Source organism: Georgenia sp. EYE_87 (assembly GCF_023148685.1).
GTDB lineage: Bacteria > Actinomycetota > Actinomycetes > Actinomycetales > Actinomycetaceae > Georgenia.
Map to the genome: position 1 here is coordinate 1 of NZ_JAHXNL010000020.1, position 55,604 is coordinate 55,604.

The following is a 55,604-nucleotide window of genomic DNA, read 5'->3' on the forward strand; positions in this document are numbered from 1 at the left end:
ACTCGTACAGGTCGACGGCCTGCCGACGGAACTCATCGGAGTAGTTCTTACGGGCCATGGTTCTTGATTCTCGCTCTCTCCCGCACGTTGCGGGATTCAGCGTGTCCAAGAACCAGGGTCAGGGCCCCCTGCGGTTCACCCATGTCGGCCGCCGCAGCGGTCACCCTCACGACACCGTGGCGATGGTCCTGCACGTCGACGACGCCACCGGTGAGGCTTTCATCTGCGCGGGCTGGGGGAAGGAGACCGACTGGGTCAAGAACCTGCACGCCGGGCCGGCGGTGAATGTCCAGATCGGGCGGGCGTCCTTCCGCCCGGACCACCGGTTCCTGACCGACGACGAGGCGTTCGAGGTGGCGGTTCGCTTCCGCCGCGCGCACCCGTACCGCCTGCGGCTGTTCGAGACCGTCCTCGGCTGGGGCGATCTCAGCGACGACGACGCGGTGCGGGAGTTCGTCCGCACCCACCCGTTCGTCGGCCTGCGCCCCGCCGCGCCCGCGGCACACGGTCCGGGTCCGGGTCCGGGTCCGGGTCCGACGGGATCCTGACCGAGGGGCGAGGTGCCGGAGCCGGCCGGGCTCGGCGAGGCGAGACGAGACGAGACGAGACGAGACGAGACGAGACGAGACGAGACGAGACGACGTTGCAGGGGTCAGCGCCGCCGCGGGGCGGCGGGCCGGTACACCGAGACAGTGGGCTCGCCGTCGATCCAGAACCGCCAGGGAAAGACCGCCCCGTCCCCGCCCGCTCCGGCGACGCCCACGCGGGGTCCGGTGCGCACCAGCTCGGGATCCACCCGCTCGGCCGGGGCGAGCTCGGCCCGCCCGCCGATGGCGAGCTCCAGGCCGCTGTCGGCACCGGTGAGCCCCAGCGCCTGGGCGAGGCGGGCGGGGCCCCGCGCGAGGTCGCGGTCCGCGCGGGCCGCTGGGCGGCGGGCGCGTGCCACGTCGAGGCCGGAGACCACCTCTCCCGCCCGCAGCAGCAGCGCCGAGGCGGTTCCGGCGGTCCCGCAGACGAGGTTCGCGCACCAGTGCATGCCGTACGTGAAGTAGACGTACAGCCGGCCGCCGTCCTCGAACATGGGCGCGGTGCGGGCGGTGAGCCCCCGGTACGCGTGCGAGCCGGGGTCGGACTCGCCGCTGTACGCCTCCACCTCGGTGAGACGGACGGCGACGTCACCCGGCACGCCTCCGGCTCCGCCGTCGGGCGTCCGGACGGTCAGGACCGCACCCAGGACCAACGGTGCGGCCTCGACGGCCGGGCGGGCCAGCAGGTCCTCCCAGGGGGTGCTCTGCAGCCCGCCGGTGCGCCGGGCCGGGCCGGCGCCGTGATCCAGCTCGGTCATCGGATCAGTCCTCGGAGCCGGCCGCCCGGGCGTCGGAAAGCGAGCCGGCCGCCGGGCCGTCGGACGGCGAGCCGTCGTCCTCCCCGTCGAGGTCGCCCTCGGCCCAGCGGCGCAGGTCCGCGGAGAGCGCGCCGGCGCGGGCGAGCTGCTCGACCACACGGACCGGGGCGGTGCCGCCGTGCCCGTCGCGGGAGGCGATCGACCCCTCGACGCTGAGGACCTCGCGGACCGCCGGCGTCAGGTGCTCGCTGATCCCCGCGAGCTCGCCGTCGGTGAGGTCCCACAGCTCCTTGTCCTGCTCCTCGCACGTGCGCACGCAGGCACCGGCAACCTCGTGGGCGACACGGAAGGGGACACCCTGGCGGACGAGCCACTCGGCGATGTCCGTGGCGAGGGAGAAGCCCTGCGGGGCGAGCGCGGCCATCCGCTCGGTGTCGAAGGTCAGCGTCGCAACCATGCCCGCCACGGCGGGCAGCAGGAGGTCGAGGGTGTCCACGCCGTCGAAGACGGGCTCCTTGTCCTCCTGCAGGTCACGGTTGTAGGCCAGCGGAAGCCCCTTGAGCGTGGCGAGCAGGCCGGTGAGGTCGCCGATGAGCCGCCCCGCCTTGCCGCGGGCGAGCTCGGCGACGTCGGGGTTCTTCTTCTGCGGCATGATGCTCGAGCCGGTGGAGAAGGCGTCGTCGAGGCGGACGAAACCGAACTCCTTCGTGGCCCAGAGGATGACCTCCTCGCTCAGCCGGGAGAGGTCCACCCCCGTCATCGCGACGACGAAGGCGAACTCGGCGACGACGTCGCGCGCGGCCGTCCCGTCGATCGAGTTCTCCACGCTGGCGTCGAACCCGAGGTCCGCCGCGACGGCGTCGGGGTCGAGCCCGAGCGACGAGCCGGCCAGTGCGCCCGAGCCGTACGGCGAGACCGCGGCGCGGCGGTCCCAGTCGACCCAACGCTGGACGTCGCGCATCAGCGGCCACGCGTGCGCGAGCAGGTGGTGCGCGAGCAGCACCGGCTGGGCGTGCTGGAGGTGCGTGCGCCCGGGCATGACGGCGTCGGGGTGGGCGGCGGCCTGGCCGACGAGGGCGTCGACGACGTCGAGGACGCCGCCCGCCAGCTCGCGCGCCGAGTCGCGCAGGTACATGCGCACGAGCGTCGCGATCTGGTCGTTCCGCGAGCGCCCGGCGCGGAGCTTCCCGCCGAGCTGGGTGCCGGCACGCTCGATCAGGCCTCGCTCGAGGGCGGTGTGGACGTCCTCGTCGTCGTCGGCGGCGGTGAAGGCCCCGGAGGCGACGTCGGAGTCAAGGCTGTCGAGGGCCGCGAGCATGCCGTCGAGCTCGCCGTCGTCGAGCAGGCCGGCGGCGTGGAGCACGCGGCTGTGCGCCCGCGAGCCGGCGATGTCGTACCGGGCGAGCCGCCAGTCGAAGTGGGTGGACTTGCTCAGGGCCGCGAGCGCGTCGGCAGGTCCGCCGGCGAACCGGCCGCCCCACAGGCTGACGTGGGACTCGGGCGTGGCGGCGTCGGAGGCGGTGGTGTCCATGGGGCGATCTTGCCGTGCCGGGCCGGTGCCGCGCACACCCGTCCGAACGTGGGTGCTACGCGTCGGCCGGACGCGCGGACCGTCGGCCGTGCCCGGCCCGCAGGGCCGCGGGTGCGCCGTCGGGGATGCTCGATCCGTGAGACCGTGTGCGACGGAGGGAGCACTCATGGACGAGACCACCGCCGCGATGCCTCGCGCCGATCACCAGCGCGACGACCAGCCGCGCGCCGCGGAGCCGCAGGCCGAGACGCGAGCCGGAGCGCCCGGGGCCCACGCACCCGGGACCGACGTACCCACGGGGCCGTACGTCGGCTCGGAGGTCGGGCGGCTGCGCGAGGTGATCGTGCACCGCCCCGGCCTGGAGCTGCTGCGCCTGACGCCGGAGAACAAGGACGACCTCCTCTTCGACGACCTGATCTGGGTGCGCCGCGCCCAGGAGGAGCACGACGAGCTGTGCGCGCTCCTGGCGGGAGCCGGCGCCACGGTGCTCCAGCTCGGCGACCTGCTGCGCGAGACCGTCGCCGTGCCGGAGGCGCGGACGTACATCCTCGACCACGCCTTTGACGAGCGCGTGCACGGGCCGGCCGCCGGTCCCCTCCTCCGGGCGACCGCCGAGGCCATGGACGCGGCCGAGCTGACCGAGCTCCTGATCGGCGGGCTGACCAAGCGCGAGCTGCTCGAGCGCACGGACGAGCCGCGGTCGCTCGTGATGCACACGCTCGGCACGGACGAGCTGGTCCTGCCGCCGCTGCCGAACCACCTGTTCACCCGGGACACGTCTGCCTGGGTCTACGACGGCGTGGCCGTGAACTCCATGCGGATGGCGGCCCGCATGCGTGAGTCCGTGAACTACGAGGCGATCTACCGCTGGCACCCGCACTTCGCCGGCGGCGGCTACCACCGTTGGTCGGACGGCCTGGACGACGGCGTGGCGACGGTGGAGGGCGGCGACGTCCTGGTGCTCGGCGGCGGGGCGGTCCTGGTCGGCATGAGCGAGCGCACCACGCCGCAGGGGGTCGAGCGCCTCGCGACCCGGCTCTTCGCCGCGGGGTCGGCCGACCGGGTGGTGGCGCTGAACCTGCCCTCGGCGCGGGTCTTCATGCACCTGGACACCGTCATGACCATGGTCGACGAGCGGTCCTTCATCAAGTACGAGGGCCTGGGGATGCTCCCCTCATACACGGTCACCCCGGGGCCCGGGGGCGGCCTGGAGATCGCCGACCATCCCCCCGAGCAGATGCACGAGGCCATCTCCGACGCGCTCGGACTCGACGGCGTGCGGATCCTGACGGCGGAGCAGGACGTCCACTCTGCGGCCCGGGAGCAGTGGGACGACGGGTGCAACGCCCTGGCGGTCGCCCCGGGCGTGGTCGTGACGTACGACCGCACGGTCACCTCCAACACCCACCTGCGCCGGGCCGGCGTCGAGGTGCTGACGATGCCGGGCGCGGAGCTCGGGCGCGGACGCGGCGGCCCGCGCTGCATGACGTGCCCTACGATCCGTGACGACGTCTGAGCGAGCTTCCGGCCGGCGGGCGTCCCCCGCCCCCGACCGAGGAAGAGGTACTCGTGAGCATCGACCTGCGTGGACGGAGCTTCCTCAAGGAGCTCGACTTCACCGGGGACGAGTGGCGCCACCTGCTGGACCTGGCCGGGACGCTCAAGGCCGAGAAGATGGCCGGCACCGAGTCACGGCGCCTGACGGGCCGGAACATCGCCCTCATCTTCGAGAAGACCTCCACCCGCACGCGCACGGCGTTCGAGGTGGCGGCGTACGACCAGGGCGCGCACGTGACGTACCTGGACCCGGGCGGCTCCCAGATCGGGCACAAGGAGTCGTTCAAGGACACCGCGCGCGTGCTCGGCCGGTTCTACGACGGCATCGAGTACCGCGGCGCGCGCCAGGCCGACGTCGAGACGCTCGCGCAGTACTCCGGCGTGCCGGTCTTCAACGGGCTGACCGACGAGTGGCACCCCACCCAGATGCTCGCCGACGGGCTGACGATGCGCGAGCACGCCGCGCTGGTCGACGGCCGGCCCAAGCCCGAGTCGGAGATCGTCCACGCCTACGTCGGTGACGCCCGCAACAACACCGCCCACTCGATCCTCGTCTCGGGCGCGCTGCTGGGCCTGGACGTCCGCCTCGTCGCGCCCCTCGGGCTCCAGCCCGACCCGTCCGTCGTCGCCCAGGCGCAGACGGTCGCCGACCGCACCGGGGCACGCCTGCTCGTGACCGACGACGTCACGACCGGGGTGCGGGGCGCGGACTTCGTCTCGACCGACGTCTGGGTCTCCATGGGCGAGAAGAAGGAGGCCTGGGACGAGCGCATCGCGCTCCTGCGCGACTACCAGGTCAACGCCGAGCTCCTGGCGGCCACCGGCAACCCCGGCGTCCGCTTCATGCACTGTCTGCCCGCCTTCCACGACCTCGGCACCACGGTGGGCCGCGAGATCTACGAGCGCACCGGCATGGCGGCGCTCGAGGTCACCGACGAGGTCTTCGAGTCCGAGGCCTCGGTCGTCTTCGACCAGGCGGAGAACCGGATGCACACCATCAAGGCCGTCCTGGTCGCGACGCTGGGCTGAGGACGACGCCGGGTCGGGCCGCCGACCGAGGGGGACGCCTGCCGACGGGGACGACGACGGCGGGCCCCTCCCCCGGTGAGGCCCGCCGTCGTCGCGCTCGTGCTGCGCCGCCCGGCGGCACCCGCGGGTGCCGCCGCCGCCCTCGTCAGGCGGTGAGGTTCGCCGGCGCGCTGAGGTCCACGCCGTTGCCGAAGGTGACGTCGCGCGCCGCGGAGAGCTTGGACGTCATGCCGTAGATCTCGATGAAGCCGCGCGAGTGCGACTGGTCGAACGCGTCGCCCGTGTCATAGGTGGCGAGGTTGAAGTCGTACAGGCTCTGCTCCGAGCGGCGGCCGGTGACCGTCGCGCGCCCGCCGTGCAGGATCATCCGGATGTCGCCGGAGACGTAGCGCTGGGTGTCGTCGACGAACACGTCGAGCGAGTGCTTGAGCGGGGAGAACCACTGGCCGTCGTAGACCAGCTCGGTCCAGCGCTGGCCGACGCCGCGCTTGAACCTCGCCTGCTCGCGCTCGACCGTGACGTTCTCGAGCTCCTTGTGGGCGGCGATCAGCGCCATGGCGCCGGGGGCCTCGTAGACCTCGCGGGACTTGATGCCCACCAGCCGGTCCTCGACGATGTCGATCCGGCCCACGCCCTGGGCGCCGGCGCGGCGGTTCATCTCCTGGATCGCCTGCAGCGGGGTGACGGCGTGGCCGTCGATCGCCACCGGGACGCCCTCCTTGAAGGTGATGACGACCTCGTCGGGCAGCGGCGGGTAGGTCGGGTCGTCCGTGTAGGAGTAGACGTCCTTGGTGGGCTCGTTCCAGATGTCCTCGAGGAAGCCGGTCTCGATGGCGCGGCCCCAGACGTTCTGGTCGATGGAGAACGGGTTGTGCTTCGTCGTCTCGATCGGCAGGTTGTGCGTCTCGGCGTACTCGATCGCGACGTCGCGGGTCAGCGCGAGGTCGCGCACCGGGGCGAGGCACTTCAGGTCGGGCGCGAGCGAGGTGATGCCCACCTCGAAGCGGACCTGGTCGTTGCCCTTGCCGGTGCAGCCGTGCGCGACGGTCGTGGCGCCGAACTGGCGGGCGGCGCGCACGAGGTGCTTGACGATCACCGGGCGCGAGAGGGCCGAGACCAGCGGGTAGGAGTCCATGTACAGCGCGTTCGCCTTGAGCGCCGGCATGCAGTACTCGGCGGCGAACTCCTCGCGGGCGTCGGCGACGTAGGCCTCGACCGCGCCGCAGTCGAGGGCGCGCTGGCGGATGACCTCGAGGTCCTCCCCGCCCTGGCCGACGTCGACCGCGACGGCGATGACCTCGGCGCCGGTGCGCTCACCGATCCAGCCGATCGCGACGGACGTGTCGAGGCCGCCCGAGTAGGCCAGGACGACCCGCTCCTTGCCGGACGTGGTGGTGGTGTTCTCGCTCATGGGTCTCTCCTGGTTGATCTCTCACGGCAGTGCCGCGTGTGTCGGGTCGTGCGGGCGGGGCCCGGCGGTCTGTGTGCTGCTGCAGAAGCGGGGCCCTGCGGCCCGCTCGGTCAGGTGTGGTCTGGGTAGCCCGGTCCGGTGCCGGGCCGGGTTCGCCCGCGCGTGGCGAGGTCGAGCAGCCGGGCGGCGAGCGCCTGGGCGCCCGCGGCGTCCCGGGCGATCACCAGGACGGTGTCGTCCCCGGCGATGCAGCCGAGGACCCCCGGGAGCACCGAGTTGTCGATGGCGTACGCCAGCAGCTGGGCGGCGCCCGGCGGCGTCCGCAGCACCACCTGGTTCGCCGTGGCGTCCGCGCTGACGAGCACCTCCGCGCACCAACGCTGCAGCCGGGCCGCGATCTGCTCGGACTCCTCGGCCGCGACGGGCAGGCGTGCGCCGCCCTCCGCCGGCAGCGCGTAGACCTGCTCCCCGCCCGGCCCGCGGACCTTCTGGGCGCGCAGCTCGTCGAGGTCCCGGGAGAGCGTGGCCTGGGTGGTGTGCACGCCTCGCTCGGCCAGCGCCTCGCGGAGCTCGGACTGCGAGCGGACCGGGTGGTGGGCGAGGATCTGCGCGATCGTGGCGTGGCGGGCCGCCTTCGTCGCGGCGACGACGGAACCCGCCTCCGCGGCGAACTCCTCGGCGCTCACGCCGACACCGCCTGCCGTGCCGCGGCGAGCGCGGCCGGGAGCGCCTCGACGAAGGAGTCCGCCTGCTCGGCCGTCAGCACCAGCGGCGGCGCGAGCCGCAGCGCGTCCTCGCGCACCGGGTTGACGATGAAGCCGGCCTCGAGCAGGGCCGCCGCGGCTCCCTTCGCGACCGGCGCGTCGAGCTGGACCGCCAGGAGCAGCCCGGTGCCGCGGACCTCGACGACGCCGTCCACGCCCGCCAGCGCGGTGCGCAGCGCCGCCCCTGTCGCGGCGACGTGGGCGAGCAGGCCCTCGCGCTCGATCGTGTCGACGACGGCGAGCGCGGCGGCCGCCGCGACGGGGTTGCCGCCGAACGTGGTGCCGTGCTGGCCGGGGCCGAGCAGCGTGGCGGCGTGCTCGCCGAGCGCGACGACGGCGCCGATCGGCATCCCGCCCCCCAGGCCCTTGGCGAGGGTGACGACGTCGGGGACGACGGCTCCGCCGTCGAGCGCGTGGTGCGCCATCCAGGTGCCGGTGCGGCCGATGCCGGACTGGACCTCGTCGAGGACGAGGAGGGCGCCGGCCTCCTGGGTGAGCCGGCGCGCGGCGGCGAGGTAGCCGTCGGGGAGCGGACGGACGCCCGCCTCACCCTGGACGGGCTCGAGGAAGAGCGCGGCGACGTCGTCCCCGAGCGCCGCCTCGAGCGCGGCGAGGTCGCCGAAGGGCAGGAACTCGACGCCGCCGGGCAGCGGCTCGAACGGCTCGCGGTAGGCGGCCTTGTGGGTCAGCGACAGCGCCCCCATGGTCCGGCCGTGGAAGGCACCCTCGAGGGCGAGGACCCGCGGCCGGCCGCGGCCGCCGTGCCGGCGGGTGAGCTTGAGCGCGGCCTCGTTCGCCTCGGTGCCGGAGTTGGCGAGGAAGACGCGGGAGCCGGCGGGGGCGCCGCCGGGACTCACGACGGCGAGCAGCCGTTCCGCGAGCATGACCTGCGCCGGGGTGGTGAAGAAGTTCGACACGTGGCCGAGGGTGCCGAGCTGGTCGGTGACGGCCGCGACCAGCGACGGGTGCGCGTGGCCGAGGGCGTTGACCGCGATGCCGCCGAGGAGGTCGAGGTACCGGTTGCCGTCGGCGTCCCAGACGTAAGCACCCTCGCCGCGCACGAGGACGCGCTGGGGGTCGCCGAAGGTGTTCATGACGGCGCCGCGGTACCGCTCGGTCCACCGCTCGCCGGCGGTGTCGTGCTCGGTGGCGCTGTGCTCACCGACGGTGCTGTGCTCGCCTGCGGTGCTGTGCTCGCTCATGCGTCCTCCTCGTCGGGCGACACGAGGGTGCCCACACCCTCGGCCGTGAAGATCTCCAGCAGCACCGAGTGCGGCTGCCGGCCGTCGATGACGTGCGCCTGGGGGACCCCTCCGCGCACGGCGCGCAGGCAGGCCTCCATCTTCGGCACCATTCCCGACTGCAGCGAGCCGAGCATGCCCTCGAGCTCGTCGGCCCCGATGTGGGAGATCAGGGACGAGCGGTCCGGCCAGCTGCGGTACAGCCCCTCCACGTCGGTGAGCACCACGAGCTTCGTCGCGCCCAGCGCCACGGCGAGGGCTGCGGCGGCGGTGTCGGCGTTGACGTTGAGCACCCGGGTGGGCTCGTCCAGGTCGATCGCCACGGTGGAGACGACCGGGATGCGCCCGACGTCCAGGAGGTCCTCGACCGCCTGCGGGTCGACCGCGACGACGTCGCCGACCAGGCCGACGTCGGTGGGCTCGCCGTCGACGAGGGCGGGGCGCCGCACCGCCTGCAGCAGGCGGCCGTCCTCGCCGGAGAGTCCCACCGCGTGCGCCACGTCGGCGTTGAGGAGGGACACCAGCTCGCGCTGGACGTGCCCGGTGAGCACCATGCGGACGATGTCCATGACGTCCGGGGTGGTCACCCGCAGCCCCCCGAGGAACTCGGACTCCAGGCCGACCCGGTCGAGCATCGAGGAGATCTGGGGGCCGCCGCCGTGCACGACGACGGGCCGCAGGCCCACCTGGTGCAGGAAGAGGACGTCCTCGGCGAAGGCGCGCTTGAGCGCGTCGTCGACCATGGCGTTGCCGCCGTACTTGATGACGACGCGGGCGCCGGAGAACCGCCGCAGCCAGGGCAGCGCCTGGATGAGGACCTCCGCCTTCTGGTGGGCGAAGAGGCCGCGCTCGGTGTCGAAGTCCGCCGGCACCTGCGGCGAAGGGGTCTGCTCGCTCATGTGGAGTACGCGCTGTTCTCGTGGACGTAGTCGTGCGTGAGGTCGTTGGTCCAGACCGTGGCGGTGGCGCCGCCCGCATGGAGGTCGACGTCGACGCGCACCTCGCGGGCGGCGGCGAGGTCCACCAGGGAGCGGTCCTCCCCCACCCCGCCCGCGCGGCACACCGTGACGCCGTTGATCGTGACGTCGACGGCGTCGGCCTCGAACGGGGCGACCTCGACCGGCACGGTGCCCACCGCGGAGAGCACCCGGCCCCAGTTGGGGTCGTTGCCGAACACGGCGGCCTTGAACAGGTTCGAGCGGGTCACCGCGCGGGCGACGGCGACCGCGGCGTCCTCCGTGGTCGCCCCGGCGACGGTGACGGCGATGTCGTGGCTGGCGCCCTCGGCGTCGGCGACGAGCTGGCGGGCGAGGTCCGCGCACGCGGCCGTGACCGCCTCGGTGAGCTCCTCGCGGGACGGGGCGACTCCGGAGGCGCCGGAGGCGAGGAGGACGACGGTGTCGTTGGTGGACATGCAGCCGTCGGAGTCGACGCGGTCGAAGGTGACCGCGGTCGCGGCGCGCAGGGCGGCGTCCGCGTCCTCGGCGTCGACCAGGGCGTCCGTGGTGAGGACGCAGAGCATGGTGGCCAGCCCCGGCGCGAGCATCCCGGCGCCCTTGGCCATGCCGCCGACGGACCAGACGGGGGCACCGTCGGACCGGGCCGACCCACCGGCCGCGCCGTCGGCCCCGCGGGTGACGAGGACCTCCTTCGCATGGGTGTCGGTGGTCATGATGGCCTGGGCGGCGGCGGCTCCGCCGTCAGCGGTGAGGGCCTCGGCCGCGGCGTCCACCCCGCCGAGCAGGGCGGGCAGGTCCAGCCGCTCCCCGATCAGGCCGGTGGAGCAGACGACGACGTCGCCGGCGGAGATCCCCAGGACCTCGGAAACGTGCTCGGCCGTGCGGTGGGTGTCGGCGAAACCCTCGGGACCGGTGCAGGCGTTGGCGCCGCCGGAGTTGAGGACGACGGCGTGGGCGGTGCCGTCCCCGACCACCGTGCGCGACCACGTGACCGGTGCAGCCACCACGCGGTTGGAGGTGAAGACGCCGGCCGCCACGTGGTCGGGGCCGTCGTTGACGACGAGCGCGAGATCGGGCTTGCCGGACGCCTTGAGCCCGGCGGTGACGCCTGCGGCGCGGAAGCCGGCGGGTGCGGTGACGCTCACGGGGCCACCCCCACGGTGGTCAGGCCGGTCGTCTCGGGCAGGCCGAGGGCGAGGTTCATGGACTGCACGGCGGCGCCCGCGGTGCCCTTGACGAGGTTGTCGATGGCGCAGACCGTCACCACCCGTCCCGCCCGCTCGTCGACCGCCACCTGCACCAGCGCGGTGTTCGCGCCGGCGACCATCGCGGTGGTGGGCCACTGCCCCTCGGGCAGGAGGCGGGCGAAGGGCTCGTCGCCGTAGTACTGCTCCCAGGCGGCCCGCACGGTCGCTGCGGTGACGTCCGCCCTGAGCGGCGCCATGACCGTGGCGAGGATGCCGCGGGAGACGGGGGCGAGGACCGGCGTGAAGGAGAGTCGGACCGTCCCCGCCCCGGCGGCGCGCAGGTTCTGCTCGATCTCCGGGATGTGCCGGTGGGTGCCGCCGACGGCGTAGGGCGCCAGGGAGCCGAGCCCCTCGGCGGCGAGGAGGTGCGTCCTGGCGGCCTTGCCCGCACCGGAGTAGCCGACCGCGAGGACCGCGACGACGTCGGCCGGGTCGACCAGGCCGGTCGCCACGCCGGGCTGGAGGGCCAGGGTCACCGCCGTGACGTTGCATCCGGGCACCGCGATCCGACGAGCGTCACGCAGCTTCTCCCGCTGGCGGGCGCCCTCGTCGGCGAGGATCAGCTCGGGCATCCCGTAGGGCCAGGAGCCGGCGTGCTCGCTGCCGTAGAACTGCTCCCACGCGGCAGCGTCGGTGAGGCGGTGGTCGGCGCCGCAGTCCAGGACCAGCGCGGAGGAGCCCGCCGAGTCGAGAGCGGCGGCGATCTCCCCCGAGGCACCGTGCGGGAGCGCGAGCACGACGACGTCGTGGCCCGCCAGCGCGTCGACCCCGGTGGGCTCGAGCACGCGGTCCGCGAGCGGCAGCAGATGGGGGTGGTGCGCGCCCAGGCGCTGACCCGCGCTGGAGTGGGCGGTCAGCGCGCCGATCTCGGCGTCGGGATGGTTCAGGAGGAGGCGAAGCACCTCGCCACCGGCATAGCCGGAGGCGCCGGCGACAGCTACGGAGAAGGACACCTGCATAACGATACAGGGCAGTGCATGATGTGTCGCTCTCCGGCGGCAGACGTCCCGGTATCTGGACGGTGCAAGGGGTCACGGGCGCCCCGCGGCCACCGGCCCCGCTCCCGGACCTGCGGTGACGTCCCGGTCAGCTGATGAGCAGAGCGCCGCGTTGTCCGGCCCACCCGGCACCGGCCATGCTGGGCCCTATGCGCGCGATCCACGCCACCCAGGCCGGTGGCCCCGAGGTCCTGTCCGTCGTCGACCTGCCCGACCCGCAGCCCGGGCCCGGCGAGGTCCTCGCCGAGGTGGCCGCGGCTGGCGTCAACTTCATCGACACCTACCAGCGTGGAGGCGTCTACCCGATGCCCTTCCCGCACGTGCCCGGCGCGGAGGGCGCCGGCACGGTGATCGCCGTCGGCGACGGCGTCGACGGCCTCTCCGTCGGCGACCGGATCGCGTGGGCGGAGGCGCCGGGCTCCTACGCCGAGCAGGTGCTCGTGCACGCCGACGCCGCCGTGCCCGTGCCGGACGGTCTCGACCTGGCGGCCGCGGCCGCGCTGCCGCTGCAGGGCATGACCGCCCACTACCTGCTCACGTCGACGTTCCCGGTCGAGGCCGGGCACACGGTGCTGCTGACCGCCGCGGCCGGCGGCGTCGGCCTCCTGCTCACCCAGCTCGCCGCGGCGCGCGGTGCCCGGGTCATCGGCATGGTCGGCTCGCGGGAGAAGGAGGCGCTGGCCCGCGAGGCGGGGGCCGCCGAGGTCATCCGGTACACCGAGCTCGACGACCTCTCCTCCGACGTCCCCCGCCTCGTGCGGGAGCTGACCGACGGGGTCGGCGTGGACGTGGCCTACGACGGCGTCGGCAAGGACACCTTCGACGCCTCCCTCGCGTCGGTGCGCCGCCGCGGCATGCTCGTCCTCTTCGGAGGCGCGAGCGGCCAGGTCCCGCCCTTCGACCTCCAGCGCCTGAACAGGGCCGGCTCGCTCTTCGTCACCCGGCCCAAGCTGGCCGACCACACGGTGGACCGCGAGGAGCTGCTGTGGCGCGCCCGCGACATCTTCGACGCAGCACGCGCCGGGAGCCTGAAGGTGAGGATCGGCGCCCGCTTCCCGCTCACCGAGGCGCGCGCGGCCCACGAGGCGCTCGAGGGGCGGGCGACCACCGGCAAGGTCCTGCTGATCCCCTGAGGGGCGCGGTTCGGCCGTCCGGATCGCCAGCCGGCCGTCCGGATCGCCAGCCGGCCAGCCGTCCGTCTGGCGCCGCCCGTCGGGTGCCGCGCGCGGTTCAGCCGGCTTCTGCGAGGTGCGTCTGAAGCTCGCTCGCGATCCCGCGCGCCCAGGAGCGGATCTCCTCCCAGTCGCGGTAGTCCCCCTCGGGCGCGCCGGAGAGCCGGATCACCGAGCGCTCGCGCAGAGCGAGGACGCTCGGGTCCAGGCGGCCGGCGAAGGTCCGGTAGTCGATCGGGTCGGCCTGCCGCACCACCGTGGAGGCCCGCGCCGGGTCCTGGACCCTGCCGGTCGCGGTGACGCCGGCGAGCCCGCAGGAGAAGGCCCACACCGGCCGCTTCCGCAGCTCGCCGCCGAGCCGCGCCACCAGGCCGCGCATGGACTCCATCCACTGCGTCATGTAGACGGCGGATCCGAGGACGACGGCGTCGACGCCGTCGAGGTCGCGCACGTCCGCGGGCGCCACCCGCCGCGCCTCGTGACCGGACGCGCGCAGCTCCGTGACGATGGCGTCACCGATCTCGTCGGTGGCGTGGTGCTTGGACGCGGTGATGACGAGGATCCTCATGCGTCCACTGTGCGCCCACCCGGCTCGGCACCCGAGGGACCTTTGTCCCCGGATTCGGACGGTGCGTCAGAAACTCGCCGGAAGCCTGCGTTCGTCCGCCGCTCCGCAGGACGGCACCGTTCCGCAGGACAGCACCGACCCGCAGGACGGCACCGTTCCGCCGGACCGCACCCGCTCGGCCGAGAGCACCCGCGCCACCGGACGGCGCCCGGTTCAGCCCGGGTGGGCCGCCTCGATGACATCGGCGGCCGCGCGGACGGCCGCGGCAGGGTCGATGCGTGCCGCGTACGTCACACACCGCTCGCGCACGCCCGGCCGCAGCAGCCGGTCGAGGGCCGTGGCCGCGGCGTCGGGGCTGAAGCGAGCGGGGGCCAGCCGTTCGGCGACGCCGAGGCGGACGAGGCGGTTGGCGTTGTCGGGCTGGTCGTGGGTGAACGGCACCACGAGGTGCGGCACGCCGGCCCGGAGCACCTGCGCGACGGTGCCGATGCCGCCGTGGTGCACGACGGCGGCGACGCGCGGCAGCAGCCGCACCATCGACGCCCACTCCACGTGGAGCGCACCGGCCGGGAGCTGGCTCGGCACCTGGTCGGCGAAGCGGGTCAGGAGGATGGTGCGGCGTCCGCGGAGACGGTTGGCCCCGACCGCCGCCGCGAAGAGCTTTCGGGCGTGGCGCATCGATGAGCCGAACGTCACCACGACGGGCGGGGCACCGGCGTCGAGGAACGCCTCGACCGCCGTCGGGAGGGCAGCCCCCTCGTCACCGGCCGGGACGAACCCGGTGAGCGTCATGTTGACGGGCCAGTCCGGGCGGACGCGGGCGAACCAGTCCGGGAAGAGGCCGAGGTTGCTCTGGGGCGAGGGGGCCCAGCGCCCGAAGACGCGGCTCACCGGCGGCAGGCCGAGCTCCGCCCGGAAGGCGTTGACCGGAGGGGCGAGCACCGGGTCGCACACCCAGCGGTCAACCGCGGCGAGACGCGCCGCGTGGAACGCTGGCGGCAGCCACGACGGTGACCGTACCGGGCCGAGCTCGGCGTTGTCGTAGGAGCTCAGGAACGCCGTGGGCTGGAGATGGACGCCGACGAGCGGGAACCCGAGGCGGTCGTGCGCGATGCGCGCACCGAGCGCGAACACGGACCCGGCCACCACGGTCCCGGCGGGGTCGAGCCCGCCGAGGTACTCGTACACGGGACGCATCGCCGGGACGGCGGCGCGCTCCACGACCGTGCGGAACGAACGCACCGGGCTCCACAGTCCCGGGTCTGCCGTCGTTCGCTCGTAGTCGTCGACGGTGCCGGTCGGGACGAGTTCGAGGCCGGCTGCCTCGACCGTTTCACGGAAGGCGGGGTTGGCGGTCACGGAGACCTGGTGCCCGCGGGACCTGAGCTCGGACCCCACCGCCACGAACGGCAGCACGTCTCCCGCGCTCCCGAGGGTCGCGAGGACCACGCGGCGGCTGCTCATCGTCGAACGATAGGGCTGCGTCGAACGACAGGGCTACGGCCTCACGCAGCGTGCGGGACGGAGACCGTCAGCCGGGCCAGTCGGCGACGCGCAGCCTGCGCACCGTCTCGGCCGGCTCGCCGCGGCCGAGCTGGAACCGGAGCGAGGCGGGCGTGTCCGTCCCTGCCCGCAGGTAGCGCCCGGAGAGCTCGTCCAGGCCGCCGCGGGCGATCACGACCGCCAGCTCGACGACGTCGGCCACATCCGTCCACTCGGTGCGGTCCTCGTGGGAGCGCATGGACCGCGTCATGTCCGTGTCCACCACGCCCGGCGCGAGCTCGAAGGCGCGGAGCCCGCGCGCGAAGCCCGCCTCGTGCAGCCCGCCGCCGATGCGGAAGAGCGCCGTCTTCGAGGCGTAGTACGCGGTGGCGTCGGCGCTGTCCCGGGTGCCCGCACCGGAGTTGAGGTCGATGACCCGGCCGCCGCCGCGGGCGAGCATGCCCGGGACGACGGCGCGGGCGAGCAGGAAGGGTCCCCGCACGTTCGTCTCCATCACCGACCACCACTCGTCGCGGTCGGCCTCCCACAGCGGGACCTCTCGGTCGATGCGGCCCGCGTTGTTCACGAGCAGGTCGATCGAGCCGAGCGCGTCCTCGACGGCGGCCACGGCGCGGTCCACCGCTCCTGCGTCCGTGACGTCGGCGACTGCGACGGCGGTGCGGCGGCCCAGCCCCTCGATCTCCCGCGCGACCTCCGCCAGCCGGTCGCCGTCGCGCGCGAGCACCGCGACGTCCAGGCCGGCCCGTGCCAGACCGACCGCGAGCGCGCGGCCGATGCCACGCGATGCGCCGGTGACCAGCGCGGTGCGGGCGGCCGGCACGGCCTCAGCCACGCAGCACCGCCCCGACCCGCTTGCCGGCCACCTTCACGATCCGGTTGCGCACCCCGGCCGTCTCCTCGGCCGTGAGCGTGCGGTCGGCCGCGCGCAGCCGCAGCGCGAACGCGAGCGACTTCTTGCCCGCACCGAGCTGCTCGCCGGTGAAGACGTCGAACAGCCGGACATCCTCGGCGAGCTCCCCGGCGCCCTCGACGACCGCGGCCAGCACGTCGGCGGCAGGCACGGAGTCGTCGACGACGAGCGCGACGTCCTCCTTGGCGAGCGGGAAGGTCGACACCGGGTTCACCTGCACCGGCTCGGCCGGGCTCGCGGCGAGTATCGCGTCGAGATCCAGCTCGAAGGCGACCGTCCGGGACGGGAGCTCGAACGCCTCGCAGACCTTGGGGTGGAGCTCGCCGGCGTGGCCGACGACGGCGCCGCCCACCGTGAGCTCGGCGCAGCGCCCGGGGTGCCACGGCGCGTGGTCGTCGGCGCGGACGGCGAGCTCGACGCCGACCGTCGAGGCCACGATCCTGGAGGCCTCGAGCGCGTCCGCCCAGTCGCTCCGGCGGCCTGGGCCCCAGACGCCGTCGGGCACCTGCTGCCCCGCGAGGACGCCGGCGACCCGCCGCGGCTGCGCGGGCACGGCGGCCCGCAGCACGGCGAGCTCGTCCTCCGTGGGCCGCCGGTCGACGCCGGGGGCGGTCCCGGCACGGAGGCCCGCAGGGCGTGTGACGAGGCCGATCTCGAAGAGCCCGAGCTCGGCCGTGCCGCGGGAGACGTTGCGGCGCGCCGTCTCCAGGAGCGTGGCCAGGAGGGACGTGCGCAGGGCGGGCGCGTCGTCGGCGATGGGGTTGACGAGTCGCAGCGCGGTGCGGCGGGCGTCGTCGGCGGGCAGGCCCATCCTGTCGTGAACGTCGTCGCCGACGAACGGGTAGGAGAGCACCTGGGTCAGGCCGTGCTCGGCGAGCGCGCGGGCGACGTCACGGCGCTGGCGCTGCGCGACAGTCAGGCCGTGCCCGGCGGGAGCCGGCGGCAGCACGGACGGGATCTCGTCGTAGCCGGCCAGGCGTGCGACCTCCTCGACCAGGTGGGCGGGCCCGACCAGGTCCGGGCGCCAGGTGGGCGGGGTGACGAGCACGCCGGGCGCTGCGTCGTCCGCGCCGTCCCCTGCGACGGTGGTCTCGGCGTCCGCGGCCGGGACCACGGTGCAGCCGATCTGGCGGAGGGTGTCCAGCACCTGCTCGCGCGGGTAGTCCACGCCCACCAGGCGGCCCGCCTGCGAGGGGTCGAACAGGATGGGCGCGGGCGCCGTCGTCTCGTCGAGGTCGCTCACGGCCGGGTCGGCCGTGCCGCCGCCGTGCTCGACGAGCAGGTCGACGACGCGCTGGGCCGCGACCGCCTGGAGGCGAGTGTCCACGCCGCGCTCGAACCGCTTGGCGGCCTCGCTGGGCAGCTTGTGCCGCCGGGCCGTCCGGGCGACGGAGACCGGGTCGAAGTGGGCGGCCTCGATCAGGACGTCGGTGGTGGCGTCGGAGACCTCGGTCTCCGCCCCGCCCATCACGCCGGCGAGGCCGAGGATGCGGCCGGCCCGGGCGCCGTCGGACGAGTCGGTGATGAGGAGGTCCTCGGGGTCGAGCCGGCGCTCGACGTCGTCCAGGGTGGTGAGCTTCTCGCCCGCCCTGGCGCGCCGCACCACGATCGGCGCGGCGAGGGTGCCGAGGTCGTAGGCGTGCAGCGGCTGCCCGAGGTCGAGCATGACGTAGTTGGTCACGTCGACGGCGAGGGAGATGGGTCGCATGCCGGCCTGGGTGAGGCGCTCGACCATCCAGCGCGGGGTGAGCGCGGTCGGGTCGATGCCGCGGACGATCCGGGTGACGAACCGGTCGCTGCCGGGGCCGTCCACGGGCGCCGGGTCCTCGACCTCGACCGCAAAGCCGTCGTCGGTGGCTGCGGGGGGTTGGGTCGGGAGGTTCTCCGGCAGGCCTGGGTCGGTGAACGTGGCGCCGGTGGAGTGGGCGTACTCGCGCGCGACGCCGCGCATGGAGAAGCAGTACCCGCGGTCGGGCGTCACGTTGATCTCGAGGACCTCCGCGCCGAGGCCCAGGAGCTCGAGGGCGTCGGTGCCCGGCGCGGGCACCGCCTCGGCGCCGAGCATCTGCTCGAGCACGATGATCCCCGAGTGGTCCTCGCCGAGGCCCAGCTCGCGGGCCGAGCAGATCATGCCGTCGGAGATGTGGCCGTACGTCTTGCGCGAGGCGATCGGGAACGGTCCGGGCAGCACGGCCCCGGGCAGGGCGACGACGACGTGGTCGCCGGCCTTGAAGTTGTGGGCGCCGCAGATGATGCCGCGGCTCGGCACGTCGGCCGGCTCCTTGCCCTCGCCGGGGGCGTCGTTGAGCTCTCCGACGTCGACGCGGCAGTAGTTGATCGTCTTGCCGTTCTTCTGCTCCTCCTTGGACACGGAGAGCACCTTGCCGACGACCAGCGGGCCGGTGACGGTGGGCGGGACGATCCCCTCCTCCTCGAGGCCGACCCGCACGAGGTCGGCGGCGAGCTGCTCGGCTGTGGTGCCGGCGGGGACCTCGACGTGCTCGGCGAGCCAGGTCAGCGGGACGTAAGGCATGTCAGTTGCCCCTTCCGGTGGTGCCGAACTGCTGGGAGAAGCGGACGTCGCCCTCGACCATGTCGTGCATGTCGGCGATCCCGTGGCGCAGCATGAGCGTGCGCTCGATGCCCATGCCGAAGGCGAAGCCGGAGTAGACGTCCGGGTCGATGCCGGCCGCGACGAGGACGTTGGGGTTGACCATCCCGCAGCCGCCCCACTCGATCCAGCCGGGTCCGCCCTTCTTCTGCGGGAACCACAGGTCCATCTCGGCGCTGGGCTCGGTGAAGGGGAAGAAGCTCGGGCGCAGACGGGTGCGGGCCTCGGGGCCGAACATCGCGCGGGCGAAGTGGTCCAGGGTGCCCTTCAGGTGCGCCATCGTCAGGCCCTTGTCGACCGCGAGGCCCTCGACCTGGTGGAAGACCGGGGTGTGGGTGGCGTCTAAGGCGTCGGTGCGGAACACCTTGCCGGGGCAGGCGATGTAGATCGGGACGTCGCGCGAGAGCATGGTGCGCGACTGAACCGGGGAGGTGTGGGTGCGCAGCACGAGGTGCGGGTCTCCCCCGGCGTCGGCCGGCGGCTCGACGTAGAAGGTGTCCTGCATCTGACGGGCCGGGTGGTCCGGCCCGAAGTTGAGGGCGTCGAAGTTGAACCACTCGTGCTCGACCTCAGGCCCCTCGGCGATCTCCCAGCCCATGGCGACGAAGAAGTCGGAGACGTCCTCCATGAGGGTCTCGAGGGGGTGCCTGGCGCCGCGGGGTCCTCTGGCGGTGGGGAGGGTGACGTCGACGGTCTCGGTGCGCAGCACCTGCTCGTCACGCTCGGCCTCGAGCACCCCCTGCCGCTCGGCGATCGCCTTGTTCAGGCGGCCTCGTGCCTGGCCGAGGAGCTTGCCGGCGACCGCCTTGTCCTTGGGCTCGAGCCCGCCGATGGCGCGGTTGGCGAGAGCGAGCGGGCTGCGGTCGCCGGTGTGGGCCAGGCGTGCGGCCTTCAGCTCGTCGAGGGTGGACGCGGCCGCGACGGCGGCCAGTCCCTTCTCGACCGCGGCCGAGACGGCGGCCTCGTCCAGTGGGTGAAGGGACTCGTCGGTCAAAGTCATGACTACCTTCCGGGCGGTTCGGGGCGGCAGCGCTCGCGTGCGGGCACGGGCCGCTGCCAGCGGGTCAGTCTAGGTGGCGCGCCCGCCCGGGCGGTTCTCGGTCTCGAGGCGCGGCTCAGACCAGGCCCAGGGCGGGCCCGGTAAATCGGCGCGGACGGCCGACCTTCTGCGTCTCACGAGGCACACGTCGATGCTAGCCCAGGCCGGCGGCACCAGGTCGCGGCGCCGGCACGCATCAGCCCCGGTCACAAGGCATCGCCCTGCCAGATGTTGCGCCGCAGCGCTCGCGTTGTGCGACAGCGCTCTCGTTGCGCCACAGCGCGCCGTTGTGCGACAGCGCTCAGAAGGGGGGTGGATCGTCCGAATCATCCTCGGCCGAGCTCGGTCGCTCCGGTCCGGGCGGTCCCAGTGGCGAGCCTTCCGGACCCGGCGGCTCCTGGACCGAGCCGTCCTCGGTCGACCGCGGTGGGGGCGGCCCCGGTGGCCGGACGGGTTTGCGGACGTACGTGTGGCCGGTGGGAGCGGTCCAGGTGACCTCACCCGTCGTCGGATCGCGGTCGGCATCCCACAGGCCGACGGTCTTGACGTCGTGGTGGCTGTGGCACTTGGAGTCGACCTTGTCGGTCGCCGTCTGCGCCACGATGGCGGCCTTGGTGACGTCGTACGAGTCGACATGGTCGATCTCGCAGCGCCAGGCCGGTGTGCGGCACCCCATGAAGACACAGGTCACGTCCCGGGCGAGGACCGTCCGCGTAAGGTCGGCGCCGGGTCGGTAGGCCTTCGACGACAGGGCCACGAACTCACCGGTGGCCGCGTCGGTGAAGAGCGCCCGCCACGTGCCGTCCTGAGCGATCTGCCGAGCCAGGTCGGCCGGGATGGGGCCGTAGCCGCCCAGCTCGGCGGGCTGATCGTCCAGCCCGAGCAGCGTCCCTCCGGCCACTGTCACCTGGATGTGAGGGCTGCGGCGCTGGAGCGCGGGCAGCGCCGTGCCGGCCGGCGTGGTGCCCGTGCCGAGAATGGTGCGGAAGACGTCGGTGAAGGCGTCCGCACGGCGCTGATCCAGGGTCCGGGCGTCCCCCGGTCCCTTGGCGGCCACCGCCATCGCGTCGACGGCGATGCGCACCGTCTCGGCGTCATCGGCGCGGAGGTAACCGCTGAGGAACGACATGGCGTCCGGTCCGGGGTCCACTCGCAGGTGCCGGTCTCCGTAGGCCTTCGCGTGCCGCTTCTTCGCCGCAGCGGGGTTGGCCGTGAGGGCCTCCCGGCGCATCATCTCCCGCAGCTGCGGCGCTGTGTAGATGTCGGCGTCCGGGAGCAGCTTCTCGTGCACCGTGCGGCGCTCGTCCGGCGACAGCCATTCCTCCAGGAGCAGGACGTTCGCCTTGCGTAGGTCGATGTGCCCCGCCGCCAGCGCGTCGGCGACCGCCGGGAACTCCTCCAGCGCCTCGGCGGTGGTGATCCGCCCTTCGGCGGCGTACTTCGTGATGCTCAGCCGCGCCTCGACCTCGTAGACCGTGGAGCGCGCCGAGCGGGGCCCGCCCGCCGAGCGGCGCCGGCCGAGCTCAGTGATGGCTCGGGCCTGCTGCGCCGCCGCCCACGACGCTTCTCTCTCCCACGCGGCCACGATCTCGACGAGCGTGGCGTCGTCCGCGTCGGCCAGCGACGCTCGTTCGAGCTTGCGCGCCAGCTCGGCTCCCGGGCGGTGCGCCTCCAGCAGTGCGGCAGCCGGCGAACGCAGCCGGTGCGGCGACGGCTCCTCCGCCTCGTCCGGGTCCGGCGTGGTCAGTTCCGGCAGGGGAAGGATCCACGGTGCGGCGTCGGCGAGCTTGATCAGCTCGCCCGCGATGTCGGCCGCGGGGGTGTCTCGGTCCTCGTAGTCCAGGCTCAGGGCGAGCATCGGGGCGCCGTCGAACATGCTGACAGAGATCGACGGCGGGCGACCGTGCCGCACCGTCCGCTCCCCGACCGCCATCTCTCCGTCCATGCATCGAACGTACATTCGACCACTGACATCGGGGGTGGCCTTGTGGACAACCAGAATGCGGATCGGCGCTGTGGACCACCAAGGATCGGGTCGACCGGTAGGGAAACCCCTCCGGCGGACGCTGCGAACCGCACGCCGCCGCCCTTAGGACGACGGCGGCCAGGCGCGTGTAGGCCGCATCGAAGGACCCTTGATCGCCGTGCCGCGCCGGTGGGAGCCTGATCGGCGGGCCGGCCGCGACCCGCGGACCTGGCGTCCGACGAAAGGACCGCTCATGTACAGCAAGCCTGACCCGTTCAAGGACGCCGGACGCGTGATCCTTCGTTCCGGCGTCGGCGGGGTCCTGATCGCCCACGGCTGCCAGAAGCTCTTCGGGTGGTTCGGTGGACATGGGCTCAAGGGCACCGCGGCGGCGTTCGAGTCGATGGGCTTCAAGCCAGGTCTGCCCAGTGCGATCGCGGCGGGGCTCGGAGAGGCCGGCGGGGGCGCGTGCCTCGTGCTCGGCCTGGCGACCCCGCTCGCCGCGGCCGCCGCGAGCGGCACGATGGCCGCTGCGGCGGCGGTCCACTACCCCTCGGGATTCTTCGCGCAGAGCGGCGGGTACGAGTACGCGGCACTCCTCGGCGTCTCGACGGCGGCGCTCGCGCTCACCGGCCCTGGCGAGTGGTCGGTCGACAGGTTGCTCGGTTACCGGTTCAACAAGCCGTGGATGTCGGTGGCGGCCCTCGCCGCCACCGCCGTCGCGACGGTCGCCGTGGTCCGCGAGCGCAACCGTGCGGTGGCCAGGGCCGCGAAGGAGTCGCCGGCCGCGTAGCAGGGCTGACCCGCACATCTCCGTGGCCGGGCGAGATCCGCGGCGCAGCGGGGAACCCCAGGGCTGGCGCGGCAGAAGCCAGGGGCTGGCGCGGCAGAAGCCAGGGGCTGGCGCGGCAGAAGCCAGGGGCTGGCGCCGAAGAGCCAGGGGCTGGCGCGGCAGAAGCCCGGCGCTGGCGCAGCACGCAACCGCGGCGTCGGGATCTACCGGGGCCCCAACGCCAGGTCGGCGACGGCCTCGTGCAGAGGGGTCCCGCCCTTGCCCGCGCCGAGGTAGGAGACCTGGAGCCGAGCGTGGGTCGCCGTCCAGGGCGGACCGGTGTAGACGGACAGCGCCTGCGCACGGCGGGAGAGCTCGCCGTCGTCCGAGCGCCGGTTCCTGGCGCGCGCCAGGGTGACGTGCGCCCGTCGACGGTCGCGACGCTCGAAGGTCGCGTACCGCGCCCCGACGTCCTCGCACGCCGCCATGAGCTCGACGAGCCGGCCGCTCTGCCCCTCCCCCGTCGCCTCGTCCCAGAGCCAGCGCCCGCCGTCGCCGCGCGCCTCCTCGTGGACGCCGACCCAGAGCGTCTGCCGCGAGAACACCCCTGCACCGCGCAGCTGCAGCCGCAGCCGCGGGAACCCGGCCGTGGCGCGGGCGAGGTCCTCCGCGAGGTCATCCACGGCACCGTCCGGGACCTCGCCGTAGAAGGCGAGCGTGATGTGCCGCTGCTCCTCGGGGACCCAGCGCAGCGTGGGCCTGCCGCCCCCGGAGCCGGGCACCGGATCGAGCTCGGAGACCGAGCGCACGGCCAGGGCGAGGTGAGCCTGGACCTCCGAGGGCAGCGGCAGCGAGACGAAGAGCCTCATCCGCTCAGCTGGCCCGGTTCCGCGCGGCCGGACCGTCCTCCGGGAGGGCGGCGTTCGACCCAGGGCGGGCGATGTCAGCGTGCGGGCCGAGGACGTCAGACGGGCGGGCGGTGCCGGCGTCGGCAAGCTCGGCCAGCGACGCGGTGAGCGCGGACACGAGCTCGGCAGCCTCGCTCGGACGGAGCCTGGCGGTCGCGACGCACTCGTCAGCTCGCCACACGCTCAGCACGACGACGCCGGACTCGGGATGGGCGGAGATGCGCACACCACGCCCGCCGCCCCGTGGGTCGGGGACCCAGCGGGTGCGCGGCGGTATCGGGACGACGCTCATCTCCGGATGATCCCGCGCGGCCGCGGTGCCGTCAACGAATCGGAGCCGCGGTCGGACGTGACGGCGCCGCCGCCGCCGTCACGGGAGCGCGGCCGCCGCCGTCACCGGACCTCGGCCGCCGCCGTCACCGGACCGCGGTCGCCGCCGTCACCGGACGGCGGCCGCCGCCTCCGCGATCTGCTCGACGTAGGTGTCCAGCCCCCAGCTGACGGACAGCGCTGTGGGCGGGGACATCGCGGCGATGAGCTCGTCGCCGGTGATGCTGGCGACGGCGCCGGACTGCACGGCGGGGATGGCCTGGGCGTACGACTGCCCCAGGAAGGTCTGCGCCTCTTCCTCGGTGCTGGCGTAGTTGACCAGGACATCCGCCTCCAGTCGGTCGGTCTCCTCGTAGCTGAGGGAGTAGACGAAGCTCTCCTCGTCCGTCGCGAGCTCCTCGACCGCCGGGGCGCTCTCCAGGCCGAGGTCGAGCAGGAAGTCGACGCGGGAGTCGGCGGGCTTGTACACCCAGAACGTGCCGCCGACGTCCCACACCGCGGCGACGGTCTTGCCCTCGAGCTCCGGGTGGGCGGCTGCGGCGTCGGCAATCTCGCCGTCGAGGTCCGCGACCAGGTCTGCCGCCTCGTCCGGCGTCCCGAGCGCGGTGCCGACCGTGGTGATGACGTAGCGCCAGGGCGTGGTCCACGGCTCACCCTCGTAGGCGACGGTCGGCGCGATCTCGGACAGCAGCTCGTACTGCTCGGCGGTGATGCCGGAGTACGGGGCGAGGATGACGTCCGGCGCGAGCGCGCCGATCTCTTCGTAGGCGGGCTCCTCGACCGAGGCCGGGATCATCGTGGGCTCCGCGCCGGCCTCCTGCAGGGCCTCCGCCACCCAGGGCAGCTGCCCGTTCTCGTCGGCGGCGTACGTCTGCGCCTCGATCCCGACGGGGACGACGCCGAGTGCGATCGCCGCCTCCGCGCTCCCCCAGCCCAGGGTCACGACGTTCTCGGGCCGCTCGGTGATCTCCGTCGAGCCGAACGCGTGCTCGATGGTGACGGGCTCGAAGTCGCCGGAGCCGGCGGCGGCGGTGGTGGCGGTCTCGTCGGCGGTCCCGCTCGAGCCGCAGGCCGTCAGGGCGAGCAGCGCGGCGGCCGTCGCGGCGGCCGCGACGGGTCGGAATGAGGTCACAGGGACTCCAGGAGGTGGGTTCGGGGTTGGGTTGGTGACAGGTGGGTCTTGCCGGCCTGGGGCCGACCAGGTCAGCCCGCCCGGGCGGGCGCCGCGGCGGAGCCGGTGGCGCTGGACGCCCCGGCGGGGTGAGACCTCGCGGCAGAGCCGGACGCCCCGGCGGAGCCAGGCCCCGGGGCGGAGCCGGACGCCCCGGCGGAGCCAGGCGTCCCGTCGGAGCCGGGCTGCACGGCGGAGCCAGGCGTGGTCTGCGCGCCGTGGAACCGCCCGATGGGCACCACCATGGGCGAGCCGCAGACCGGGTCGGGCAGGATCCGCGCCTCGACGCCGAACGCCCGGCCCACCAGCTCCGCGGTGAGCACCTCCGCCGGCGCACCGGTGGCGAGCACCTGCCCGTGGGCCATGACCACGAGGTGGTCGGCGTAGCGGGCGGCCATGTTGAGGTCGTGCAGCACCATGACCACGGTGGTCCCACGGTCCCGGTTCTGCTCGTGGAGCAGATCCAGGACGTCGATCTGGTGGGCGACGTCGAGGAAGGTGGTGGGCTCGTCCAGGAGCAGGACGTCCGGGTCCTGGGCGAGGGCCATCGCGATCCACACGCGCTGGCGCTGCCCGCCGGAGAGCTCCTCCACCCGTCGCGACGCGAGGTCGAGGGTGGCCGTCGCCTCCAGCGCGGCCCGCACCACGGCGTCGTCCGTGGACGTCCACTGCCGGAACCAGCCCTGGTGCGGGTACCGGCCCCGGCCGACGAGGTCGGCCACCGTGATGCCCTCCGGCGCGGTCGCGGACTGGGGCAGGATGCCGATCGTGCGGGCGACCTCCTTGGCGGGCCGTTCGTGGACGGGCCGCCCGTCGAGGACGACGACGCCGGAGCGCGGCCGCAGCAGACGTGCGAGTCCGCGCAGCAGGGTCGACTTGCCGCACCCGTTCGCGCCCACGATCGCGGTGACCGCGCCGGCGGGGACCTCGAGGTCGAGGTCACGGACGACGAGATCGCCGTCGTAGGCGAGGCTCAGGGCCTCGGCGCGGAGCTCGTGCTCGGGTCTGCGTCCGCTCATGTGCCGCGTCCTCCCCGGTTGGCGGTGGCGAGGAGCCACAGCAGGTAGGGAGCCCCGAGGACTCCGGTGACGATGCCGACCGGCACCTGCAGGCCGAGCAGGTGCTGCCCGGCGAGATCGGCCCCGAGGACGAGGGCGACGCCGACCAGGGCCGACGGCACCAGCGCGAGCCCCGCCGTCGGAAGGAGGCGCCGGGCCACCGGGGCGGAGACGAAGGCGACGAAGGCGACCGGTCCGGCGGCGGCGGTGGCCGCGGCAGCGAGGGCGACGGCGAGCGCGAGGGCGGTCAGCCGGGTCACCTCGACCCGGACCCCGAGTCCACCGGCGGTGTCGTCGCCGAGCTGGAGGATCCGCACCCGAGGGGCCAGCAGCCAGACGGCGGGGAGGAGCACCAGGACCGCGACGGCCAGCGCGGCGACGTCGGCCCACGCCGGGGTGCCGAGGCTGCCCACCATCCACACCAGCGCCTCGCGAACGTCGTTGACCGCGGCGCGCGAGATCAGGTAGCCGAGGCCGGCGTTGACGAGGAAGGCGACGGCCACCCCGACCAGCACGAACCGGTAGCCGCTCACGCCCGAGCGCCAGGCCAGGGCGTAGATCGCGACCGCGGCGGCCACCGCTCCACCGAGGGCGGCGAGGGAGACGGCGGTGCCGGAGAGACCGCCCAGCAGGATCGCGGCGGCGGCGGCGAGCGACGCCCCGCCGCTGACCCCGAGGATGTCGGGGCTGGCCAGCGGGTTTCGCAGCGTCGTCTGGAACAGCGCGCCGGCCAGGGCGAACGCCGCCCCGACAAGAATGCCGAGGAGCAGCCGCGGGAGGCGCAGCCGGAAGACGACGAAGTTCTCCCCGCTCTCGCCGCCGCCGACGAGGGTGCGCAGCAGGTCCGGCGCGGACATGGCGTTGTCGACCGCCAGGTGCAGCCACACGAGGGTGAGCACGAGGGCGACGAGCACCGCGACGACGACCCGCGAGCGGGTGCCGGTGCGTCGGGATCGGCCGCCGACGACGTCGGGGGTCGACGACGCGACGCCCGGCCGGACGGTGCCGGGGTGGTCCGCGGTTCGGGGTCCACCCGGCCGGGGTCCGCGGGGTCCCGGCCCGTGCGTCGGGTCCGCGAGGGCGCGCGCGCCGTTCACAGCCCGGCCAGCTTCACGCGCCGCACGATCGCGATCAGGACCGGCGCCCCGACGACGGCGACCACGATGCCCGCCTCGAGCTCGCCCGGCCGTACCACGAGCCGCCCGACCACGTCCGCCGCGATGAGCAGGGCGGGGCCGAGCACCGTCGCGAACGGCAGGATCCACCGGTGGTCCGGCCCGGTGAACGGGCGGATCACGTGCGGCACGACCAGACCGACGAAGACGATGGGGCCCGCGAGCGCGGTCGCGGAGCCCGCGAGGAGCACGATCGCCGTCGCCGCCATGCCCCGGGCGAGGTGAAGGTTCTGCCCGAGGCCGCGTGCGACGTCGTCGCCCAGGGCTAGGAGGTTGAGGGTCCGCCCGGCGGTCAGGGCGAGAACCGCCCCGACGACGAGGAAGGGGACGAGCGGCAGCAGCGCGTCCGTCCCGCGGCCGGCGAGGGAGCCGACGGACCAGCGGCGGTAGCTGTTGAGGGTGTCGGCGTCGGCGATGAGCACGAGCGTGATGAGGGACGTCGCTCCGGCCGTCACCGCCGTGCCGGCGAGCGCGAGCTTCACGGGGGTGGCACCGTCGCGGCCGATCGCCCCGACTCCGTAGACGAGCGCAGCCGCCAACGCCGCGCCGGCGAGGGCGAACCAGATGTAGGCGCCGGGGCTCGTCACCCCCAGCAGGGTGATCGCCAGGACGACGGCGAGCGACGCGCCCGCGTTGACCCCCAGCAGCCCGGGGTCGGCGAGCGGGTTGCGCGTGACGCCCTGCATGACGGTGCCGGCCAGCCCGAGGGCGGCGCCGGCCACCAGGCCGACGACGGTGCGGGGCACGCGCTGGTCCATCACGACGTCGTGGTCCGCGTCGCCCGGGACCCGGTGCGCGAGCGCGTCGAGGACGTCTGCGGGCGCGACGTCGCGGGCCCCGAGCGCCAGGGAGGCGAGCACGACGACGCCGAGCAGGGCGACGGCGGCGAGCAGACCGGTGCGCAGCGCGGCGCCGCCGCGGATCGCCGGGGCGGCCGCGGGTCCGCGGCCGTCGAGGACGGTGGTCATCCGGGCGGGTCCTACTGCGCCTCGGCGCGGCCGAGACGCCAGTACCCCATGAACGCGACCCGGCGGCGGCACACACCGACCTCGGAGACGAGGAGCCGGCGCAAGGACTTGACCGTGCCCGCCTCGCCGGCGAACCAGGCGTAGAAGTCGCTGCCGCAGCGGGCGCCCCGCCCGCAGCGGTCGTGCGGGAGCACGCGCACGACCGGGGAGTCCCAGAGGAGCTCGTGGTCGACGTCGACGTCCTCCAGCAGCTGCTCCTCCGACGCGAGCGCGGAGGCGACCACGCGGGCGTTCCCGCCGATCCACTCGCTCACGGCCGGGACGAGCAGCGCCCCGTGCGGCCGGCTCTCGCGGGCCAGCCAGGTGATCTCGGCGTGCTCGGGCAGTGCCGGGTCGAGGATGTCCGCGTCGCCGGGGACCTCGACGAACGCGCGCGCCCGGCGCCCGGCGGGCAGCGTCTCGAGGATGGAGCAGATGGCGGGGACGGCGGTCTCATCCCCGGCGAGCAGCAGCTCGGTCGCGGTGCCGGGCGCCCAGTCGATGCCGATGTGCGACTCGCGGGAGCGGGCGTCGGGACCGACCAGGATCACCTCGTCACCGGGGGCGGCCTCGGCGGCCCAGCGGCCGGCGGGTCCGGCGTCGTCATGGACGACCATGTCGACGTCGACCTCACGGCGCTCGGGTCGCACGTGACGGACCGTGTAGGTGCGGAAGGGCCCGCGCTCGTCGTCGGGAAGGTCGCGCCAGCGGGCGTACCACGTGCCGGCCCGGAGCGTCTCGGGGTCGTCGGCGCCGACGTCGGGGAGTCTGCCGTCGAGCGGGAGGACGAGCTTCACCCGCTGGTCGAGGCCGTCGGTGCCGAACCAGCGCAGCTCCTCGCCCGCGAAGGTGACCCGGGTGAAGTGCGGCGAGAGCCGGGCGACGCGAGCCACGCGCACGGCGAACGGGCGGTACGCGGGGCGGTCGTCCTTGACGACCTCGGACGTGACCCGCGTCGCTGAGGTAAGCATTGCCTAACCATATAACGCCACTCGCGAGTGCCGTAAATACCCGGCGGGTATCCCGGTATCGAACGCGCATGACCTGGATCACATTGCGGAAAGGCAGTATCTTCGGGTATGCGCATCTCCGACGTGCTCCGACGCAAGGGTGACGACGTGGTCACCATCCGCCGCGACGCGACGGTCGCCGAGCTCCTGGACCTGCTGACCGAGCACCGCATCGGCGCGGTGGTCGTCTCGGACGGCGAGGGTCGGGTGGACGGCATCGTCAGCGAGCGGGACGTGGTCCTCCATCTCAGGCGCGCCGCCGCACCGCCGCTGGAGGAGAAGGTGGGGGCGATCATGACCACCGAGGTCACCACCTGCACCCCCGAGGACGACATCGAGAGCCTCGCGCGCACGATGACCGAGCGGCGCGTCCGCCACCTGCCCGTCGTGGTGGACGGGCGGCTGGCGGGCATCGTCAGCATCGGCGACATCGTCAAGCAGCGGCTCGACGAGCTGCAGGACGAGCGCGACCAGCTCGTCGACTACGTCCAGCAGGGACGCCCCGCGCCCCACTGACGTCCGCCCCGGACGGCGCGCCGTCCGCGCCGCACCGTCGCGCCGCGCGACGGCCAGCGGCCGGCGCACGTGGGACGATCGGGCCGTGGGAGCGCGACGCGTGGTGTGCTGCGGCCTGACGACGATCGACGTCACGCAGGTGGTCGAGCACGTCCCCGGGCCCGACGAGAAGGTGGTCGCCCGCTCGCTCGCCGTCGAGGTCGGCGGTCCGGCGGCCAACGCCGCACGCACCGCTGCCGCCCTGGGGTCACCGACCACGCTCGTGACCGCACTCGGTGCGGGCGGGCTCGCCGACCTCGCGCGCGCCGAGCTCGCCGCGGCGGGTGTGACGGTCCTCGATCTCGCGGACGACGGCGACCCTCCCGTCTCCACGGTCCTCGTCACCCGCGGCACCGGCGAGCGCGCCGTCGTCTCGACCAACGCCGTCGGGCGCCGGGTGGCCGCTCCCCCGCCGGACGTCCTCGACGGCGCCGGCGCCCTGCTCGTGGACGGTCACCTGCTCGGTGCGCAGGTCTCGCTGGCCTCGTCCGCCCGGGCCGGAGGGACCGCCGTGATCCTCGACGGCGGCTCCTGGAAGGACGGCCTGGAGGCCCTGCTGGCGCACGTCGACCTGGCGGTCCTCTCCGCCGACCTCGTGCCGCCGGGCGTAACGAGTACGGCGGGGACGCCCGACGACGACGCCGTGCTCGCGGCGGTGGCCCGCCTCGGTCCGGCGCTCGTCGCCCGCTCGCACGGCGGCGGCCCGGTGGCCGTGCTCCACGCCGGCGCCCGGACGAAGCTCTCCGTGCCGGCCGTCGAGGTCGTGGACACGCTCGGCGCCGGCGACGTGCTGCACGGCGCCACCGCAGCCGCCCTCGCGGCCGGCGAGCCGTGGCTGGACGCCCTCGCCGCGGGCGTCACCGTCGCCAACCGGTCGGTGCAGCACCCGGGGGCGCTCGGGTGGGCGGCGGCCGCGGCGCGGACCAGTGCGGACCGGCCCGCGGGAAGCGGATAGCGTCCGCCCCATGACTCCCCCGCCGGACCGCCCGCGCCGCGGCGTCGCGCCGTGGGTGCCGGCGGCGCTGGTGCTGACGCTCGTCGGCTGGGGCGGGAACCAGTTCACGCCCCTGATGCTGCTCTACCGCGACGCGCTCGGGCTCTCCTCGGTGACCGTCAACGCCGTCCTGGGCGTGTACGTGCTGGGTCTGATCCCGGCGCTGCTGCTGGGCGGGCCCGCGTCGGACCGGCACGGCCGGCGCCCGGTCACGACCTGGGCCGTCCTCCTGGCGCTCCTCGGCTCGGCGATCATGGCGGCCGGCCCGCTGGGTCTCTGGCTGCTCTTCCCCGGGCGGTTCGTCACCGGGGTCTCGGTGGGGCTCGCCATGGCGGCCGCGACCAGCTGGGTCAAGGAGCTCTCCGCCCCGCCCTTCGACCACGCCGCCCCCGGCGCCGGCGCCCGGCGCGCGTCGGTCGCGCTGACGGCGGGGTTCGGGCTCGGCCCGGTCCTCACCGCGGCGATGGCCGAGTGGGCCCCGGCCCCGGAGGTGCTGCCGTACCTGCTGCACCTGGCGATCACGCTCCCTGGGCTGCTCGTGCTGCGGGGCCTGCCGGAGCCGTCCCTGCTCAGCCCCCGCCGCGCGGCGCCGCGCCGGCTGGCGGCCCGCTCGGCCCGCTCGGCGCGCTTCCGCCGGGTCGTCGCCCCGGCCGCGCCGTGGGTCTTCGGCGTCAACGCGGTCTCCTTCGCCGTCGTCCCGCTGGTGCTGTCCTCGGCGGTGGGCGGCCACGTGCTGGCGTACTCGACCGTGCTGATCGCCCTGACCTTCGGCGCCGGGGTCGCCGTGCAGCCCCTCGCGCGGCGCCTCGACGACCGGACCAGCGCACGAGCGCTGCTGGTGGCGCTCGGCGTCGTGATCGTGGGACTCGGCGTGACCGCGGTGACCGCGGCGACGGCGAACCCGTGGCTCGGGATGGTGGGCTCGGTGATCCTGGGCGCGTCCTACGGCATCAGCCTGGTCTCCGGGCTGCAGGAGGTCCAGCGGATCGCCGGCCCCGACGACCTCGGCGCCCTCACCGGGATCTTCTACGCGCTCGGCTACGTCGGCTTCCTGCTCCCCACGGCCCTGGCGCTGCTGGCCGGGTGGTTCGACTACGTGGCGATGCTGACGGCCCTGGTGCTGATCGCGGGGCTGTGCCTCGCCGTCGTCGCCCGTTCCTCGCGGGTCGGGCTGCCGGAGGCCTGATCGGCCGGGCGGCCCGCGGTCGGGCGTCCCGGCGAGTGGACCGCGAGGTCGGCCGGGCGGCGAACGCTCAGGCGTCCCGCCAGCGGACCACGAGGTCGGCCCGGCCGCGCGTGCTCGCCACCAGCTCGGCGTTGCGCTCGTCCGACCCGCCGGCGAACGCCGCGGCCACCTCCGGCGGCCGGCCGTGCGCGAGGTGCCGGGCGAGCAGCCGGGCCCGGCGGGCGTCCTCGTCGACCGACACGTACCAGATCTCGTCGAGCAGGCGGCGCAGCCGCTGCCACGGCTCCGTCGGCAGCAGCAGGTAGTTGCCCTCGGTGAGGACCACCGGCACGTCCGCCGGCACCGGGACGGCGCTGCCGATCGGCTCCTCGAGGTGGCGGTCGAACAGCGGCGCGTAGACGACCGGCGAGTCGGGACGCTGGACGCGGATGCGCCGGACCAGGGCGACGTAGCCCTCGGCGTCGAAGGTGTCGGGGGCGCCCTTGCGGTCCGCGCGGCCGAGCCGCTCGAGCTCCGCCTGGGCGAGGTGGTACCCGTCCATCCCGACGACCGCCGACGTCGTGCCCACGCTCGCGAGCGCCTCCGCGAGCAAGGACGCCAGCGTGGACTTGCCCGCGCCGGGCGCCCCGACGATGCCGATGAACGCCCGACCGTGCCGCTCGGGCCCACCGGCGGCCCGGACCTGCCGGACGCGTTCGATCAGGGCGTCCAGGTGCCCGGGACCGGCGTGCACCGTCCCCGGGCTCATGCCTGGCGCTGCGCCCGGGCGGACGCGTAGAGACACACCGTGGCGGCCGTGGCGAGGTTGAGGGACTCCGCCAGGCCGTGGATCGGCACCCGGACGGCGGCGTCGCACAGGGCCCGTTCCTCCTCGGTGAGGCCGTGGGCCTCGTTGCCGAAGACCCAGACGGTCGGGCCGGTGAGGTCCGGGGCCACCAGGGCGGTCGCGCTCAGCTCGTCCTCGGCCACCGGGAGGCCGGGCAGCCCGGCGCGGTCCTGCAGGTCGTCGAGGTCCCACTCCCCCGCGCCGTCGGCCGCGAGGACCACGGGCGCGGACATGCCGCGCAGCGACGCCAGGACGGACGCCAGGTCGTGGCCGGTGACGACGGGGAGGTGGAACAGCGAGCCGGCGGTGGACCGCACGACCTTGGGGTTGGTCAGCTCCACGCTGCCGGCGGCGAGGACGACGGCGTCCGCGCCCGCGGCGTCGGCGGCGCGGATCACCGCGCCGGCGTTCCCCGGGTCGTTCACCCGGGCCAGGACGGCGACGAGCCGGGGGCCGGCGCCGTCGCGGAGGCCCTGGAGGTCGGCGAGGGCGGGGGTCGTCGTCGGGCCCTGCTCGTCGAGGACGGCGAGGACGCCCTGGGCGTCCTCACTCATCGCGTGGAGCACCTCGGGCGTGGCCGTGTGGACGTAGCACCCGCCGGCCCGGGCGGCCTCGAGGATCTCCGGGTGGCGTCCCGCGGCCTCCGGGGTCAGGTAGACGTCGCGGACCTGGGCGGGCGCGTGCCGGACGGCCTCGCGCACCCCCTGGGGACCCTCGACCACGAACTGGTGGTGCCGGGAACGCGCCGAGCGCCCGGACAGCCGGCTGACCCGTCGTACCCGCTCGGCGCGGGGGTTGGTCAGCTCGGTGTCCGGGCGCTCGGTCATGGCTTCATCCTGCCGCGAGGCAGGCAAGCGCCGTCGGCTCAGGCAGCCGGGGCGTTGACGTCCGCCGGCAGGGCCTCGCGGGCGGTGGCGACGAGCGCGTTGAACGCGGCGATGTCGGTCACGGCCAGCTCGGCGAGCATGCGGCGGTCCACCTCGACGCCAGCGGCCTTGAGGCCCTGGACGAAGCGGTTGTAGGTCATGCCCTCCGCGCGGACCGCAGCGTTGATGCGCTGGATCCACAGCCGCCGGAAGTCACCCTTGCGGGCGCGACGGTCGCGGTAGGAGTAGGTCATCGAGTGAGTGACCTGCTCCTTCGCCTTGCGGTAGAGGCGCGAGCGCTGGCCGCGGTAGCCGCTGGCGCGCTCGAGGGTCGTACGGCGCTTCTTCTGGGCGTTGACCGCCCGCTTGACGCGTGCCACGTCAGTCTCCTAACAGTTGGGGCGGCGTTACTTGCCGAGCAGCTTCTTGATCGTCCGGACGTCGGCGGGCGCGACGGCCTGGTCCTGCGAGAGGCGGCGGGTCCGCTTGCTCGACTTGTGCTCGAGCAGGTGGCGCTTGTTGGCCTGCTCGCGCATCAGCTTCCCGCTGCCGGTGACCCGGAAGCGCTTCTTGGCACCGGAGTGCGTCTTGTTCTTCGGCATGTCCGTCCCTCTGTCGTCCGCGCCGCCTCGACGGCGCAGATCTGTCCTGCCCTGGACCCGGTGGGACCCAGGGCGTCTTGCACGTTTCGTGACCGTCAGGCGGTCTCGGTCGCCGTCCCCGTCTCGGGGGCGTCGGCCGGGGCACCGGCGTCAGCGGTCGCGGCACCCTCGTGCCGCTCGGCCTTCTTCGCTGCCCGCTCCTCCTCGCGCTTGCGGCGCTGCTCGACCATGGCCTCGGCCTTCTTCTTGTGCGGCCCGATGACCATCGTCATGTTGCGCCCGTCGAGGCGCGGGGAGGACTCGACCGAGCCCAGGTCGGCGACGTCCTCGGCCAGCCGCTGCAGCAGCCGCATGCCCATCTCGGGGCGGGACTGCTCGCGGCCGCGGAACATGATCATGACCTTGACCTTGTCGCCGCCCTTGAGGAACCGCACCACGTGACCCTTCTTGGTCTCGTAGTCGTGCGGGTCGATCTTCAGGCGGAACCGGATCTCCTTGAGCACGGTGTTCGCCTGGTTGCGACGGGCGTCGCGCTCCTTGATCGCCGACTCGTACTTGAACTTGCCGAAGTCCATGAGCTTGGCGACAGGCGGGTGCGCGTCCGGCGCGACCTCGACCAGGTCGAGGTCGGCCTCCTGCGCCAGGCGCAGGGCGTCCTCGACCCGGACAACGCCGACCTGCTCACCTGCGGGGCCGACGAGCCGGACCTCGGGAACGCGGATCCGGTCGTTGATGCGGGGCTCGCTGATGCTGTGCTCCTCTACGTCGTCGCTCGCGACCGCTGTAGGACGAAGAAGGCCTCCGTCGTGCAGTCGCACGCGGAGGCCTCGAGGTCTGTGCCGCACGTGGACGCCTGAGGCGGCCCCGTACGGGCACGGCCGAGGGCGAGCCCTCGGCGACCTGAACCCGGACTCTGTTCCGCCTGGCGGCGGTGCGAGACCAAGGTGGGAGAATCTCCGCTTGCGCACCAGGGACTGCTCCCTGGCCGGTCAGTGGACAAGACTAGCACGGGCGACGACGGCGGGCCGGGGCGAGGTGCGTGGTCCCGGCCACAGCCGCGCGCGACGGCGGGACGCGGGTTCCCGCCGACGTCCCCTCGGCCAGCCCGTCGGTCAGGAGTGCCTGCCGCCCGCCGGCCGCGCCTCCTGCGGCGCGGGCAGCATCTGCTCGAGCTCCTCGAGCCAGGCGTGGGCCTTGCTGTCCGACGGCGCCCGCCACTCCCCGCGCGGGGACAGCGCCCCGCCGGCCATGACCTTCGGGCCGTTGGGGAGCGCCGTCCGCTTGAACTGGGCGAAGCCGAAGAACCGCTTGAGGAAGACCTCGAGCCAGCGGCGGATCTCGGACAGGTCGTACGCGAAGTGCGCGTCCTCCGGGAAGCCCGGCGGCCACTGCCCGGCCTCGGCGTCCCGCCAGGCGTGGTGGGCGAGGAAGGCGATCTTGCTCGGCCGGAACCCGTGACGCAGCACGTAGAACAGGGTGAAGTCGTGGAGATTGTAGGGGCCGATCGAGGCCTCGGTGCTCTGCACCTCCTCGTCCTCGCCCGCGGGGACGAGCTCGGGCGTGATCCTCGTGTCCAGCACGGACTGCAGGACCTCGGTGGCGTGCTCGTCGACCTCGCCGGAGGCGATGACCCAGCGCACGAGGTGCTGGATGAGGGTCTTGGGCACCCCGGTGTTGACGGCGTAGTGCGACATCTGGTCGCCGACGCCGTAGGTGCACCACCCGAGCGCCATCTCGGAGAGGTCGCCGGTGCCGACGACGATGCCGTTGTTGGCGTTCGCCAGCCGGAAGAGGTAGTCGGTGCGCAGCCCGGCCTGGACGTTCTCGAAGGTGACGTCGTAGACCGGCTCGCCCTGGGCGAAGGGGTGCCCCATCTTCTCGAGCATCTCCCGGGCCGCCGGCCTGATGTCGATCTCCTCGAAGGTGATCCCCAGCGCCTCGCCGAGGGCGTAGGCGTTGGACTTCGTGTGCTCGCTCGTGGCGAAGCCCGGGAGCGTGTACCCGAGGATGTCCGTGCGCGGGCGCCCGAGCCGGTCCATCGCGCGCGCCGCCACCAGGAGCGCGTGCGTGGAGTCCAGGCCGCCGGAGACGCCGATGACGAGCTTCGGCTCGCCGATGTACCGCATCCGCTGCTCGAGCGCGGAGACCTGGATGTTGAAGGCCTCGTAGCAGTCCAGGGCGAGGCGCTCGGGGTCGTCCGGGACGAACGGGAAGCGGTCCACGTGGCGCCGCAGCCCGACGTCGGTGCGTGGCGCGTCGAGGGTGAAGGGCACCGCCCGGAAGGCGTCCGTGCGGGCGGCGTGGGTGCGGCGGTTGTCGTCGAAGGTGCCCATGCGCATCCGCTCCTGCCGCAGCAGGTCGACGTCGACGTCGGCCACGGCCCGCCGCGGCCCGTCGGGGAAACGCTCCGTCTCGACGAGGAGGACGCCGTTCTCGTAGATCATCGTCTGCCCGTCCCAGGACAGGTCGTTGCTCGACTCGCCCTGGCCGGCCGCCGCGTAGACGTAGGCGGCCAGGCAGCGGGAGGAGGCCGACCGGCACAGCAGGTGCCGGTCCTCGGCGCGGCCCACCGTGATCGGGCTGCCGGAGAGGTTGACCAGCACGGTCGCACCCGCCAGCGCCGCCTCGGCGCTCGGCGGGACAGGGACCCACATGTCCTCGCAGACCTCGACGTGCAGGACGAACCCCGGCACGTCGACCGCCTCGAAGAGCAGCTCGGTGCCGAACGGGACCGCGACGCCGCCGAGGGTGAGGACCTGCCCGCGCACGTCGTCGCCCGGCGCGAAGTGGCGCCGCTCGTAGAACTCCCGGTAGGTCGGGACCAGGGACTTGGGGACGACGCCGAGCACCTCGCCGCGGTGGATGACGACGGCGGTGTTGTACACGCGGTTGCGGTGGCGCAGCGGAGCGCCGACGACGAGCACGGGCAGCAGGTCCGCCGTCGCCCGGGCGATCTCGCCGACCGCCTCCACCACGCCGTCGAGCACGGCGTCCTGGAGGAAGAGGTCGTCGATGCTGTACCCGCTCAGGCACAGCTCCGGGAAGACGGCGAGCGCGACGGCGTCGTCGTGGCAGGCGCGGGCCTGCTCGATCACGACCTCGGCGTTGCGGCGCGGGTCGGCGATCGCGATCGGGATCGTGCAGGCGGCGGTGCGGACGAACCCGTGGTCGTAGGCGGAGTCGAAGCTTCGCGTGCTCGCGGATGTCATACGGCCGAGTCTGTCAGGGCGCGGCGCTCCCGCGCCTCCCGAGCGCGCGCCCGCGACGGCGACGGCGACGGCGACGGCGACGGCGACGGCCGGCACCGGTCAGGCGACCTGGGTGGGTGCGAGCTCGAGGGAGTCGACGCGCTCGCGCAGCACCGGGTGCTCCGACAGGGCGCGGCTGGTCCGCGCCACCACGTCGCGCAGCTGCTCCGGGCCCAGGCCGGCCCGGACGGCGACGACGACCCGCAGCTCGGCGGTGCCGCCGCGCTCCAGCCGGACGCCGACCAGCTCGGTGATGCCGCGCAGCGCCTCCACCGCCACGGCCGGCAGCTCGGGGTCGGCCCAGGACGGCGTCCACGGCAGCTGCTGGGCGAGCGCCCACACGGCCGGGCGCGGCACGAGGACGGTGACGTCGCTGCCGGGGTCGAGGACGAGCAGCGAGTCGCTCTCTCGCACGGCGGACAGCGCGGCGCGGGTGGCCTCGACCGGGACCGGCCGCGAGCCGGGGTTCCAGGCCTGCATCGCCGCGACGGAGGAGAAGACGGGCAGGGCGGAGCGGCCGTCGGGGGCGCGCACCGAGACCATGGCCGCGGACGCCATGGCGTCGCCGCTGCGGTCGCCCGTCCTGAACTTGTCCGCCGCGTGCGGGGCGACGTTGCCGTCGTCGTCCGTGCCCGGGTGCTCGTGCGCCACGACCGGCACGATGACGCGGCCGGTCCGCATCGCCTCGACGACGGCGACCACGCGTGCGCCGTCGTCCTCCTGCGCGAGGGCGGCCGCCATGGCGGGCTGGACCCGTCCGTCGTCGCCGGAGAAGGGGTTCGGCCTGAGCGCCCGGCCCGCCCAGGGCTGCCCGGCCGAGTCGGTCAGCGGGAGCCCGTGGCCGTGGCCGTGGCCCTGGCCGTGAGCGGCGTGGCCGCCCGGCTCCGTGCCGTGGCCGTGGGAGTCGTGCTGCGCGGTCACGGCCGTCCCGCGACGTCGAGCGCCTGGGAGAGGGTGAACGCACCGGCGTACAGCGCCTTGCCGACGATGGCGCCCTCGAGCCCCACCTCGGTGAGGCCGCGGAGGGTCTCGATGTCGTGCAGGTTCGCCACGCCGCCGGAGGCGACGACGGGGGCGTCGGTGCGGGCGCACACCTGCCGGAGCAGCTCGACGTTCGGGCCACGCAGGGTGCCGTCCTTGGTCACGTCGGTGACCACGTAGCGGGCGCACCCGTCGGCCTCGAGGCGCTCGAGCACCTCCCACAGGTCGCCGCCCTCCTTGGTCCAGCCGCGGGCGGCGAGGGTCGTGCCACGCACGTCCAGACCGACGGCGATGCGGTCGCCGTGGCGGGCGATGGCCCGTGCGGTCCACTCGGGGTTCTCCAGCGCCGCGGTGCCGAGGTTGACCCGGCGCGCGCCGGAGTCGAGGGCACGCTCGAGGGAGTCGTCGTCTCGAATGCCTCCCGAGAGCTCGACCTGCACGTCCAGCTCGGCCACGATGCGGGCGAGGAGCTCGTGGTTCGAGCCACGCCCGAACGCGGCGTCGAGGTCGACGAGGTGGATCCACTCCGCGCCCTCCTCCACCCAGGCGGCGGCGGCCTCGGCCGGGTCGCCGTAGGCGGTCTCGGACCCGGCCTCGCCCTGGAAGAGGCGGACGGCCTGCCCCTCCACGACGTCGACGGCGGGCAGCAGCTCCAGGCGCGGTGCGCTCATGTGTCTCTCTTCCTCAGCGGCCCAGGGAGGTGACCCAGTTGCGCAGCAGCTGGGCACCTGCGTCGCCGGACTTCTCGGGGTGGAACTGGGTTGCGCTCAGCGCGCCGTTCTCGACGGCGGCCACGAACGGCACGCCGTGCTCGGCCCACGTCACCAGGGGCGGCTCCAGCGGGGAACCGCCGCCCAGGGCCGCGGCCGGGTCGGTCTGCACGGCGTAGGAGTGGACGAAGTAGAACCGTTCGTCCGCGACGCCGTCGAAGAGGACCGACCCCTCCGGGGCGCGGACCGGGGACCAGCCCATGTGAGGCACCACGGGGGCCTCGAGCCGGACCACCTCGCCCGGCCACTGGTCCAGGCCCGGGGTGCGTACTCCGTGCTCGTCGCCGGCGGTGAACATCACCTGCAGGCCGACGCAGATGCCCAGGACCGGGCGTCCGCCGGCGAGGCGGCGCTCGATGAGCTGGTCGCCGCGCACGGCACGCAGCTGCTCCATGACGGCGGCGAAGGCGCCGACGCCGGGCACGACGAGGCCGTCCGCCTCCGCGACGGCGGTGGCGTCCGCGGTGAGCTCGACGTCGGCACCCACGCGCTCGAGCGCGCGCACGGCGGAGCGGACGTTCCCCGAGCCGTAGTCCAGGACGACGACGCGGCGGCTCACGGCTTCCTCCGGCGCAGGCCGCGCCCGAACATCCGGGCGGCCTTCCACCGCGGCAGGGTGCCGGAGCGCTGGTGGCCCTTGACGGCGTCGGGGCGCGTGCGGCCGAGGATGAGGTCCTCGATCACCTGGTCCGCGCCGGCGAGGATGAGGCCCGCCGGGACGTCACCCTCGGGCTCGCCCGAGGTGTACCGCCGGGCGCTGACCTGGCCCGAGAGCCCCGCCTCGATGCCGACGTCGGTGGCGAGGTCGGCCACGAGCAGCACGACGCCGGCCCGGGAGAGCCGCGAGAGGTTCTTCGCGAGGTCCTCGGCCTCGGGCGGGAACCCGCCCTCCTCCCCGCCGAGCAGCTGGGAGATGTCCCAGTCGTCGGCGGGCGCCTTGGGGGCGACCTCGAGCGCGGCGACCGCGCCGGAGGAGGAGGGGACGACGTCGACGTCGATGCCGGCCATGGCGCACAGACCCGCCAGGGCGGGCGCGGACGCGACGGGCGTCAGGACCAGGGCGAGCTTGCCGGGGATGGTGGGGGCGGCGGGTGCGGCGGGTGCGGATGCCTCGGTGGCGGGGTCGCCGGCCGTCGCGCCGTCGTCGGTCCGGTCGCTCGGTGCCCCGCCGTCCTCGGACCCGCGGGCGGGTGCGTCGGCCTCCGGCACGTCGTCGAGGGCGCGCAGCATCCGCTCGACGTCGGCCTCGGTCAGCGGGGCGTCGTCGCCGCGCGGGTCGCCGGGACTGGTCACAGAGCTCCCTTCGTGGAGGGCACGCCCTCGACGCGCGGGTCGAGGGCGACGGCGGCGCGCAGCGCGCGCGCGAGCGCCTTGAACTGGGCCTCGACGATGTGGTGCGGATCGCGGCCGGACAGCACGCGAACGTGCAGGCAGATGCCGGCGTGGTGCGCGATGGACTCGAGGACGTGACGCGTCAACGAGCCGGTGAAGTGACCGCCGATGAGGTGGTACTCCTGCCCGGCGGGCTCGCCGGAGTGCACGAGGTAGGGCCGGCCGGACACGTCCACGACGGCCTGCGCGAGGGCCTCGTCGAGCGGGACGAGGGCGTCGCCGAAGCGGGCGATGCCCTTCTTGTCCCCCAGCGCCTGGCGCAGCGCCTGGCCCAGGCTGATCGCGACGTCCTCGACCGTGTGGTGGGCGTCGATGTGGGTGTCGCCGGTGGCCTGCACGGTGAGGTCGATGAGCGAGTGCTTGCCCAGCGCGGTGAGCATGTGGTCGTAGAACGGCACGGTGGTGGAGATGTCCGTCCGCCCGCTCCCGTCGAGGTCGATCTCGACGACGACGTCGGACTCCGACGTCGTGCGCGCCACGCGCGCCGTCCGCCGCCCGGTCTGCGTCTGCTCTGCCTGCGTCTGCACGGTCACCAGCCCAGCACCTCCTCCAGCGCCGCCCGGAAGGCGGCCGTCTCCTGCGGCGTCCCGACGGACACGCGCAACCAGCCCTCGGGCCCGACCTCGCGGATCAGGACGCCGCGTTCCAGCAGACCATTCCACACCTCGTGGCGGTCGGGGAAAAGTCCGAACAGGACGAAGTTCGCGTCCGAGTCGGCCACGCGCAGCCCGTGCCCGCGCAGCCATTCCACCAGTTCGTCGCGCTCGGCGCGCAGCGAGGCGACCTGGCTCATGAGCTCGTCCCGGTGGCTCAGGGCGGCGAGCGCCGCGGCCTGGGTCACCGCGGAGAGGTGGTACGGCAGGCGCACCACGCGCAGGTGGTCCACCAGGGTCGACGTCGCGGCGAGGTAGCCCAGCCGGAGCCCGGCCATGCCGAACGCCTTGGACATCGTGCGGGACACGGCCAGGTGGGGGTGACGGTCCAGCACAGTCAGGGCGCTGGAGACGCCCTCCCGGCGGAACTCGCCGTAGGCCTCGTCGACGACGACGACGGCCGCCGTGGGGGCGCCGTCGTCCGCCTTGGGTCCCGCCGTCGCGGCCGCCTCGCAGATCGCCTCGACGGCCTCCAGCGGCAGCGCGGTGCCGGTGGGGTTGTTGGGGCTGGCCAGGAGGATGACCGCGGGCCGGTGCTCGGCGATCTGCTCGCGCGCGTGGTTGAGGTCGAGGGTGAAGTCCTCCGCGCGGCGGCCGGCGACCCACTCGGTCAGGGTGTCGCGGGCGTACTCGGGGTACATCGAGTAGGTGGGTGCGAAGGACAGCACCTTGCGCCCCGGGCCGCCGAAGGCCTGGAGCAGGTGGAGCATGACCTCGTTGGAGCCGTTGGCGGCCCAGATCTGCGACGCCGCGAGCGAGACCCCGGACTCGACGCGCAGGTACTCGGCCAGCTCGGCGCGCAGCTCGTGGAAATCGCGGTCGGGGTAGCGGTTCAGCCCGTGCGCGGCCCTGGCCACGGCGTCGGCGATGTCCGCGACGACCGCCTCGGACGGCGGGTACGGGTTCTCGTTGACGTTGAGCAGCACGGGGACGTCCAGCTGCGGCGCACCGTAGGGCTCGAGGCCCTCCAGGCCCGGGCGCAGCGGCAGGCGGACCTGCGCGGTGGGGGTCTCGGCGGGGGTGGTCACGGAGGGAAGTCTAGGCCGCGCCCGCGCGGGGTCCGTGCCCGCGTCCGGCCGGGGAGACGTGACGTGAGCGGCGCCACGGCCGGCGTGCGTGCAGGCGGTCCGGCGGGCGGCCCGGCAGTCGGTCCGGCGGGCGGTCCGGCGGGCGGTCCGGCGGGCGGTCCGGCGGGCGGCCGTCAGGCGCGGCGGTGGCCGACGGCGAAGATGCGCCGGAACGGGAGCGCGACCCCCATCGCCGAGCGCGGGTAGGCGGCCGCGAGCGCCGCGGCGTACCGGTCGAGGAGGTCCGCCTCGCGCGCGGGGTCGAGCCGTCCGAGCACCGGCCGCAGCCCGGTGCCGCGCATCCACTCCAGGACAGGGTTGTCGAGCTCGCCCGCGGGGTCGAGCAGGTGGAGGTAGGTGGTCTCCCAGGCGTCGACGGCGCACCCGGCCGCGTGCAGCGCCGCGGCGTAGCCGACCGGGTCCGCCGCCCCGTCCTTGCGCAGCAGCAGCTCGGAGAGCTCCGGCCCCTCGGGGAGCCGCTCGACCAGGTCGCGCAGGAGCGTGTGGTTCGGGGCGTCGGCGTTGCCGGGCACCTGCAGGGCGAACCAGCCGCCGGGCGCCAAGTTCTCCACCCAGCCGCGCAGCAGGTCCAGGTGCCCGGGCACCCAGTGCAGCACCGCGTTCGTCAGGACGACGTCCGGCCGGCCCGGCGTCCGCCAGGTGGTGATGTCGGCCTCCACCCACTCGATCCGCCCGTCGGGGTCGGAGCGGCGGGCACGCTCGAGCATCTGCGGCGAGGAGTCGACGCCGACGACGCGCGCACGCGGCCAGCGGGCGGCGAGCGGGCGGGTGGAGGCGCCGGTCCCGCAGCCGAGGTCGACCACGAGCGCGGGGTCGCGCGCGCCCACCCGGGCGAGGAGGTCCTCGACCGGACGGGCGCGGTGCGCGGCGAACTGCTCGTAGGCCGTGGCGTCCCACGTGGTGCGCGCGCCCGTCTGCTCGGTCATGGCGTCATGCTGGCGCATCCGGTGGCCTCGTGCCCACAGGCACCGCGCCACGGGTAACGGGTGTGGGCGGGCCGCGAGAGGGTGGGGCCGTTCGTGAGAGCGTGGAGGGTCCGAGGAGAGGGAGCACCATGACCGAGAACGGAACGGCGACGGCCACCGGGACGACGGCGGCCGGGGGCGCTCACGCCTCGTCCGCGCTGCGCGAGCAGGCCGAGGCGGCGCTGCGTGCTCTCGTGGGCCGCGACGACGCACGCCTGCGCGAGGACCAGTGGACCGCGGTCGAGGCGCTGGTGGCGGACCGGCGGCGCGCGCTGGTGGTCGAACGGACGGGCTGGGGGAAGTCGGCCGTCTACTTCGTGGCCACCGCGCTGCTGCGGGCCGGCGCCGCGGGCCGTCCGCCCGCCGGGCCCACGGTGATCGTCTCCCCGCTCCTGGCGCTCATGCGCGACCAGATCGCGGCCGCGTCCCGGGCCGGCATCCGCGCCGTCACCATCAACTCCGCCAACGTCACCGAGTGGGACGAGGTCCACGCGGCGATCGCCGCGGGCGAGGTCGACGTGCTCCTGTGCTCCCCCGAGCGGCTCAACAACCCCGGCTTCCGCGACGAGGTGCTCCCCCGGCTCGCGGCGAGCGCGGGACTGGTGGTCGTCGACGAGGCGCACTGCATCTCCGACTGGGGCCACGACTTCCGGCCCGACTACCGGCGCATCCGCACGCTGCTCGGTGACCTGCCCGACGGCATCCCGGTGCTCGCCACGACCGCGACGGCGAACGCCCGGGTGAGCCAGGACGTCGCCGAGCAGCTGGGGGTGGGCCGGCACGACGACGGCGTGCTGGTGCTCCGCGGCTCGCTGGACCGGCCGTCGCTCCACCTGGGCGTGCTGCCCCTGCCCGACCACTCCAGCCGCGTCGCGTGGCTGGCGGAGCAGCTCGGGCGCTGGGACGGCTCCGGCATCGTCTACACCCTCACGGTGGCGGCGGCGCAGGGGGTGGCGGAGCAGCTGCGGTCCGCCGGCCACGACGTGCGGGCGTACACCGGTCAGACGGACACCGCCGAGCGTGAGCAGCTGGAGGCGGACCTCAAGGAGAACCGGGTCAAGGCCCTGGTGGCCACCTCGGCGCTCGGCATGGGGTTCGACAAGCCCGACCTCGGCTTCGTGGTCCACCTGGGCGCCCCCTCCTCCCCCATCGCCTACTACCAGCAGGTGGGCCGCGCGGGCCGTGGGGTCACGCGCGCCGACGTCGTCCTCCTGCCGGGGCAGGAGGACCGTGACATCTGGAACTACTTCGGCTCGCTGGGCTTCCCGCCCGAGTCTGCTGTCCGCGAGACCCTCGCCGCGCTGGGCGAGGGCGGGACGATGTCCACCGCCCGGCTCGAGACGCAGGTGGACCTGCGCCGCAACCGGCTCGAGACGATGCTCAAGGTGCTCGACGTCGACGGCGCGGTGCGCCGGGTGCGCGGCGGCTGGGAGGGCACCGGGGCGGCGTGGACGTACGACGCCGAGCGCTACGCGCGGGTGGAGGCCACCCGGCTGCAGGAGCAGCAGGCGATGGTCGACTACCAGCGTCTGGGCGCACAGGACTGCCGCATGGCGTTCCTGCGTGACCAGCTCGACGACCCCGACCTGGTCGAGGGCTGGCGGTGCGGGCGCTGCGACCTGTGCGGCGGCCTGGCTCTCGAGGCCGGCGTCGACGCGTCCGCTGTGCAGCAGGTGCGCGCCGCGCTCGACCGGCCCGGGCTGGAGATCTCCCCACGGCGCCAGTGGCCTACCGGGATGGAGGCGCTGGGCCTCGACCTGCGCGGCAAGATCCCGGAGGGTGAGCGGGCCGAGCCGGGCCGGGCGCTCGCCCGCCTCGACGGGCTCGGGTGGTCCGCGCCGCTGCGCGAGCTGCTCGAGCCGGCCCGCGGCCCCCGGGACGACGACGAGACCGGCGACGCCGTCGCGGGCCTGGACGAGGGTGGCACCCCGGAGGCGGCCCACGGCCGTGACGGCCTCCTGCCGACGGCCCTGCGGCGTCCCGTCCAGCAGGTGCTCGAGGACTGGGCCGGAGCACTGCGCCGGGGCGACGGCTCCGCCGGCGTGGACGGGATCGTGATCGTCGACTCCGCCGCGCGCCCCCGGCTCGTGCGTCACCTGGCCCAGGGCGTGTCCCACGTGCTCGGCGCCCCGGTGGTCGGTGGGGTTGCGCCCGCCCCGGACCGCCCGGCCGGCCGGCACGACGTCAACTCGGCCCAGCGGCTGGCGGGCATCCAGCGCCGCCTGCACCTGGAGCTCTCCGACGCCGCACAGGCCGGCCTGCCCGGGCGGACGGTCGTGCTGGTCGACGACTTCACCGACTCGGGCTGGACGCTCGCGGTCGCCGCCCGTCTGCTCCGGCAGGCCGGCGCGTCCGCCGTCCACCCGTTCGTGCTGGCCCAGCGCTGAGCTCGAGGGTCCGGGCGGGGCCCTCAGCTCACCGACGACGGGGGTCGGTGCCGCAGCGCCAGGGGCAGCGTCAGCAGCGCCAGCGCGCCCGCGACGAGCGTGGCGGCGCTGAAGGACGTCGCGGCTGCCACCAGCCCGACGACGACCGAGCCGAGTCCGGTGCCGGCGTCGAAGCCGATGTTCCACACGGCGCTGGCCGAGCCGTAGTGCGGCCGGCTCACCGAGGCGAAGGTGACCACGAGCGTCAGGTTCTGCAGCGCGCCGTAGCTGATCCCGACCACCGCCGTCCCGACGAGGAGCGCCGGCGCGCTGGTGGCCTGGGGGTCGCGGACCGCCCAGGCGACGATCGCCATGCCCGCCGCCGTGTTCAGCACGAGCGGCCAGATGAACCGCTGGGCGCCGTACCGGTCGGCGAGCGAGCCGACCCGCCAGCGGGTGAGGGCGGCGGTGGCGCTCATGACGAGCAGCGCCAGCGCGGCGAGGGGCGCGCTGCTGCTCATCTGCGCCATGAAGGTGATCAGCGCCCCGCCGGCCAGGGTGACGCCGAGCAGCAGCATCATCGGGCGCAGCAGCCGCAGGTAGGGCGCGCGCTCCTGGGCCTGAGGGACGTGGTGGAGCATCCGGGCCAGGCCGATCGCCGGCACGACCCCGAGGAGCGGCAGGCCCGAGAGGGCGAACACGACCCAGAAGCCCAGCCGCTCGGCGATCCAGGGGGCGCCCGCGAGCAGGAGGACCTGCGGCCCGGCGATGGCCAGCCCGTAGGCGCCGATCGCCTGCCCGCGCCGGGCCGGCTCCACGAGCTCCGCGATCAGGGCGCTGCCGGTGACCGTGAGCACCCCGAAGCCGAGGCCGCGCACCGCCGAGAGGACCAGCGTGGGCGTCAGGTCGTCGGTCAGCACGTGCGCCACCCCGGGCAGCCCGAGCAGGACCATGCCCGCCACGAGCACGGGCGCCCAGCCGAGCCGGCGCAGCGCACGTGGGACGACGAGCTGCGTCAGCACGGTGAAGAGCATGAGCACGCCGTTGACGAGTCCGGCGCCGCCGGCGTCGGCGCCGCCCCGGACCACCCAGAGCGGCGCGACCGGCAGCAGGGCGGCGTAGCCGGAGAAGCCCAGGACGGTCATCGCCAGGAGCAGCGGCATGCCCGGCGCCCGCAGGACGGAGCCGTTCACCGCGGCACGGTGGCGATGCGGACGAGGGGCACACGCACACCGATGTCGGCCGGCAGCGGGTCCCGGGCACGCAGGCCGGGGAGTCCGATCACCCGGGCGACGAGGCGGGCGCGCAGGCGATGCTCGCGCCGGTACCGGTCGAGGAGCTCGCGCGCCTCGGCCGGGGGCAGCACGTGCGCGAGCGCCCGGACGCCGACGGTGCGCCCGCGCCAGAGCCGCACCCGCGGGTCCGCCTGGACGTTCCGGAACCACTGCGACCGCGACCCGAACCCGCACGGGACGACGACGGCGCCCGGCTCGGCGACCACGGTCTCGAGGATGACGTACCGGGGCAGGCCGGACCTGCGTCCACGGTGCTCGACCATCACCAGCACACCCGCGAAGACCCAGCCGAACCCGGACCGGAAGACCGGGATCGGTGCCCGTGCGAGCCACCGGGGGATGCGGCGCATCACTCGAAGCGGGCGTTGACCGCCTCGGCGTGGGCCGGCAGGTCCTCGGAGACGGCCAGGGCGGTCAACGGGGCGGCGAGCTCCTTCAGCGCGGTCTCGCCGTACTCGATGACCTGGACGGACTTGATGAAGGCCGTGACGTTCAGGCCGCTCGCGAACCGCGCGGTCCCCCCGGTCGGGAGCACGTGGTTCGACCCCGCGAGGTAGTCGCCCAGCGGCACCGGGGAGTAGGCGCCGACGAAGATGGCCCCGGCGTTGCGGATGCGCGCGGCGACGCTCGCCGCGTCGGCGGTCTGGATCTCCAGGTGCTCGGCGCCGTAGGCGTCGGCGACGGCGATGCCCTGCTCGAGGTCCGCCACGAGGACCGTGCCGGACTGCGGGCCGGTCAGGGCGGTGCGCATGCGGTCGGCGTGCTTGGTGGCCGGGACCCGGCGGGCGATCTCGGCGTCGACGGCGTCGGCCAGCTCCGGCGAGTCCGTGATCAGGACGGACGCGGCGGCGGGGTCGTGCTCGGCCTGGGACATGAGGTCCACGGCCACGTGCGCGGGGTCGGCCGTCGCGTCGGCCAGGACCGCGATCTCGGTGGTGCCGGCCTCGGCGTCGATGCCGACGGTGCCCATGACCGCCCGCTTGGCGGCGGCGACGTAGATGTTGCCCGGGCCGGTGACCACGTCGACCGGCTCGCAGAGCAGCTCGCCGGCGCCGCCCGCGGCGGCCAGGTCGGCGCGGTCGACGTCGTTCTCGACGCTCGCGCCGTAGGCGAGCATGGCGACGGCCTGGGCGCCGCCCACGGCGTAGACCTCCCGGACGCCGAGCAGCGCGCACGCCGCGAGGATCACCGGGTGCGGCAGGCCGCCGAACTCCTTCTGGGGCGGCGAGGCGATGGCGAGCTGCTCCACGCCGGCCACCTGCGCGGCCACGGCGTTCATGACGACGCTGGAGGGGTAGACGGCCAGCCCACCCGGCACGTACAGGCCGACGCGGCGCACCGGCACCCAGCGCTGGCGCACGAAGCCGCCGCCGGTGATCTCGGTGCTGGTCTCGCGGGGCAGCTGCGCGGTGTGCCCGGCCCGGTTGTGCGCGATCGAGATCTCGAGCGCCTCGCGCACGGCGGGGTCGAGCTCGTCGAGCGCACCAGCGATCGCGTCGGCCGGGACACGCAGGTGCTCCGGGCGCACGCCGTCGAACCGCTCGGCCAGGTCCCGCAGGGCGGCCGCGCCCCGCTCGCGCACGTCCTTCAGGACGGGCCGGATCTGCTCCAGAGCCCCCTCCACGTCCAGCGCCGCACGCGGCAGGGTGGCGGCCAGCTCGGCCGGGGAGAGAGTCTGACCTCGCAGGTCCGTGCGCTTGAGCATGTGGCCAGTCTAGGTGCGGGGCGGCGGCGCCCTGCTGGGGCTTCCGTCCACCTGGCAGGATCGGGGCATGAGCGTCGACGACGTACCCACGGTCCCCACGGAGGGCACCATCCGGCTGGGCCAGTTCCTCAAGCTCGCGGACCTCGCGGAGTCCGGCGCCCAGGCGCGCGAGCTCATCGCCGAGGGTGAGGTGCGCGTCGACGGCGAGGTCGAGACCCGCCGCGGCCGTCAGCTGGCGGCCGGGATGCTCGTCGAGGTCGACCTGCCGGCCGGGCGGGCCGCCGCGCGGGTGGGCTGAGCCCACAGCGCCCTCGCCGGCCCCGTCGGTCCGCGCACCACCCCGCCGGTCGCACGGCCCGCCACTCGGTGCACCGCCGCGCCGGGCGGGGTGCACGGCCCGTCACTCAGTGCACCAGGCAGCTCGGCCCGAGCAGCGCCTTGAGGTCCCCGAACAGCGCCGGCGTGGGCTGGACGCGCAGGTTGTCCGCCAGCTTCATCACCGTGTGGCGGCCGGGACTGGTCAGGCGCAGGCGCACCTCCGCCTGGCCCGGGTGGTTGGTGAGGATGCCGCGCAGCTGCTCGACCATCGGGCCGGTGCACCGGTTGGCGGGCAGCGTCAGGCTCACGGGGCCGTCCTCGGCGTTGGAGACGTCCGGCAGCGTCATCTCCTGCGCGTAGATCGTGGGGATGTCGTCGCGACGGTTCAGCCGGCCGCGCACGGTGACGATCGTGTCCTCGGCGAGCGCGGTGGAGACCGTCGCGAACGTCTGCGGGAAGAACAGCACCTCGATGGACCCGGTGAGGTCCTCGACCGTGGCGATCGCCCACGGGTTGCCGTTCTTCGTCATCTTGCGCTGGAGGGAGGTGACCAGGCCGGCGATGTGGACGCTGGCGCCGTCGGGCCTGGCGTCGTCCTCCAGCAGGGACGCCACCTGCGTGTCGGCGGCACGCTGGAGCACGTGCTCGAGCCCGGCCAGCGGGTGGTCGGAGACGTACAGGCCGAGCATCTGCCGCTCGAAGGTCAGCTTGGCCTTCTTGTCCCACTCGGGCAGGTCCGGGATGTCCGGCGCGAAACCGCCCGCACCGCCGTCGTCGCCGCCCAGCCCGGCGAAGAGGTCGAACTGGCCCACGGCCTCGTTCCGCTTGACGTCCACGACGGCGTCGATGGCGTCCTCGTGCGCCGCGACGAGCGAGCGGCGGGTGTGGCCGAGGGAGTCGAACGCACCGGCCTTGATGAGGGACTCGATCGTCCGCTTGTTGCAGACGACCGCGGGGACCTTGTCGAGGAAGTCGGTGAAGGACGTGAAGTCGCCCTTCTGCTCGCGGGTCTCGACGATCGCCCGGACCACGTGGGCGCCGACATTGCGGATCGCGGCCAGGCCGAACCGGATGTCGCTGCCGACCGGGGTGAAGTCGGCGGCGGAGGTGTTCACGTCCGGGGGCAGGACGGTGATCCCCATGTGGCGGCACTCGCCGAGGTACAGGCCGAGGCGGTCCTTGTTGTCCTGCGTCGAGGTGAGCAGGGCTGCCATGTACTCGGTCGGGTGGTTGGCCTTGAGGTAGGCGGTCCAGAAGGACACCACGCCGTACGCGGCCGAGTGCGCCTTGTTGAAGGCGTAGTCGGAGAACGGCAGCAGGATGTCCCACAGCGTCTTGACGGCTTCCTTGGAGTAGCCGCGCTCGAGCATCCCCGCCTCGAAGCCGGCGTACTGCTTGTCCAGCTCCGCCTTCTTCTTCTTGCCCATCGCGCGGCGCAGCAGGTCGGCCTGGCCGAGCGTGAACCCGGCGACCTTCTGCGCGATGGCCATGACCTGCTCCTGGTACACGATCAGGCCGTACGTGGTGCCGAGGATCTCCTTGAGCGGCTCCTCCAGCTCGGGGTGGATCGGCTCGATCTTCTGCTGGCCGTTCTTGCGCAGCGCGTAGTTCGTGTGCGAGTTCGCACCCATCGGGCCCGGCCGGTACAGCGCGCCGACGGCGGAGATGTCCTCGAAGTTGTCGGGTCGCATGAGCCGCAGCAGGGTGCGCATGCCGCCGCCGTCGAGCTGGAACACGCCGAGGGTGTCGCCCCGGCCGAGGAGCTCGTACGTCTTGGGGTCGTCCAGGCCGAGGGTCTCGAGGTCGACCGGCTCCTTGCCGTTGACCACGAGGTTCTTCAGGGCGTCGTCGAGCACGGTGAGGTTGCGCAGGCCCAGGAAGTCCATCTTCAGCAGGCCCAGGCCCTCGCAGGTCGGGTAGTCGAACTGCGTGATGATGGCGCCGTCCTGGGGGCGGCGCATGATCGGGATGATGTCGATCAGCGGCGCGGAGGACATGATGACCGCGCAGGCGTGCACGCCCCACTGGCGCTTGATGCCCTCGAGGCCCTGGGCGTAGGAGACGATCTTCTGCGCCTCGGGGTCGGCGGCGTGCACCTGGCGGAACTCCTCCGCCTCGGCGTAGCGCTTGTCCTTCGGGTCGAAGATGCCCGAGAGCGTGATGTCCTTGCCCATGACCGACGGCGGCATCGCCTTGGTGAGCTTCTCCCCCATCGCGAACGGGTAGCCGAGCACGCGCGAGGAGTCCTTCAGGGCCTGCTTGGCCTTGATGGTGCCGTAGGTCACGACCTGGGCGACGCGGTCGTCGCCGTACTTCTTGGTCACGTAGTCGATGACCTCGCCGCGTCGGCGCTCGTCGAAGTCGACGTCGAAGTCGGGCATCGACACGCGGTCGGGGTTGAGGAACCGCTCGAAGATGAGCCCGTGGTCCAGCGGGTTCAGGTCGGTGATCCGCATGGCGTACGCGACCATCGAGCCGGCGCCGGAGCCGCGGCCCGGCCCCACGCGGATCCCCTGGGACTTGGCCCAGTTGATGAAGTCGGCGACGACGAGGAAGTAGCCGGGGAAGCCCATCTGGGTGATGACGCCGGCCTCGTACTGCGCCTGCTTGCGCACGTCGTCGGGCACGCCGTTAGGGAAGCGGTAGTGCAGGCCCTTCTCGACCTCCTTGACGAACCAGGAGTGCTCGTCCTCGCCCGCCGGGACCTCGAACCGCGGCATGTAGTTCGCGCCCTGCGCCGCGGTGCGGAACTCGACGTCGCACTGCTCGGCCACGAGCAGCGTGTTGTCGCAGGCGTCCGGGTGGTCGCGCCACACGTCGCGCATCTCGGCCGCCGAGCGCACGTAGTACGTGTCGCCGGTGAACCGGAACCGGTTGGGGTCGGCCAGGGTGGACCCGGAGTTGATGCACAGCAGGGCGTCGTGCGTGCTGTGGTCCTCGGCCTTGACGTAGTGGGAGTCGTTCGTGGCAAGCAGGGGTGCGCCGATGTCCTTGGACAGGCGCAGCAGGTCCGGGATGACGCGGGACTCGATGTCGAGCCCGTGCTGCATCAGCTCGACGTAGAAGTTCTCCTTGCCGAAGATGTCCTGGAACTCCCCGGCGGCCCGGCGGGCCTCCTCGTACTGGCCGAGCCGGATGCGCGTCTGGACCTCGCCGGAGGGGCAGCCGGTGGTCGCGATCAGCCCCTCGCCGTAGGTGGTGAGCAGCTCGCGGTCCATGCGCGGCGCCTTGCCCATCTGCCCGTCGAGCGAGGCGAGGGAGGCCATCCGGAACAGGTTGTGCATACCCTCGGTGGTGCGGGCGAGCATGGTCATGTGCGTGTAGGAGCCGCGCGCCGAGACGTCGTCGTCGGACTGGGACTCGTCGCCCCAGCGCACGCGCGTCTTGTCCGCCCGCGCCGTCCCCGGGGTCAGGTACGCCTCGACACCGATGATCGGCTTGATGCCCGCGCCGCGCGCCGTGTTCCAGAAGTCGAAGGCGCCGAACATGTAGCCGTGGTCGGTCATGGCGATGGCCTTCTGGCCCAGCCGGTCGACCTCGGCGAAGAGGGGGTTCAGCTTGGCGGCCCCGTCCAGCATCGAGTACTCGGTGTGGACGTGGAGGTGGACGAAGTCTTCCGAGGATCCTCCAGCAGCCATGCGCCCCAGTTTAGGTTGGCGTACCGACAGTTCCGGTCAGGTGCCACGGCCGCGCCCGGCGTGCCGCCGGGCCCCGGCGTGTCGCCCCGGGCGGGTCGTCGGCGGGGCAAGGGATCCGCCCGGGATCGTCGCCCCGTCGGGTGGCGGGGATCACCCGGCGCGGCTCGCCGGACGATGACGGAGGTGGCGAGGCCGAGCGCTCGCCAGGCCGAGCGATCGCCAGGCCGACAGCTTCCCGGGCCGACGACGGACGGCGCCTCGCTGACGGATGCCTCACGGTCGTCCGCCGGGACTGCCCCGACGGTCAGGAGACGACGGTGCGGGCCATGTCCTGATGCCAGATGCCCGCGTCGAGGTAGCGCTCGCCCGTGACGATCTCGTAGCCGAGCCGCCGGTAGAACTCCATCGCCGACTCCTGCGCGGAGAGCACGACCCGGACCGCCAGGGTCGTGGCCCCGTCCGGCGGCGCGCCGTCGTCACGGGCGGTCGCACCGTCGCGCCGTGCGCCGTCGTCGCGGGCGGTCGCACCGTCGCGCGGCACGCCGTGCCCGGCGAGGGCGAGTGCCTCGATGGCGATCACGAGGCGGGCCCCGACGCCCCGGCCGCGCGCGGCGGCACGGACGGCGAGCCGGCCGAGGTGGACCTCGCCCGGGTGGGCCGGGTCGCTGAGCAGGCGGCCGGTGCCGACCGCCTCGCCGCTGATGCGGTCGAGGGCCAGGACGTGGGTGGTGCTCTCCGCGGTGTCGAGCTCGTCGATCTCCTCCTCGAGCGGCACACGCTGCTCGTGGACGAACACCTCCGTGCGCACGTCCCAGGCGCGCTCGAGCTGGGCGCGCTCCGTCACGCGGACGATCGTCACGCCGTCGGCGTCGTCGACGACGTCCGAGCTCTCGTGGGCGCTCGCCGGGGTCATCGTGCTCCCTCCCGCATGGCCGCGAGGGCGTGGGCGAGGTCCTCGGGGTAGTCGCTGCTCACCTGCGTCCACCGGCCGGTCGCAGGGTGCTCGAACCCGAGCCGCACGGCGTGGAGCCACTGCCGGGTCAGGTTGAGCCGCTCGGCCAGGCGGGGGTCGGCCCCGTAGGTGATGTCCCCGACGCAGGGGTGGCGCACCGCGGCCATGTGCACGCGGATCTGGTGGGTGCGCCCGGTCTCCAGCTGGATCTCCAGGAGCGACGCGCCGGCCATCGCCTCGAGGGTCTCGTAGTGCGTCACCGACTCCTTGCCGCCGGCCACGACCGCCATCTTGTACGGGGCGGTGGGGTGTCGGCCGACGGGGGCGTCGACCGTGCCGGTGGACGGGTCCGGGTGGCCCTGGACGAGGGCGTGGTAGACCTTCTCGACCGTGCGCTCCTTGAAGGCGCGCTTGAGGACGCTGTACGCCAGCTCCGACTTGGCGACGACCATCAGCCCGGAGGTGCCCACGTCGAGCCGGTGCACGATGCCCTGCCGCTCGGCGGCCCCGGAGGTGGAGATCCGGTGGCCCGCGGCGGCCAGCGCCCCGACCACGGTGGGCCCGTCCCACCCCGGGGACGGGTGGGCGGCGACGCCGACCGGCTTGTCCACGACGACGACGGCGTCGTCCTCGTAGACGAGACGCATCCCGGCGACGGCGACCGGCGCGGGCGCGGCGTGGGGGGCGACGTCGGGCAGTGTCACCTCGAGCCAGCCGCCGGCGACGAGCCGGTCGGACTTGCCGAGGGCGCGACCGTCCAGCGTGACGCCGCCGGCCGCGGCCAGCTCGGCCGCGCGCGTGCGGGAGAGGCCGAGCAGGCGTGCGAGGGCCGCGTCGACGCGTTCGCCGACCAGGCCGTCCGGCACGGGGAGGGAACGGACCTCAGGCACGGGCGCCTCTCCTTCGCCGCTCGACGTCGACCGCGAGCGAGCCGTCGACCTCCCGGCCGCGCACGGCGAGGAGCGCGACGAGCGCCGCGGCCCCGACGATCGCGATGTCGGCGACGTTGCCGACGAACCAGCCGTTGTAGCTGATGAAGTCCACGACGTGCCCGACCGCGAAGCCGGGGTCCCGGAAGAGCCGGTCGTAGAGGTTGCCGAGGCAGCCGCCGAGCAGCATGCCCAGCGCGACCGCCCAGGCGGTGGAGCCCAGGCGCCGGGAGACCCGCAGCACCGCGACGGCCACGACGACCATGATGATCGTGAAGACCCAGGTCATGCCGGTGGCGAACGAGAACGCCGCGCCCGGGTTGTACACGAGCTGCAGTCCCAGGACGTCACCCAGGAGCGGCACGAGCTCGCCGCGCACCAGGCGGGCCTCGGCGAGGTGCTTCGTGACCTGGTCGACCGCGACGATGGCGACCGTGAGGCCGAGGAGGAGGGTGATCAGCCGGCGGCGACGGCGCGCGGGCACGGCGGGTGCGCCGTCGTCCGGCGCGGTCGGGCCGGGGTCCGGGACGGGTGCGCCGTCGTGCGGGGCGGTCGGGCCGATCTCGGTCTCCTCCGCCAGCGCGGGCACGTCGGCGCCGCGTTCGCGGGCGCGCTGCTGCGGCGTCTCGGGCTGGCTCTCCATCGGTGTCATCCTCGCACGTCCCGACGACGACGGACGGCGACGGCCCGTCAGGGCCGTCGCCGTCCGTCGGCGGTGCTGCGGGTCAGATGCCCTCGGCCTTGGGGGCGCCGGACTCGACGTTGGCGAGGAGAGACTCGAGGTAGCTCTTCAGGCGGGTGCGGTAGTCGCGCTCGAAGGTGCGCAGCTCGTCGATCTTGCGCTCCAGGAGCGAGCGCTCCTGCTCGAGCTGGGTGAGGGTCCGGTTGTGCTGGTCCTCGGCCTCCTTGATGATCCGCTGCCCCTCGGCCTGAGCCTCGGTGACGATCCGCTCGCCCTCCTCCTTGCCGTTGCGCACGTACTCGTCGTGCAGG

At 74.2% G+C, this 55,604-nt stretch carries 52 protein-coding genes (1 of these 52 running past the window's edge); 10 read left to right on the plus strand and 42 right to left on the minus strand.

The annotated features are described in order from the left end of the window. Nucleotides 1–101: 101 nt before the first annotated feature. Nucleotides 102–548, plus strand: a complete 447-nt coding sequence (locus KZX45_RS18660; protein WP_248259260.1) for a nitroreductase family deazaflavin-dependent oxidoreductase — start codon at nucleotides 102–104, stop codon at nucleotides 546–548. A 104-nt stretch (nucleotides 549–652) separates the two neighbouring features. Here the strand turns inward: KZX45_RS18660 and KZX45_RS18665 are convergent, their stop codons facing one another. After that, nucleotides 653–1,345 (minus strand): DNA-3-methyladenine glycosylase, encoded by a 693-nt coding sequence (locus KZX45_RS18665; protein WP_248259261.1) that lies wholly within the window; start codon nucleotides 1,343–1,345, stop codon nucleotides 653–655. A 4-nt stretch (nucleotides 1,346–1,349) separates the two neighbouring features. Then, entirely contained in the window at nucleotides 1,350–2,876 is a 1,527-nt protein-coding gene (argH, locus tag KZX45_RS18670) for an argininosuccinate lyase (protein WP_248259262.1), read from the minus strand. 166 nt (nucleotides 2,877–3,042) lie between these two features. Between argH and KZX45_RS18675 the strand changes: the two genes are divergently transcribed. Together KZX45_RS18675 and argF are read left to right on the plus strand one after the other, a co-directional pair. Further along, nucleotides 3,043–4,392: an arginine deiminase gene (locus KZX45_RS18675; RefSeq protein WP_248259263.1), complete on the plus strand. Its 1,350-nt coding sequence runs from the start codon at nucleotides 3,043–3,045 to the stop codon at nucleotides 4,390–4,392. A gap of 53 nt (nucleotides 4,393–4,445) precedes the next feature. Continuing rightward, nucleotides 4,446–5,462, plus strand: a complete 1,017-nt coding sequence (gene argF, locus KZX45_RS18680; RefSeq protein ID WP_248259264.1) for an ornithine carbamoyltransferase — start codon at nucleotides 4,446–4,448, stop codon at nucleotides 5,460–5,462. 145 nt (nucleotides 5,463–5,607) lie between these two features. Here argF and KZX45_RS18685 read toward each other — a convergent pair whose 3' ends face one another. The 6 genes from KZX45_RS18685 to argC all read right to left on the minus strand — a co-directional run bounded on the left by KZX45_RS18685 (nucleotide 5,608) and on the right by argC (nucleotide 12,037). Then, nucleotides 5,608–6,873: an argininosuccinate synthase gene (locus tag KZX45_RS18685; protein WP_248259265.1), complete on the minus strand. Its 1,266-nt coding sequence runs from the start codon at nucleotides 6,871–6,873 to the stop codon at nucleotides 5,608–5,610. A gap of 110 nt (nucleotides 6,874–6,983) precedes the next feature. Then, the gene (locus KZX45_RS18690; RefSeq protein WP_248259266.1) at nucleotides 6,984–7,559 is read right to left on the minus strand and encodes an arginine repressor; all 576 of its coding nucleotides are present in this window, start codon (nucleotides 7,557–7,559) and stop codon (nucleotides 6,984–6,986) included. After that, nucleotides 7,556–8,839: an acetylornithine transaminase gene (locus tag KZX45_RS18695; protein WP_248259267.1), complete on the minus strand. Its 1,284-nt coding sequence runs from the start codon at nucleotides 8,837–8,839 to the stop codon at nucleotides 7,556–7,558. Before KZX45_RS18695 ends, KZX45_RS18690 begins: the two co-directional genes overlap by 4 nt. Then, on the minus strand, nucleotides 8,836–9,777 hold the full coding sequence (argB, locus tag KZX45_RS18700) for an acetylglutamate kinase (RefSeq protein ID WP_248259268.1): 942 nt from the start codon (nucleotides 9,775–9,777) through the stop codon (nucleotides 8,836–8,838). Before argB ends, KZX45_RS18695 begins: the two co-directional genes overlap by 4 nt. Continuing rightward, on the minus strand, nucleotides 9,774–10,982 hold the full coding sequence (gene argJ, locus KZX45_RS18705; protein ID WP_248259269.1) for a bifunctional glutamate N-acetyltransferase/amino-acid acetyltransferase ArgJ: 1,209 nt from the start codon (nucleotides 10,980–10,982) through the stop codon (nucleotides 9,774–9,776). The genes argB and argJ overlap by 4 nt, the downstream gene beginning before the upstream one ends. Continuing rightward, nucleotides 10,979–12,037, minus strand: coding sequence for an N-acetyl-gamma-glutamyl-phosphate reductase (gene argC / locus KZX45_RS18710; protein WP_248259270.1), 1,059 nt, complete (start codon nucleotides 12,035–12,037; stop codon nucleotides 10,979–10,981). The genes argJ and argC overlap by 4 nt, the downstream gene beginning before the upstream one ends. A gap of 194 nt (nucleotides 12,038–12,231) precedes the next feature. Here argC and KZX45_RS18715 point away from each other — a divergent pair, with 194 nt between their 5' ends. Next, nucleotides 12,232–13,215, plus strand: coding sequence for a quinone oxidoreductase (locus tag KZX45_RS18715; RefSeq protein ID WP_248259271.1), 984 nt, complete (start codon nucleotides 12,232–12,234; stop codon nucleotides 13,213–13,215). Between the two features lie 97 nt (nucleotides 13,216–13,312). Here KZX45_RS18715 and KZX45_RS18720 read toward each other — a convergent pair whose 3' ends face one another. From KZX45_RS18720 to KZX45_RS18745, 6 genes are all read right to left on the minus strand, one after another. Beyond that, nucleotides 13,313–13,822 carry a flavodoxin domain-containing protein gene (locus tag KZX45_RS18720; RefSeq protein ID WP_248259272.1) on the minus strand — a complete coding sequence of 170 codons (510 nt, stop codon included), beginning with the start codon at nucleotides 13,820–13,822 and terminating at the stop codon, nucleotides 13,313–13,315. A gap of 213 nt (nucleotides 13,823–14,035) precedes the next feature. Then, nucleotides 14,036–15,286 (minus strand): glycosyltransferase, encoded by a 1,251-nt coding sequence (locus KZX45_RS18725; protein ID WP_248259273.1) that lies wholly within the window; start codon nucleotides 15,284–15,286, stop codon nucleotides 14,036–14,038. 67 nt (nucleotides 15,287–15,353) lie between these two features. Next, nucleotides 15,354–16,157 carry an SDR family oxidoreductase gene (locus KZX45_RS18730; protein ID WP_248259274.1) on the minus strand — a complete coding sequence of 268 codons (804 nt, stop codon included), beginning with the start codon at nucleotides 16,155–16,157 and terminating at the stop codon, nucleotides 15,354–15,356. Continuing rightward, nucleotides 16,150–18,768, minus strand: a complete 2,619-nt coding sequence (pheT, locus tag KZX45_RS18735) for a phenylalanine--tRNA ligase subunit beta (RefSeq protein WP_248259275.1) — start codon at nucleotides 18,766–18,768, stop codon at nucleotides 16,150–16,152. Before pheT ends, KZX45_RS18730 begins: the two co-directional genes overlap by 8 nt. 1 nt (nucleotide 18,769) lies before the next feature. Then, entirely contained in the window at nucleotides 18,770–19,846 is a 1,077-nt protein-coding gene (gene pheS, locus KZX45_RS18740; protein WP_248259276.1) for a phenylalanine--tRNA ligase subunit alpha, read from the minus strand. A 340-nt stretch (nucleotides 19,847–20,186) separates the two neighbouring features. Beyond that, complete coding sequence (locus tag KZX45_RS18745; protein WP_248259277.1) at nucleotides 20,187–21,830, minus strand: DUF222 domain-containing protein; 1,644 nt, start codon at nucleotides 21,828–21,830, stop codon at nucleotides 20,187–20,189. Between the two features lie 274 nt (nucleotides 21,831–22,104). Here KZX45_RS18745 and KZX45_RS18750 point away from each other — a divergent pair, with 274 nt between their 5' ends. Next, on the plus strand, nucleotides 22,105–22,644 hold the full coding sequence (locus tag KZX45_RS18750) for a DoxX family protein (RefSeq protein ID WP_248259278.1): 540 nt from the start codon (nucleotides 22,105–22,107) through the stop codon (nucleotides 22,642–22,644). A gap of 203 nt (nucleotides 22,645–22,847) precedes the next feature. Here KZX45_RS18750 and KZX45_RS18755 read toward each other — a convergent pair whose 3' ends face one another. The 7 genes from KZX45_RS18755 to KZX45_RS18785 form a co-directional block, all read right to left on the minus strand. Continuing rightward, on the minus strand, nucleotides 22,848–23,492 hold the full coding sequence (locus KZX45_RS18755) for a 2'-5' RNA ligase family protein (protein WP_248259279.1): 645 nt from the start codon (nucleotides 23,490–23,492) through the stop codon (nucleotides 22,848–22,850). A 4-nt stretch (nucleotides 23,493–23,496) separates the two neighbouring features. Next, nucleotides 23,497–23,823: a hypothetical protein gene (locus tag KZX45_RS18760; protein WP_248259280.1), complete on the minus strand. Its 327-nt coding sequence runs from the start codon at nucleotides 23,821–23,823 to the stop codon at nucleotides 23,497–23,499. 147 nt (nucleotides 23,824–23,970) lie between these two features. Further along, nucleotides 23,971–24,993, minus strand: coding sequence for an iron-siderophore ABC transporter substrate-binding protein (locus tag KZX45_RS18765; RefSeq protein ID WP_248259281.1), 1,023 nt, complete (start codon nucleotides 24,991–24,993; stop codon nucleotides 23,971–23,973). 71 nt (nucleotides 24,994–25,064) lie between these two features. After that, the gene (locus KZX45_RS18770; RefSeq protein ID WP_248259282.1) at nucleotides 25,065–26,051 is read right to left on the minus strand and encodes an ABC transporter ATP-binding protein; all 987 of its coding nucleotides are present in this window, start codon (nucleotides 26,049–26,051) and stop codon (nucleotides 25,065–25,067) included. Further along, nucleotides 26,048–27,187, minus strand: coding sequence for an iron chelate uptake ABC transporter family permease subunit (locus KZX45_RS18775; protein WP_248259283.1), 1,140 nt, complete (start codon nucleotides 27,185–27,187; stop codon nucleotides 26,048–26,050). The genes KZX45_RS18770 and KZX45_RS18775 overlap by 4 nt, the downstream gene beginning before the upstream one ends. Further along, a complete protein-coding gene (locus KZX45_RS18780; protein WP_248259284.1) occupies nucleotides 27,184–28,233 on the minus strand; it encodes an iron ABC transporter permease in 1,050 nt (349 codons plus the stop codon). Before KZX45_RS18780 ends, KZX45_RS18775 begins: the two co-directional genes overlap by 4 nt. An 11-nt stretch (nucleotides 28,234–28,244) precedes the next feature. Continuing rightward, complete coding sequence (locus tag KZX45_RS18785; protein WP_248259285.1) at nucleotides 28,245–29,243, minus strand: siderophore-interacting protein; 999 nt, start codon at nucleotides 29,241–29,243, stop codon at nucleotides 28,245–28,247. Nucleotides 29,244–29,351: 108 nt separating this feature from the next. Here KZX45_RS18785 and KZX45_RS18790 point away from each other — a divergent pair, with 108 nt between their 5' ends. The 3 genes from KZX45_RS18790 (at nucleotide 29,352) to KZX45_RS18800 (ending at nucleotide 32,017) form a co-directional block, all read left to right on the plus strand. After that, on the plus strand, nucleotides 29,352–29,798 hold the full coding sequence (locus KZX45_RS18790) for a CBS domain-containing protein (RefSeq protein WP_248259286.1): 447 nt from the start codon (nucleotides 29,352–29,354) through the stop codon (nucleotides 29,796–29,798). An 85-nt stretch (nucleotides 29,799–29,883) separates the two neighbouring features. Then, nucleotides 29,884–30,792 carry a PfkB family carbohydrate kinase gene (locus KZX45_RS18795; RefSeq protein ID WP_248259287.1) on the plus strand — a complete coding sequence of 303 codons (909 nt, stop codon included), beginning with the start codon at nucleotides 29,884–29,886 and terminating at the stop codon, nucleotides 30,790–30,792. A 10-nt stretch (nucleotides 30,793–30,802) separates the two neighbouring features. After that, nucleotides 30,803–32,017, plus strand: a complete 1,215-nt coding sequence (locus KZX45_RS18800; RefSeq protein WP_248259288.1) for an MFS transporter — start codon at nucleotides 30,803–30,805, stop codon at nucleotides 32,015–32,017. Nucleotides 32,018–32,084: 67 nt separating this feature from the next. Here KZX45_RS18800 and KZX45_RS18805 read toward each other — a convergent pair whose 3' ends face one another. The 13 genes from KZX45_RS18805 to KZX45_RS18865 form a co-directional block, all read right to left on the minus strand. Then, the gene (locus KZX45_RS18805; protein WP_248259289.1) at nucleotides 32,085–32,765 is read right to left on the minus strand and encodes a nucleoside/nucleotide kinase family protein; all 681 of its coding nucleotides are present in this window, start codon (nucleotides 32,763–32,765) and stop codon (nucleotides 32,085–32,087) included. Next, a complete protein-coding gene (locus tag KZX45_RS18810) occupies nucleotides 32,762–33,670 on the minus strand; it encodes an RNA methyltransferase (protein WP_248259290.1) in 909 nt (302 codons plus the stop codon). Before KZX45_RS18810 ends, KZX45_RS18805 begins: the two co-directional genes overlap by 4 nt. Nucleotides 33,671–33,708: 38 nt before the next feature. Continuing rightward, nucleotides 33,709–34,089, minus strand: coding sequence for a 50S ribosomal protein L20 (gene rplT, locus KZX45_RS18815; RefSeq protein WP_248259291.1), 381 nt, complete (start codon nucleotides 34,087–34,089; stop codon nucleotides 33,709–33,711). A 27-nt stretch (nucleotides 34,090–34,116) separates the two neighbouring features. After that, nucleotides 34,117–34,311: a 50S ribosomal protein L35 gene (gene rpmI, locus KZX45_RS18820; protein ID WP_248259292.1), complete on the minus strand. Its 195-nt coding sequence runs from the start codon at nucleotides 34,309–34,311 to the stop codon at nucleotides 34,117–34,119. A gap of 95 nt (nucleotides 34,312–34,406) precedes the next feature. Then, complete coding sequence (gene infC / locus KZX45_RS18825) at nucleotides 34,407–35,060, minus strand: translation initiation factor IF-3 (protein WP_248259317.1); 654 nt, start codon at nucleotides 35,058–35,060, stop codon at nucleotides 34,407–34,409. A gap of 363 nt (nucleotides 35,061–35,423) precedes the next feature. Further along, nucleotides 35,424–37,520, minus strand: a complete 2,097-nt coding sequence (locus KZX45_RS18830; protein ID WP_248259293.1) for an NAD(+) synthase — start codon at nucleotides 37,518–37,520, stop codon at nucleotides 35,424–35,426. Between the two features lie 99 nt (nucleotides 37,521–37,619). Beyond that, nucleotides 37,620–38,480, minus strand: coding sequence for an SseB family protein (locus KZX45_RS18835; RefSeq protein WP_248259294.1), 861 nt, complete (start codon nucleotides 38,478–38,480; stop codon nucleotides 37,620–37,622). Next, nucleotides 38,477–39,211: a bifunctional 1-(5-phosphoribosyl)-5-((5-phosphoribosylamino)methylideneamino)imidazole-4-carboxamide isomerase/phosphoribosylanthranilate isomerase PriA gene (gene priA, locus KZX45_RS18840; RefSeq protein ID WP_248259295.1), complete on the minus strand. Its 735-nt coding sequence runs from the start codon at nucleotides 39,209–39,211 to the stop codon at nucleotides 38,477–38,479. The genes KZX45_RS18835 and priA overlap by 4 nt, the downstream gene beginning before the upstream one ends. 13 nt (nucleotides 39,212–39,224) lie before the next feature. Continuing rightward, entirely contained in the window at nucleotides 39,225–39,869 is a 645-nt protein-coding gene (hisH, locus tag KZX45_RS18845) for an imidazole glycerol phosphate synthase subunit HisH (RefSeq protein WP_248259296.1), read from the minus strand. Next, nucleotides 39,866–40,603 (minus strand): hypothetical protein, encoded by a 738-nt coding sequence (locus KZX45_RS18850; protein ID WP_248259297.1) that lies wholly within the window; start codon nucleotides 40,601–40,603, stop codon nucleotides 39,866–39,868. Before KZX45_RS18850 ends, hisH begins: the two co-directional genes overlap by 4 nt. Beyond that, nucleotides 40,600–41,235, minus strand: a complete 636-nt coding sequence (hisB, locus tag KZX45_RS18855; protein WP_248259298.1) for an imidazoleglycerol-phosphate dehydratase HisB — start codon at nucleotides 41,233–41,235, stop codon at nucleotides 40,600–40,602. Before hisB ends, KZX45_RS18850 begins: the two co-directional genes overlap by 4 nt. Then, a complete protein-coding gene (locus KZX45_RS18860; protein WP_248259299.1) occupies nucleotides 41,232–42,383 on the minus strand; it encodes a histidinol-phosphate transaminase in 1,152 nt (383 codons plus the stop codon). Before KZX45_RS18860 ends, hisB begins: the two co-directional genes overlap by 4 nt. 173 nt (nucleotides 42,384–42,556) lie before the next feature. Then, a complete protein-coding gene (locus tag KZX45_RS18865; protein WP_248259300.1) occupies nucleotides 42,557–43,369 on the minus strand; it encodes a methyltransferase domain-containing protein in 813 nt (270 codons plus the stop codon). A 128-nt stretch (nucleotides 43,370–43,497) separates the two neighbouring features. Between KZX45_RS18865 and KZX45_RS18870 the strand changes: the two genes are divergently transcribed. Next, a complete protein-coding gene (locus tag KZX45_RS18870; protein ID WP_248259301.1) occupies nucleotides 43,498–45,795 on the plus strand; it encodes a RecQ family ATP-dependent DNA helicase in 2,298 nt (765 codons plus the stop codon). Nucleotides 45,796–45,818: 23 nt separating this feature from the next. Here the strand turns inward: KZX45_RS18870 and KZX45_RS18875 are convergent, their stop codons facing one another. From KZX45_RS18875 to hisD, 3 genes are read right to left on the minus strand one after another with little or no spacing between them, the layout of a single operon-like run. Then, the gene (locus KZX45_RS18875; RefSeq protein WP_248259302.1) at nucleotides 45,819–46,967 is read right to left on the minus strand and encodes an MFS transporter; all 1,149 of its coding nucleotides are present in this window, start codon (nucleotides 46,965–46,967) and stop codon (nucleotides 45,819–45,821) included. Next, nucleotides 46,964–47,419: a nitroreductase family deazaflavin-dependent oxidoreductase gene (locus tag KZX45_RS18880; RefSeq protein ID WP_248259303.1), complete on the minus strand. Its 456-nt coding sequence runs from the start codon at nucleotides 47,417–47,419 to the stop codon at nucleotides 46,964–46,966. Before KZX45_RS18880 ends, KZX45_RS18875 begins: the two co-directional genes overlap by 4 nt. Beyond that, nucleotides 47,419–48,774 (minus strand): histidinol dehydrogenase, encoded by a 1,356-nt coding sequence (gene hisD / locus KZX45_RS18885; RefSeq protein WP_248259304.1) that lies wholly within the window; start codon nucleotides 48,772–48,774, stop codon nucleotides 47,419–47,421. Before hisD ends, KZX45_RS18880 begins: the two co-directional genes overlap by 1 nt. A 67-nt stretch (nucleotides 48,775–48,841) precedes the next feature. On the opposite strand from hisD, the gene KZX45_RS18890 reads away from it, so the two are divergent. Continuing rightward, complete coding sequence (locus KZX45_RS18890; RefSeq protein WP_248259305.1) at nucleotides 48,842–49,072, plus strand: RNA-binding S4 domain-containing protein; 231 nt, start codon at nucleotides 48,842–48,844, stop codon at nucleotides 49,070–49,072. A gap of 106 nt (nucleotides 49,073–49,178) precedes the next feature. Here KZX45_RS18890 and dnaE read toward each other — a convergent pair whose 3' ends face one another. The 5 genes from dnaE to KZX45_RS18915 form a co-directional block, all read right to left on the minus strand. After that, complete coding sequence (gene dnaE / locus KZX45_RS18895) at nucleotides 49,179–52,730, minus strand: DNA polymerase III subunit alpha (RefSeq protein ID WP_248259306.1); 3,552 nt, start codon at nucleotides 52,728–52,730, stop codon at nucleotides 49,179–49,181. A gap of 304 nt (nucleotides 52,731–53,034) precedes the next feature. Further along, a complete protein-coding gene (locus KZX45_RS18900; protein ID WP_248259307.1) occupies nucleotides 53,035–53,643 on the minus strand; it encodes a GNAT family N-acetyltransferase in 609 nt (202 codons plus the stop codon). Continuing rightward, a complete protein-coding gene (locus tag KZX45_RS18905) occupies nucleotides 53,640–54,572 on the minus strand; it encodes an RluA family pseudouridine synthase (protein WP_248259308.1) in 933 nt (310 codons plus the stop codon). Before KZX45_RS18905 ends, KZX45_RS18900 begins: the two co-directional genes overlap by 4 nt. Beyond that, nucleotides 54,565–55,254: a signal peptidase II gene (locus KZX45_RS18910; RefSeq protein WP_248259309.1), complete on the minus strand. Its 690-nt coding sequence runs from the start codon at nucleotides 55,252–55,254 to the stop codon at nucleotides 54,565–54,567. Before KZX45_RS18910 ends, KZX45_RS18905 begins: the two co-directional genes overlap by 8 nt. Nucleotides 55,255–55,336: 82 nt before the next feature. Then, a protein-coding gene (locus KZX45_RS18915) for a DivIVA domain-containing protein (protein ID WP_248259318.1) crosses the window boundary here: on the minus strand, nucleotides 55,337–55,604 show its 3' end. The gene runs 422 nt beyond the window's last position; only the last 268 of its 690 coding nucleotides appear in the window; the start codon falls outside the window, past its right edge; its stop codon occupies nucleotides 55,337–55,339.

What these genes read in the sequence shown, in the direction of transcription:
- KZX45_RS18665 (WP_248259261.1), bottom strand. Translation starts at nt 1,345, where the DNA reads ATGACCGAGCTGGATCACGGCGCCGGCCCGGCCCGGCGCACCGGCGGG.
- argH (WP_248259262.1), bottom strand. Translation starts at nt 2,876, where the DNA reads ATGGACACCACCGCCTCCGACGCCGCCACGCCCGAGTCCCACGTCAGC.
- KZX45_RS18675 (WP_248259263.1), top strand. Translation starts at nt 3,043, where the DNA reads ATGGACGAGACCACCGCCGCGATGCCTCGCGCCGATCACCAGCGCGAC.
- KZX45_RS18685 (WP_248259265.1), bottom strand. Translation starts at nt 6,873, where the DNA reads ATGAGCGAGAACACCACCACCACGTCCGGCAAGGAGCGGGTCGTCCTG.
- KZX45_RS18695 (WP_248259267.1), bottom strand. Translation starts at nt 8,839, where the DNA reads ATGAGCGAGCACAGCACCGCAGGCGAGCACAGCACCGTCGGTGAGCAC.
- argB (WP_248259268.1), bottom strand. Translation starts at nt 9,777, where the DNA reads ATGAGCGAGCAGACCCCTTCGCCGCAGGTGCCGGCGGACTTCGACACC.
- KZX45_RS18715 (WP_248259271.1), top strand. Translation starts at nt 12,232, where the DNA reads ATGCGCGCGATCCACGCCACCCAGGCCGGTGGCCCCGAGGTCCTGTCC.
- KZX45_RS18720 (WP_248259272.1), bottom strand. Translation starts at nt 13,822, where the DNA reads ATGAGGATCCTCGTCATCACCGCGTCCAAGCACCACGCCACCGACGAG.
- KZX45_RS18725 (WP_248259273.1), bottom strand. Translation starts at nt 15,286, where the DNA reads ATGAGCAGCCGCCGCGTGGTCCTCGCGACCCTCGGGAGCGCGGGAGAC.
- pheT (WP_248259275.1), bottom strand. Translation starts at nt 18,768, where the DNA reads ATGCCTTACGTCCCGCTGACCTGGCTCGCCGAGCACGTCGAGGTCCCC.
- pheS (WP_248259276.1), bottom strand. Translation starts at nt 19,846, where the DNA reads ATGACTTTGACCGACGAGTCCCTTCACCCACTGGACGAGGCCGCCGTC.
- KZX45_RS18745 (WP_248259277.1), bottom strand. Translation starts at nt 21,830, where the DNA reads ATGGACGGAGAGATGGCGGTCGGGGAGCGGACGGTGCGGCACGGTCGC.
- KZX45_RS18750 (WP_248259278.1), top strand. Translation starts at nt 22,105, where the DNA reads ATGTACAGCAAGCCTGACCCGTTCAAGGACGCCGGACGCGTGATCCTT.
- KZX45_RS18755 (WP_248259279.1), bottom strand. Translation starts at nt 23,492, where the DNA reads ATGAGGCTCTTCGTCTCGCTGCCGCTGCCCTCGGAGGTCCAGGCTCAC.
- KZX45_RS18760 (WP_248259280.1), bottom strand. Translation starts at nt 23,823, where the DNA reads ATGAGCGTCGTCCCGATACCGCCGCGCACCCGCTGGGTCCCCGACCCA.
- KZX45_RS18770 (WP_248259282.1), bottom strand. Translation starts at nt 26,051, where the DNA reads ATGAGCGGACGCAGACCCGAGCACGAGCTCCGCGCCGAGGCCCTGAGC.
- KZX45_RS18780 (WP_248259284.1), bottom strand. Translation starts at nt 28,233, where the DNA reads ATGACCACCGTCCTCGACGGCCGCGGACCCGCGGCCGCCCCGGCGATC.
- KZX45_RS18785 (WP_248259285.1), bottom strand. Translation starts at nt 29,243, where the DNA reads ATGCTTACCTCAGCGACGCGGGTCACGTCCGAGGTCGTCAAGGACGAC.
- KZX45_RS18790 (WP_248259286.1), top strand. Translation starts at nt 29,352, where the DNA reads ATGCGCATCTCCGACGTGCTCCGACGCAAGGGTGACGACGTGGTCACC.
- KZX45_RS18800 (WP_248259288.1), top strand. Translation starts at nt 30,803, where the DNA reads ATGACTCCCCCGCCGGACCGCCCGCGCCGCGGCGTCGCGCCGTGGGTG.
- KZX45_RS18805 (WP_248259289.1), bottom strand. Translation starts at nt 32,765, where the DNA reads ATGAGCCCGGGGACGGTGCACGCCGGTCCCGGGCACCTGGACGCCCTG.
- KZX45_RS18810 (WP_248259290.1), bottom strand. Translation starts at nt 33,670, where the DNA reads ATGACCGAGCGCCCGGACACCGAGCTGACCAACCCCCGCGCCGAGCGG.
- rpmI (WP_248259292.1), bottom strand. Translation starts at nt 34,311, where the DNA reads ATGCCGAAGAACAAGACGCACTCCGGTGCCAAGAAGCGCTTCCGGGTC.
- KZX45_RS18830 (WP_248259293.1), bottom strand. Translation starts at nt 37,520, where the DNA reads ATGACATCCGCGAGCACGCGAAGCTTCGACTCCGCCTACGACCACGGG.
- priA (WP_248259295.1), bottom strand. Translation starts at nt 39,211, where the DNA reads ATGAGCGCACCGCGCCTGGAGCTGCTGCCCGCCGTCGACGTCGTGGAG.
- KZX45_RS18865 (WP_248259300.1), bottom strand. Translation starts at nt 43,369, where the DNA reads ATGACCGAGCAGACGGGCGCGCGCACCACGTGGGACGCCACGGCCTAC.
- KZX45_RS18870 (WP_248259301.1), top strand. Translation starts at nt 43,498, where the DNA reads ATGACCGAGAACGGAACGGCGACGGCCACCGGGACGACGGCGGCCGGG.
- KZX45_RS18880 (WP_248259303.1), bottom strand. Translation starts at nt 47,419, where the DNA reads ATGCGCCGCATCCCCCGGTGGCTCGCACGGGCACCGATCCCGGTCTTC.
- hisD (WP_248259304.1), bottom strand. Translation starts at nt 48,774, where the DNA reads ATGCTCAAGCGCACGGACCTGCGAGGTCAGACTCTCTCCCCGGCCGAG.
- KZX45_RS18890 (WP_248259305.1), top strand. Translation starts at nt 48,842, where the DNA reads ATGAGCGTCGACGACGTACCCACGGTCCCCACGGAGGGCACCATCCGG.
- dnaE (WP_248259306.1), bottom strand. Translation starts at nt 52,730, where the DNA reads ATGGCTGCTGGAGGATCCTCGGAAGACTTCGTCCACCTCCACGTCCAC.
- KZX45_RS18900 (WP_248259307.1), bottom strand. Translation starts at nt 53,643, where the DNA reads ATGACCCCGGCGAGCGCCCACGAGAGCTCGGACGTCGTCGACGACGCC.
- KZX45_RS18910 (WP_248259309.1), bottom strand. Translation starts at nt 55,254, where the DNA reads ATGGAGAGCCAGCCCGAGACGCCGCAGCAGCGCGCCCGCGAACGCGGC.